Genomic DNA, 56411 nt, shown 5'->3' on the forward strand with positions numbered 1-56411 from the left:
GCCCCTGCGCCGACGGCAGCGGCCCACCCCGGCGCTGCTGTGGGCCCGGTGCGGCGGTGCGCTGGTGACCTCGGTCGTGGTCCTCCCGATACTTGCCGGCATGGCCCAGGGCACGGCCCGGCTGCCGGAGAGCGTGACGGAGCGCTTCGGCAAGGGCGCCTCGTCCGGGGCGTTCAGTCGGTTCGGAGGCGGCGGGGGCGGAGGCCTTACCAAGGGCCTGTCGTCAGTGATGTTCGACGCCGACACCCCGGCGACCGTCTTCTTCGGCCTGCTGTGGGTCGGTGCCGTCCTCGCCCTCGGCTGCCTCGTGGCCCGTCGTACGACCCTGCCGCGCCCGGTCGCCCTCAGCCACCTGCGCCTGAAGTGGAACGCCGTCACCTCCACCCTGACCGGGATCGGAGCCGTGCTGTGCTGTTCCACGCTGGTCCTCGCGCTCCTGGCCGGGGTCGCGGCCCTGACCGGCCGGGACCAGGCGGCCAAGGCGGCGGGGCTGCTGCTCCTCCTGGGGCCCAACCTGATCGCCGTCCTGCTCACCGCCGGCCTCGGCACCTCCTGGCAGGCGGGCATGGAACGAGTGCAGCCCGAAGGCGGCGGGATGCTCGGGATGCTCGGCGGCATGGGTGCTCAGGGCGACGCGGCGGGCTCGGACAAGTCCGTCGACCTCGGCGGTTGGTCGGGCGTCGGAGTGCCGCTGTGGCTGCTCGCCATGGTTCTCCTGCTCCTCCTGCTGGTGATCGCCGGGTACGTGGCCGCCGCCCGCACCCCGGCCCGTACCCCGCGCGAGGACTCCGAGGCACTGCTCGACCGCCACGCGGAGATCGCCCTGCGCACGGGCATCGTGGTGGGCCTCTCGGCCCTGCTGCTTCCCCTGCTCGCGCACGGGTCGGTACGGATCGGCATCAGTCTCATGGGCAAGGAGATGGGCGGCATGACCGCGGGACTGGACGGAGCGATGGGCCTGTCCGCACTGATCGGCTTCGTCCTGGCCGCCCTCGCCTCGTACGCCGGCAGCCGCCTGCACGGTCGACGCGCCCGGCGTTCGGGCATCGCCCCACAGCGGCCCGGCAACACGAACCGACGGACGGCCGCCGCCCGACCCGCCCGGCGGGTCCCGTCGGACACGGTGTCGTGAGCCCCGTGTGATCTCCTGAGAAGGTCCCCTGTCAGCCCAGTCCCCAGTCCGTGAAGGCGGCGATCCACACCATGGCGGCATCCGCACCTACCCCGCACTCCGTGGGTCGCCCCGGCCGGCACCACCTGCTCGTCGTCGACGACGAGCCGACCGTCCGGGAACTGCTGCGCACCGCACTGAGCTATGCCGGCTTCGACGTCGACGCCGCCGCCACAGGTCAGGAGGCCCTCGACCTCGCCGCGGCTCGCACGCCGGATCTCGTCCTGCTCGACGTGATGCTCCCGGACATGGACGGCTTCGAAGTGATCCGCCGCCTCAGGGCCAAGCCCCGCTCGCCCCTGCCCGGCCGGGGCGGCGACGTGCCCGTCCTCTTCGTCACCGCACGGGACGACCGCCAGGACAGACTCCACGGCCTGCGTCTCGGTGGCGACGACTACGTCACCAAACCCTTCGACCTGGAAGAACTCATCGCCCGCATCCACGCCGTCCTGCGCCGCACCCAGGGCGAGCGGCCCGCCCGGATCACAGTCGGCGACCTTGAACTGGAACCCGACAGCCACCACGTCACCCGGGCGGGACGGACCGTGCGACTGTCACCGACCGAGTTCCGCCTGCTGCACTTCCTCGTCGCCAACGCCGAACGGACCATGACGAAGAACCAGATCCTTGACGCTGTGTGGGAGTACGACTTCGGCGGCGACCCCAGCATCGTCGACACCTACATCAGCTATCTGCGCCGCAAGGTCGACCGGGTCGAGCCCAAACTGATCCACACCATCCGAGGCGTGGGGTACGTGATCCGCGAGCCCCGGCCGTGAAGCAACCGACGTGGTGGCCGACCAAGAGGCGCCCGAGCAGGCTGTCCCTCCGCACCCGCCTGCTGTGCCTGTCCATCGCACTGGTCGCGGTCGGTCTCCTCGGCACCGGCGTGATCGTCACCACGGCCCTGCGCGGCTACCTCGAGGACCGCGTCGACGACCGGCTCGTCCTCACCGGGCAGATCGCCGCCCGCCTCGCCCCGCCCGCAGGCACCGGCACCCCGCCGAGCGTGCAGGCCCTCAACGTCCTCGGCGACACCACCGTGACGTATCTGGACAACGAGGGCGCCACCACCAGGGAGTTCGAGACGAGCACCGTACCCCCGGGCGGTGGCCCCGAACTCCCGCCCCTGGACCGTGCGGCCGTCCTCGCCCACGAAGGCCGCCCGTTCACCGTGCCCGCGAAGCACGGCGACCACGAGTGGCGGGTCATCGCACTCACCCAGCCCGCCCAGGTCTTCCCACCGGAAAGGGCGGAGGACCGGGGCAGCGTCGTCGTGGCGACCTCCCTCGACGAGGTCGACCGCACCGTCACCAAGACCCGCAACCTCTCCCTGACCGTGGGTGCCGCCCTGCTCGCCATCCTTACTGCCGCCGGCTGGTTCGCCGTCCGCTCCGGGCTGCGCCCCCTGACCCGCATCGAGGAGACCGCGACGGCGATCACCGCCGGCGACTACTCCCACCGCGTCCCCGAACTGGCCGCCCCGCACACCGAGGTGGGCCACCTGACCGCCTGTCTCAACCAGATGCTCGACCGGATCGACACCGCCTTCCAGGCCCGCGCGGAAGCCGAGGCGCGCACCCGGCGCTTCTTCGCCGACGCCGGCCACGAACTCCGCACCCCGCTCGTCGGCATCAAGGGCTACACCGACCTCTACCGCATGGGCGCCCTGCCCACCCGCGAGGACGTCGACCAGACCATGACCCGGATCGCCGCCGAGTCCGAACGCCTCACCCGCCTGGTGGAGGAGATGTTCCTCCTGGCCCGCCTGGACGAGGACGCGGTCGCCGCCCGCGAACCCGCTCTCGATCTCGACGTCGCCCCCATGGACCTGCGCACCCTGGCCGCGGACGCCCTCCACGACGTACGAGCCCTGGACGCGACCCGCCCCGTGACCCTCACGGGTCCAGGCGGCGGAAGGCCCGCCACCGCCCCCGCCGTCGCCGACGAGGCCCGGCTGCGCCAGGTCGTCACCAACCTCATCGGCAACGCCGTCACCCACACCCCGCCCGGCACCCCGATCCGCATCGGCGTCGGCACCGTCGCCGACCGGGCCGTCCTCGAAGTCGCCGACGAGGGCCCGGGCCTCACCCCCGCCGAACGCGACCACGTCTTCGACCGCTTCTACCGCACCGACGACTCCCGCGCCCGCACCACCGGCGGCTCCGGCCTCGGCCTCGCCATCGCCCACGCCCTCGTCACCGCCCACGACGGCCGACTCACCCTCGACACCGCCCCCGGCCAGGGCTGCACGTTCCGCATCGAACTGCCGCTGCCCGACGCGTCACAGCCAGAAGCGGACGGCAGCGGGTGAAGCACCGTCCGTGTCACCCTCTGCGATGGGTCCCGAAGGCGGTGCGCCGTAGAGACAGTGGCGAACCGGGTGGAGGAAGGCCCTGATGCACAGGCATGACGCGCTGCCGGCGACCTCACCTCTCCCCAGATTCTCCTCAGCGGGAGTTGGATTGGGGGCCCCTATCTGTTTGGTCAAGGTCGAGGACCAGTAGGTTCGTGTGGTCGAGGGTGGGGCCGAACCGTAGGGGTGTGCATGGGTGATAGCCAGGTCACGATCAAGCTCACGAGTGACGAGGCGCTGGTGTTGTCGGAGTGGCTAGAGAGGCTGCAGATGACGGACCTGAGCCGGGTTGTCGACGATGCGGCGGTCTGGGCGCCGATCCATCGCATCGCCGGGACGCTGGACAAGTCACTTCCTGGGCTGTTCGCGCCTGACTATGCCCAGCGGCTTGAGGCCGCTCGCCGACGGCTTCGGCCGGAGGAGGACTGATCGATGCGCCTGGACCATCACCTGGCTCCTGCGGGTTGGGGTTTGTAGAAGGTTCCGTCGCGGAGCATCGCGAACAGGACGTCGGCCCGTCGTCGGGCGAGGCAGAGCAGGGCCTGGGTGTGGTGCTTTCCCTGGGCGATCTTCTTGTCGTAATAGGCCCGCGACGCCGGGTCGCCCAGGGCGGCGAACGCGGCCTCGATGAGACCGGCGGTGTCGTAGCTGCCGGGTGTGAGGTGGAAGCACAGGCGAGGGCCTCGCTCGGGATCCGTGGAATGGAATCCCAGGGCCCCGGCCATCGACGCGCGTTTTCGGTTCAGCCGGTGCCGCAGGAGAGGTGTGCGGCCGCGGGGCGCGTAGGTGCGACGGACCTGCGGCAGCAGCGAGACGCCTGACTCGTCGAGGAAGACGATCCAGGCACGTGTGTTCACGGCCCCTTTTTGATGGGCGGCCACTCGTGGGCGATCCAGCGGGCGATCTCCGAACCGTCGCGCTCCACCGCCCGTCGCTCGGGCCGTTGCAGGCTCCATCCCAGCCGGCCGGTCAGCAGTCGCCACACCGAGGCCTTCGACAGCGTCACCCCTGTCATTCGTTGGACCACCAGGCCTCCTCGTTCCAGGGTCCACAGATCGGCCTCGAAGCCGTGTGTCTGGGCGCCCTGCTCCAGCGCGGCCCGCACCTGCTCGACCTGGGCACCGTCCAGCTTGGGCGGGCGCCCGGTGGCCGGGCGCCGGCGCAAGGCATCGGCGCCGTCCTTCTCCCAGACCCGTCTCCACCGCCGCACGCTCTCCTCGCTGACTCCCAGCATCCGTGCGATCTCGGCGCCCGGGCGTCCCTGATCGAACAACTCGGCCGCCCGCACGCGCCGGCCCTCGGACAACTGCGGCCGCGTCAAAGGAGGAACGACAGGCGAAGACGTGAAAGACACCGCATCGGGATCCCATCAACGACTCCGCCGCAGCCACCGAACTAACGGGCTGACCCGCGATTGATGTTGGGCCGCGCTGGCTTGGGGATTAGGCTGGTGGGTGATTCAGCAGGCCATCGTGCGGACGAGCACGAGTTCGGTGCTCGGCTTGTGACGGGTGGTCCGTTGGGCAGCGCGGTCGGAGACCAGGCCCGCGATGGCCCGGTGGGTCTGGCCGTACTCCTCGCGACGGCCGGTGTAACGCTGCAATGGGCTCCACTGCCGGTGTTCGGCATTGGCATGTTCGACGCAGATCCGGCGAGAGGACTGACGTCGGCGCATCTCGCGCCATCCCTACCGTTCAGTCAGCGGCGCGGTGTCGATGTCCTTCGGCTTCCGTGGAGGGGCGCTGATCTGGTCGGGGGAACTCGCCGGCCAGGCCCCGGTAGCCCTCGTCCACCTCGGCTTTCACCGTGGGGTGGTGGCGGAACTGCTCGGCGATGCCTTCGGTGCGCACGGCAGTCTGGTCGTGCATCCGTCCAGGGCGCTCGGCGCCGGACCACAGGGTGCGGCCTTGGTGATCGCTGATCGTGGTGGTCTTGATGGTGTTCTGCTTGCGCTTGCCGGAGACAAAGGCCCGTCTGCCGGGGCGGTGCGCCTTGGGGCGGCGGACCTGGGTCTCGGTGCCGTCGATCCGCAGCGTGAGGTTCTCGGCCGCGGCATAGGCGAATACGTCCTCCAGGGTCCGCAGCCGGATTCCCGGCCGGTCGGGCATCGCGAACCCGCGCTCGGCGAGTAGAGGACGGATCTCCCTGATCGCGCGGCCGATGGTGGAGGAGCCCACCTCGTAGAGCACAGCCAGTGCCTGGTGGGACAGGCCGGTGCGCAGATGGACCAGGGCGGCCAGCAACCGGTCGGTGAAGACCAGTTCATACTTCGGTCCTGTTCCGGCCTGCCGACGGCGAACACCCTGGCGCCGCTCGTGCCGTCCGGACTCGCAGCGAGCTTCCCAGCGTGGCGCGAGTTCTTCGATCAACTCGCCGAGGTGTTGGTGTGTGACGCCGCAGAAGGCAGGATGCGACATGGCCGCGCGGGCCTGCTTGATCTTCACACCTCAAGAACCCGCGCGGCCGTCGTCATGTCACGGCCCGCGATCAATCGCGGATACGCAGGTTCAGGGACCGACGTACTCGAAGACCCCGCCGTACGGGTGCCGCAGCACGGCGCGGTGGCCATTCGGTGTTGGGGAGGTAGCAACCATCACCTCGGCGCCTGCCGCAACCGCTTCCTTCACCGCTGCATCCAGGTCTGCGACCGCCAGGGTGGCAGCCACGCCAGCAACTCGCTGCGCGGCCTCGTCCGGACCACTGAACAGTAGGAAGGATCCGACGCTTGCCAGGGTGACCCCGGCGAAGGCAAACCGGGATGCGGTGCTTCCGGTCAGCTTCTCGTAGAAGGGCACAGCCGCGTCCAGATCTTCGACGCGCTGCCGCACGACCACTGATTCGATAGTCATGACCGACATCATCACACCATCGCATCGTCCGGCCTGGCTTGGGTGCTGTCCATGCTCGCGTACATCGACTCTGCGCCGACCAGGATGCTGCTCGACGAGACGTGCATCTACTGTCGCGCCCCGCGTACAAACCAATCGCGGGTCAGCCCGTAACGAAAAGATCAGTAAGTGGTCTACGTCGTAAGTCCTTCGGGGGTTGACTTCGAGGTTGGGCGTCGGCGTGCTTGTGGCCAGGTGGCGCGGTGGATCCGGCATGCGGTGTCGAGGGCGTTCTCGGGGATGCCGCTGGGACTGCCGACGCGCAGGAGGGCGTCTGGTCGAGGGCGGGCTGGCTCGTCCCGGGGCCGCCTTGTCCCGGCCGCGCCCGGCAACGACGGGGGATGTGGCCTCAGCGGTCAGGTGTCGGGCCGTGCTTCGAGGAATGCGAGGGCCCTGGCCACGAACTCGTCGTGGAACTGGAAGATTCCGCCGTGTCCGGCGTCCGGGTAGAGGGGGACGAGTTCGCCCCGGGGCAGCCGTGCGGCGAGGTCGAGGGTGTTCTCGCTCGGCACCATCCGGTCGCTCTCGCCGTTGGCCACCAGGACTGGCTGGCGGATGCGGGACAGGTCGGCCGGTGGCTGGAGGCCCCACCGGTGGATGGCCTTCAGCTGGGCGCGGAACGACGTCAGCGAGATGGCTTTGTCGCGGTGGTCCGTGCGCTCCTTCAGCCGTTGCAGGAAGGCGCGTGCTTCGCGTCGGCCGTGTTCGGTGTCGGTGAAGAAGAGGAACTGCTTGGCGTCCTTGCGGGTCAGGAAACCCTTCAGGATGTCCCGGAGGGTGAGCGCGGTGACCTTGTCGATGCCGGGGCCTCCGGCGGGGCCGGTGCCCGCGAGGATGACCTTGCGCACCAGCTGCGGTTCTTCGGCTGCGATGACCTGGGCGATGAAGCCACCCATCGAAAGGCCGAGCAGGTCGACGTGCTCGAAGCCCAGGGTTCGGATGAACAGCACCGCGTCGCGGGCCATCGCTTCGATGGTGTCGGGGGTGGAACCGCCTGACGCGCCGACTCCGCGGTTGTCGAAGGTGATGACCCGGCGCCGGGCGGCGAGTCCGTCGATGACGCGGGGGTCCCAGTCGTCCAGGACTGCGGTCAGGTGGTGGAGCAGGATCAGCGGTACGCCGTCTCCGTCCGGGCCGAGCTGCCGGTAGGCGAAGTCGACGCCGCGCACGGACACCGAACGGGTCGGCACGTCCTTGTATGACGACGGGGCGGGCGTGGGGGAACTGCGCGGTGCGCTCATGATCGGTTCCTGGGTACGGAAGGGAGGGGTGGTGGGCGGCGGGATCCTCTCGCCACCCGGGGTCTGTCGGTGGTGGGGCGGGTGCCGGCCCTCACGCCATCGCGATGACGACCTTTCCGGCCTTGGTGCTGCCCTTCTCGGCGTACGACATGGCTTCGCGGGTCTGCTCGAAGCGGAAGACACGGTCGACGACGGGACGGATCTTCCCGGCTTCGACGAGCTGGGTGAGTTTGCGCAGCTGTTCGCCGTCGGCCTTCATGAACAGGAAGGAGTAGGTCACGCCCCGGCGCTTGGCGTGGCGTCGGGTCTTGAAACTCAGCGCGTTCATCGCCTGCCGCAGGACCGGGTTCGCGCCCAGCTCGCGGGCGAAGTCCGCGTCGGGCGGCCCTGCGATGCTGATGACCTTCCCGCCGGGCTTGAGGACCCGCAGCGACTTCTCCAGGGTCTTGCCGCCGAGGGTGTCCAGGACGACGTCGTAGCCGTCCAGGACCTCCTCGAAGTCCTCAGTGCGGTAGTCGATGACGACGTCCGCGCCGAGTTCCTTGACCAGGGCGGCGTTGGCCGCGCTCGCGGTGGTGGCCACGTGTGCGCCCAAGTGCCTGGCCAGTTGGAGGGCGACGGTGCCCACTCCGCCGGAGCCCGCGTGGATCAGGACTTTCTGGCCCGGCTTGACCTGTGCCCTCTCGACCAGCGCCTGCCATGAGGTGAGGGCCACCAGGGGAAGGGAGGCGGCCTCCGCCATGGTGAGGGTGGCCGGCTTGTGGGCCAGGTCGTTCTGGTGGACGGCGATGAATTCGGCGAAGGTGCCGATGCGGTCCTTGTCGGGCCGGGCGTAGACCTCGTCACCCACCGCGAACCGGGTGACGGCCGAGCCGACCTGGACCACCACTCCGGCGAGGTCGTTGCCCAGCACGAGAGGGAGGCGGTACGGGAGGATCAGCTTGAAGTCGCCGTCGCGGATCTTGAAGTCCAGCGGGTTGACGCTCGCCGCGTGGATCTTGATCAGCACGTCGTGGGCGCCCGGCTCCGGATCGGGCATCTCGGCGGCGCGCACCGCGGACTGGTCGCCGTACTTCTCGATCAGGTAGGCCTTCATCGCTGTCTCCCTGCCTCGTCCGCACAGGGACGGGATCTCCGTTCGCCCGGACTGCCCCGATGCGAGGTATTTTCAGGTGTTCACTGCTGGTTCATGACGCCCCACGCCGATGCGGCGGGCGCGCCTCACGCTGCGTTCGGTGATGCGGCCAGGCTCCGCTTCACGTGCCGGGTGGTCTCGTCGGCGAGGATCTCGGGCAGTCCCCGCTCGATGCCGGCCAGGGCTTGGGCGGCGACCTCGGCGGGGGCGGTCTTCTGTTGGGCGGGAACGCCGGCGGCCATGTCGGTGTCCATGTAGCCGACGTGCAGCGCCGAGACGGTGATGTCCCGGGGCGCCAGCTCCTCCCGGACCGCGCCGGTCAGCGCCCATGCCGCGGCCTTCGCCGCGGCGTAGGCGCCGAGCTCGGCCGGGTGCAGCCAGGACAGGACCGACAGCACGTTGAGCACGGCGCCGCCGCCGTTGGACTCGATGACCGGAGCAAAAGCCCGCGTCACGGCGAGCGGGCCGAAGAAGTTCACCTCCATCTCCAAACGCACCATGTCCGGGCTGCCCGTCATCAGGGGCGTTCCGGTGGAGATGCCCGCGTTGTTGACCAGCAGCGTCACGTCGGAGGCGGTGCGAGCCGCGGCCCGGATCGACTCCGCGTCCGTCACGTCGAGCCGCAGCGGGACGACACCCGGGAGGTCCACCGTTTCGGGGCGGCGGGCCGCCGCGTACACCTTGGCCCCGCGCTCCACGAGCTGGGCGGCCAGATGTCGCCCGAGCCCCCGATTGGCGCCGGTGACCACTGCTACCGCGTCCTTCAGTTCCATGCCCACTCCCAGCGCCACGGCCGCCGTCAAGCGACCCACACCAATTAGATTACGACTACAATCTAAGCACTGGTCTAAGATAGATGCCAGTCGACATCCAATCGGGAGGTGGCCGATGGGCCGCGTATCGCAGGCGCAGGCGGAGGAGAACCGCCGACGGGTCGTTGAAACCGCCTCCCGCCTGTTCAGGGAACAGGGGACCCACGTCAGCGTCGCCGACCTCATGAAGGCGGCCGGTATGACCCACGGCGGCTTCTACAAGCAGTTCGCCTCCAAGGAGGCACTCATCGACGAAGCCACCGCCCACGCGTTCGCCGAACTCGCCCAGCACCACAAGGACGGGCTCGATCAGTACGCCGGGCAGCGCGACGCCGCCCAGCGGGCGCTGATCGACGCCTACCTCTCCGCCGAGCACCGCGACAGCGCGGCAGACGGGTGCCCCGCCGCCGCACTCGCCACCGACATGGCCCGTGACGGCGGAGAGAGCGAGGCCCGCCGCGTCTACACCCAGGGAGTGGGCGACTTCGCCGACTTCCTCGCCACCAAGGACCAGGACGGCATCGCCCGGCTGTGCACCATGCTCGGCGCCCTCGTCCTGTCCCGGGCCACCAAAGGCTCCCCGCTCTCCGAGAAGATCCTCACCACCGCACGCGAGGCACTGACGGCCACCGACTGACCGGAACCACCGTGCAGGGCGCACGCCGCAGGAAGGGTGCGCTTCTCGCACCCTGTCGTCATCCACTTCTCGTAAACGGCTCTCCGCGTTGCCTCTGGCTTCCGCATGCCCGATCTCCCTAACCGCCTCCGAGTGTGAGCGGCGGAAGAAGATGGCCTACGGCCACAAGGTGGTTCGACGGTCAGACCGGCGCAGGGCGGCGAGGGAAACCGGTGGACCGGGCGTGCTGCTCGCAGGAGGAGAAGACCGGCGGGTCCTCGAACATCTCGCGCTGGGCTTCGTGACCTGCTCTCACGGGTCCAGGATGTACGGACGGCTGAGCAGACCAAGCGACCTGGTCTTGGGCAGTACCGCGGGTGGCGTACAGTTGGCCTTTCCGACGCGGGGTGGAGCAGCTCGGTAGCTCGCTGGGCTCATAACCCAGAGGTCGCAGGTTCAAATCCTGTCCCCGCTACTGAAGTGACATGAGGCCCGGATCCTGTGGATCCGGGCCTCATGCGTGCGCCTGCATCTCAAGCTGTCCGTCCGGTTCTCGTCGCCCGAATCGGCGAGGCCTCTCCCTGACGTGCAGGAGGCAGGCCCTCAGGACACGATGCGGGCCCGAGGTGATTTCGTCGGATCGACATCAGCGAGTCAGTGGCGTGAGCTCTCGGGCAATGCGGCACTCACCGCCATTCCTGCCGGCGCTGAAGAGCATCCGGGCCCGCGTGACGATGCTGGTGGCGGGGCTTCTCGTCAACTGTTCCTGGCCCGGGCCCGGTCGACCTGGCGCAGCGGCAGGTCGGCGAACTGGATGATCTGGACCGCCTCGATCGGGTCGTCGAAGTCGACGGTGCGGTGGCTGGAGGGGTTCTTGTAGCGGCCCACGGCTTTGGCGAACAGCGCGGACTCGGCCTCCTGCTCGCCGCCCACGGCGCCGGCGTCGGCCAGCGGGCCACCGGGCTTGTTGTTCTGGTGCGGCTGGAACGCCTGCGCGACCCAACGCTGGGTTGTCGAGCGCGCCTTCGCCCACCTGCACTGGTTCCGCCGCCTGCGGATCCGCTGGGAGATCCGCGTGTGGGGACGCGTGAGCCGAGTCCCGACTCCCGCACCTGCAAGCCATCGAGCCCTGTCTGAGGGGTGCCCGGACCTCGCAGTCATCTGCAGGTCGACCGAAGGCGCTGCGGGTTATGGAGGGCACCGATGCCGCGTTGGTGGCACCCGCGTCTGGGACCGTCCCGTACCGCAAGGCCCGCACCGAGGACCGCTCGGTGCGCATAAAAGCGTGCGACGCGAGGGTGGCCGGTGCCGGGTGCACAGGTCCGTGGTGCTGGCTTGGCGAAGGTGTGGTGGCGGGGCTTATCGGGGGAGGAGGGCACGTACGGTTTTGCCGCCGCCGCCGGCGGGGGCGGCGGTGACGTGGGTTGCGCGGGCGAGGCGGTTGACCATGGGCCAGCCGAAGCCTCCTGTGCCGCCGATCAGGTCAGGGGTGCGCATGCACGGTACCTGGGGGCTGGGGTCGCGGGCGGTTACCTCGGTGCTGTCCGGGTGGGCGGTCAGTTCCAGGGTGCAGGTGCCGCGGGTGTGGCGCAGGGCGTTGGTGAAGAGTTCCGAGGCGACCAGGGCGGCCGTGTGGGCGGCCTCGGCTCCGGCCGGGGGAGTAGGCCGTCGAGGAAGGCCGGGTCCGGTCGCGGGCGTCGGCGATGGAGCCGGTGGAACGGGCGGCTGCGACGTTGACGCTCATCGTGTCCATCGGGGCCACCTCGATCTCTTGATCTTCGTCTCTTACCGCCCCGTGCCTGTACCTGCCCTGGTGGCGGACAACCTGGCGATAGCCGTCCTGCTCCTTCGGGCGACGCTGTCCGAGATCGATTACCTCACCCTCACGCAATCAGAAATCTATATCGGCTGGAGTAGACATTGCTCTGCGGTCTGGCTATGGTTTCTCTCGTAGCCGAAGAGATCGAAAGCTCGGCAGAGGTGAACTGCCGGGCAGTAGGACTGCAGTACCCGCAGTTGCAGGACGGTCCGGTGGCGGAGTTTCGAAGCCAGGTTGGTTGCAGGACGGCGACGGGACTGGCCACCGGACCGGGCGGCCCGCAGTGATCAGGGGCCGCCGGCACGGGACCGCTGTCATGGCAGATGCGGTACCCGTAGGTGCAGTTCGCAGTACCCAGCAGTGAAGTCGAATGAGCAGTACCCGGTGAAGGCGTCGGCTGCGGGCGCGCGCGCCGGGAGGTTCGGCAGGGGTTCCGTTGTCAGAGCAGGATCGGCGACGGGGCCGGTTACCGGCCGGGGTGGCGCTGCCAGAGGCCACCAGCAGTACGCAACACCAGCAGTACGCAACACCAGCAGTGATGGATCCAGAGGAAAGAACGGAGGAACCCGCGCCATCAGGATCGCCCGGGCGCAAGCCTTGAGCCCGGGTACCGCAGGACATCGTTAGTGAGGTGGTCTCCGGTCACGCAACCGCGATCCCCGCACCCCCGGCAGCAGCCAGGTCGGGTCTGCGGACACAGAAGGCCGGCGCAGTATCAGGGCCGGCAGGTGGTGTAGTAGTTCCTTCGGGGCCCGGGTGCCAGTACGGCACCCGGGCCCCTCGACGCGTTCCCCAAGAGAGGTGCAATGACAGCAGACGACTCGTTCGGCCGTCTCGATGACGACGACTACCCCGCCTACACCATGGGCCGGGCCGCCGAGATGCTCGGCACCACACCCGCGTTCCTCCGCGCCCTCGGCGAGGCGCGGCTGATCGCCCCGCTGCGCTCCGAGGGTGGCCATCGCCGCTACTCCCGCTACCAGCTGCGTATCGCCGCCCGCGCCCGCGAGCTCGTCGACCAGGGCACCCCGATCGAGGCCGCCTGCCGCATCATCATCCTCGAGGACCAGCTCGAAGAGGCCCAGCGCCTCAACGAGCAGTACCGCCGGGCTGCCGAAGGGGCCGGGCCGCCGCCTGCGGCCTGAGACGGTGCCGTGCCCGCCGGGCGCCGGCGGGCATCATCTGTCCCATCCGGTTCCGAACGTGTCGCTGTCTCCTCTGGTGACACAGGGTGCGGGCGTGTAGCGTTCCTGTTAGCTGTCGTGGTTCGGATCCTCCCTTTGCCCATGCCTTCGGCGTGGGCTTTTCTGCTGTGCTGTGCCGCAGGGACCAGGACGATCACCTCCGCCTCCCGCACGGTGCGGAAGGCGTTCATCGACTGGAAGGCATGAGACATGGCTACAGGAACTGTGAAGTGGTTCAACGCGGAGAAGGGCTTCGGCTTCATCGCCCAGGACGGGGGCGGCCCGGACGTCTTCGCCCACTACTCGGCCATCAACTCCTCGGGCTTCCGTGAGCTCCAGGAGGGCCAGGCTGTGACGTTCGACGTCACCCAGGGCCAGAAGGGCCCCCAGGCGGAGAACATCACCCCGGCCTGACCCTTCCCGCCCCCCGGGGGCTGAGCCTGCCCCGAGGCCCTGCTCTTTTCAGGTCTGCTTCCCAGGAGGAGCAGGGCCTTCCTGGTTTCCCTCCCTCTCCACCGGCAAGGCACCCTCTGCGTTGGCCTGTTGTCCCGGCAACGCCGGGGCGGGGCGCTCTGGGCGACGCCAAGTGCGACGGGGCACATGTTCCCGGGCGGCGACGGCCGGCCTTCGGTCAACTGTCTGGCAGTGTTCTCGATCCACAGCAGCGCCCACTCGATACCGGCCCGCCGGCCCGCCTCCGCGTTGTCGTAGCGGCCCTCGGCGTCGGCTGGGATGTCGGCGGTCAGGGCGCGGCAGCGGGCACTCCGGGGAGCGGCTCGGCCATGCGGAGAGGGGCTGACCTGCAGACGGCAGGCTCACCTCCACATGCTTCGCGGCAGGGCGATCATGCGTGCTCCGACGACGGGGCGAGGGCGGGGATGGGGCTGGGGGTAGGCCCCGCCTTCCGTCTCCCAGGTGTCCTCACCGACTTGGGCCTCCCGAAGGCGGCGACCGGTCGCGTTCTCGTCGGACATGAGGGCGCTCGTGGTGTGGAGGTTGCCGGGGGTGGACGCGGCGGCCATCAGGCGTGTGGCGGAGTCGGGTGCGGTCTCGGGGGGAATCACCAGCAGGTCGCAGCGGTCGCGGTTGTACGACAGCAGGATCATCGCGTCGGGGTCCAGGTCGGTGAACCAGCCGACGTGCACGGCATGTCCGCCGACGGGGATCTGGTACGTGGAGGCGGGCCAGGGTCCGGGGTTCGCGGTGATGCGCGTGATGCGGCCGCAGCGGCCCCGCAGCGCGTCCACCAGGGGCGGCAGCTCGGCGGCGAGATCGCGTGAGTACGGCCACCAGGCGCCGTCCAGCAGGCCGGCGAGGGAGGTGTGTGGTGTCAGTGCCAGGCGTGCCTGGCGGGTGGGAGCGGTCGTGCTGGTCATGAGGCCGAGACCTGTCCCCGGGACGCCTGCGGGCGGCCCGGCGTAACGATCGCCGGGAACGACATCCGCGTGAAGGCGGGGTACGAGGTGCCCCCGGTGCCTCCAACGTACTCCGCGCCGGGGCCGGACGAGGGGGCCGGGCCGGGCCGGTTCTCGCGGTCGGCCACGCTGCCGGACGTGCGGAGGATCCGTTACCCGTGCCACTCGACGAGGACGAGGGTGGCGTCGTCGGTGGTGGTCTCACCACGGGCTCGTCTGAGGGTGTGGGACAGGTCGCGCGCCACGGCCCGTACGCCCCGGTCGGCCCGGTCCAGGCGATGGATCCAGTCGATCAGCTGGTCCTCGCCGAACTCCTCCTGCCCGCTCTGGTGTTCCTCGATCAGGCCGTCGGTGAAGCAGAGGATGCGGTCCCGGGTTCGAGCACCGTCTCGCTGACCTGCGGTTGTGCTCCGCCGAAACCGACGGGCAGGGTGGTGGGGCTGTTCAGGCGGCGTACGACGCGGTGGCCGCGGATCAGCATGGGGGCGGGGTGTCCGGCGTTGACCTAGTGAAGGCGGCCGGTGTCGCGACGCTCATCGCTTCGCCGCGGGTGCGGAAGAAGAGGTCGGTGTAGCCGTTCTTGGTCTGCAGCACGTCGGCGAGCACGCCGGCGATCCTGCGCAGGAGGCGGCGGTCGTCGTCGTCGATCGTGTCCAGGGTGACGGCCAGGACGCCTGCCCGGTCTCCGCCGTCCAGCAGCGGCACGTGCACCCGCGTCCCGTCGGCCGACGGAACCTCGACCGGCCGTGAGGAGAGGAAGCACCGGCCGGCCTCCGAACCGTCGATGGGCAGGGGCTCGCCGTCCTTCAGTCCCTGCCCGGCGAGGGGGACCAGCTTCCGCTGCCCGTAGTGCTGGCAGGATCTGCACCTCGCGGCGCCCGATCCGGGCCACCGTGCCGGTGACGAAGGGGCCGACATGGTCGGGCGGCAGCGCGTGGGCGTGGTCCATGAGCCCGCCCAGCAGCATCTCTCCGAAGCTCTCCGAGCGTTCGTGGCCCCGGTCCTCATGGCGTCCGAGGGTCATCCGGAGCCTCCAAGGGGGCCGGTGGCCTGGTCCGGGGCCGTCGTGCGCCCGGGTTCGGCGGCACTGCGGTGTGGCTTCCCGGATGCCTCCCGTCGGCAGGAGCCGCCACGCGTGCCCGTCCGGGGCGAAGGGCCGTCAGGGTTCCTCGGCGTGGGGCCCGGCGCCGCTCGGGGGCCTGCTGGTGGTCAGCCAGGACCGGGCCGGTTCGGCGGGGTGGGCGGTGTCGACGGTGAGGTGGAGACGGGTGCCTCCGCCCGGGGTGGGATAGCTGCGCTGCTCCCTGCCGGCGAAGCAGCGGCGGAGGACCTCGGCCACCCTGCGGGCGGTGTCCGGTGTGGCGGCCACGACGCGGATCTCCGCGTGGCCCGGTGGAGGCAGGGCTTCTGGTTCGTTGCGGTCCAAGGCGGCACCGTCCTCTCCGCGCCTGGGGACGCGTCCGCGGGCGGCCCGAGCGGGGGCGCCCCGGTAGTACGTCCACCGTACGTCCGACGAGGCCGGTGCCGGACGGCTCCGCACCGGGAGCGGCGCGTACGCGGGCCCTGCCGGAGTACGGTGAAGGAACGGGGCCGCCGCCCCGCCCGGCCCGGCGCCCGCCGCCACCGAGGGACGGCGGCGGAAGTACCGTGGACGGGCGGACCGATCATGACCGACGCAGGCGTTTCCCCTCATGGCCCCACCCCTCCGCGCCTCCTGCCGGACGAGGTCCACCGGTCCGTCGGCCCCGGCACGGCGCTGCTCCGGCTGGAGACCACGGGGTCCCGGCAGAGCCTCCTCGACGGCGCGTGGTGGCCGCGCTCCCGTGACGTCGAGCGGGAGATCCCGCCGCTGGTCACCGCCCTGACCGAGCACCTCGGCCCCATCACCCGGGTCGGCCTGGACGCCTCCGCGTGGAACAGCATCCCCAGCCGTCTCGTCGTCGACGACCGGGTCGTGCACCTCGACTCCTTCCCCGTCGGCGACGACACCGTCCTGATCACCCGCGGCGACAACGACCACTTCTCCCTCATGCTCGTCCCGCCGAACACGACGCCCGAAGCCGCCCGCACGGCGATGGCCCGAGCCGTCCGCGCCGACAACGTCACCCAGGCCACCGAGATCCTCCTCGCCGAACTCCCCCACCCCGCAGGCCCGTAGGCCGGCACCGCCCCGAACGGCGGCGAAGCCCCAAGTCACAGACCTGGGGCTTCGGATGAAGAGCGGATGACGGGAAACGCCCGCCGCCATGAGCTGGCAGGCGCTCCAGGGAGGCGGTGACCCTGCCCTCACCAGGAGCGCAGGCCCGACCCGGGGCCGCGCCACCATGATGATCGAACCGCTCGCCGCGTACCCCCTGAACCGCGGCAGCCTTGACGGCAAGATCCTGCCGGAGCACGCCAAGCACCGGGGCCGGTTTCCACCCGGGGGCCGTAACCTAGTGCCGCATCAGGCAACGTTCGCCCTGTCGACGACGGCGCGTAGGCGTCGGTCGTCGGCATGGCGGGCCCGTCGATGTCGTGCGCACGGGTGGTGCCCGGATGCCAGGAGTGCTCGGGCCGTCGTCGCTCACCTGAGCCGACCACCACGAGTTTTGCGGTTGCCGACAGCCCGGCACGGGGCTCGACTGGTTTATGGACCCTGCGGCGACTCCGCCCAAGGAGAGCACCCATGGCAACCATGGATACGTTCAATCTTTTGCAGCCGTACAAGATCGCTGAGGAGACGTTCGTCATCCCGTGGGCCCTTGAGGCCCCGCCGGTCGGCCACTTTCCGATGAACTCGATGGTGATCCGAGGAGCCGAACCGATCCTCGTGGACACCGGGGCGCCCGCAGTGCGCGCCCAATGGCTGGAGGCAGCCTGGTCCGTCGTGGATCCTCTGGACGTACGGTGGATCTTCCTCACCCACGACGACCGCGACCACGCCGGCAACCTCCTGGCGGTCCTCGCCGAGTGCCCGAACGCGACCCTGCTGACAACGTGGTTCTCCATCGGCCGCATGGCCGAGGAGTGGGAGACTCCCATCAACCGGTGCCGCTTCATGACAGACGGCGACACGATCGACGCGGGCGATCGCACCTTGGTCGCCAAACGACCGCCCCTGTACGACAACCCCACAACCCGCGCTCTCTTCGACCGGAAGACCAACACCCTGTGGGCCGTCGACACCTTCGCCACGAACGTGCCGACCCCCGTGCCCGAAACGGCAGCGCTGTCGCCGGACGAATTCCGTGACGGCCAGTTCTTCGGCGGTCGGCTGGTCTCCCCCTGGGTCGCCCTGCTGGACGCCCAGAAGTTCGGGACGGTCGTCAGCTACTTCCAACACCTGAACGCCGAGGTCATCGCCGGCTGCCACTGCCCTGTCCTCCGCGGCCCCCGGATCTCCGAGGCCTACGACCTTCTCCGACAGCTCCCCGAGATCCCACCGTGGACAGAGTTCACCCAGGCCGACCTGGATCAGTGGATGGCGGTCGCCGAGAGCTCGGTTCCAGCGGAGCAGCCGCGGCCGTCGGGGACGTGACATCCTCCCATCGACGTCCTCGGGACCCATGAGGTCTGAGCGTCGGACGAGCGCAGTGGCTGACGGGCCTGGTTCCCCGCCGCAGGCCTTGGAGGCCGTCAGGCGCTGATTGACGTGGCCGACTGGCTTCCGTCCCGTGGGTCGCCGCAGTGGTCGGCAGAGGGAACGATGCCGGCCTCGGCCGCGCCGATGCGGCTCTCTCGCCTGGGTCGATGTAGGGATGCTGGATTCCTGGTACTCCCTGCGGCTGTCGACGCGACTGCGTGAGGGGGGCGTATCGCGGCCCCTCCCGGTCGCGCGGTCGGCTGGGTGTGCCTCCAAGGTGTGCTCGTGTGGGTGCCGGTCTGGCCAGCTGAATGCTGACCTATTGCTGACTTTACTGACAGGTCATCAGGTTCCTCGACGGCGTGGTGGAGGGTGCGGCGGCCGTGGAGTGGGGAACGGGTGGGATGTGGGACCGTGAACGGTCCGGACCCCGGACGCTACGCAGTGGAGGCGCTTCCAAGGCGGGTGAGCGGGCGGGCGGAGCTGGGGCCGGGGTGCGGATACGAGGCCCGGCAGGGTGATCGCCAGGGGCAGCTGGGTGGGTGGAGCTACGGATGCCTGGAGTGCGCGAGCGCGGTGGTGAACGCGCGGGCGCGCCGGGTGAGTTCGGTCCAGTCGCCGGCGGCGATCGCGTCCGGCGGGACCACTTCGGTTCCGGCGCAGACCGCGAGGGCGCCGTGGTTGAGGTAGGCGGCGGCATTCGCGGCGTTGATGCCGCCGGAGGCGACCAGGGGGATGCCGGGGTAGGGGCCGTGGAGGTCCCTGAGGTAGCCGGGGCCGAAGGCGGCGGCCGGGAAGATCTTCACGGCGGCGGCGCCCAGATCGACGGCGTCGGCGACTTCGGTGGGGGTCAGGGCGCCGAGGACGACGGGCAGGCCGAGGCGGTGTGCTGCTTCGGCGACCTGCGGGCGGCAGCCGGGAGTCACGAGGAACCGGGCGCCGGCGGCGGCGGCCTGTTCGGCCTGCGAGGCGCGGAGGACGGTGCCGACGCCCACCTCGAAGCCCTGTGAGGCGGCCCGGCCGATGTGGCTGGTGACGTCGGGGGTGGTGAAGGTGAACTCGACGTGCCGGACGCCGCCTTCGGCGAGTGCCGCGCACAGGGCGGCGGCGTCGGGGATGTGCGGGGCGCGGACGACGGCGATCACCTGATCGGTGGCGAGGGTCGGCGGGAGCGGGGTGGGGGTGCGGGTCATCGGGAGTCCTTGGGGAGAGTCGTCAGGGGTGGGTCAGGATGGGGGAGTGGATACCGAGGGCGGTGACCCGGGTGGCGGCCCACTCTTCTGCGGAGGAGCCGAGGAGTGCGGTGATGACGTACTCGGGGAAGGTCTCACCGTGGTCTCCGTGCGTGGTGAGGGCGCAGGCGGCGGTGAGGTGGCCGAGTCGCAGGCGGGTGCGCGGGTCCAGGCCGCGCAGGGTGGCGGCGAGATAACCGGCTGCGAAGCCGTCCCCGGCGCCGGTGGGCTCGACGACCTCGACGGTCAGGGCGCGTTCGGTGACGGCGGTGCCGTCCCGGTCGAGGGCCGTGACCAGGTGGCCGGAGTCCTTGACCACGAGCGTCGTCGGCGAGGGGAACATCGCCCGCAGTTCGCGCGGGTCGCCGACGCCGAAGGCGGCCTCGGCCTCGTCGGCGCCGAGCAGCAGGACGTCGGCGGCGTCCATCAGCTCGCGCAGGACGGCTGGGTCGCGGTCGCGCCACAGCGCGGGCCGCCAGTTGAGGTCGAAGCTGATGGTCCGTCCGGGTCGCTTGGTGGCGAGCAGGGCCCGGACGAGGCCGAGGCAGCCGTCGGAGAGTGCTGGGGTGATGCCGGTGAGGTGGAGGAGCCGGGTGCCGGTGAGCAGCCGTGCCGTCGCCGGGTCGGCGAGGGCGCTCGGATCGAGGGCGGAGGCGGCGGAGCCGGAGCGGTAGTAGTGCATCCGGCTTTGTTCGCCGAGTTCTTTGACGTAGAGGCCGGTCGGGCGTGCGGGGTCGACGGCGACGCCTGAAACGTCAACGCCGCACGCGGCGAGTTCGGCGGTGAGCCGCTTGCCGAAGCCGTCGGAGCCGACTCGGCTGACCCAGGCGCTGGCGATGCCGAGCCGCGCGAGTCCGCAGGCGACGTTCGACTCCGCGCCGCCGACCGCGACCCGGAACGACTCGACGGTGTCGAGGGCGCCAGGTCGGTCGGGGACGAGTACGGCCATCGACTCGCCGAGGCAGACCGCTTCCGGGGGGTCACCATGGAATGCGGCCGTCTGTCCTGTCATCGAGATCTGCTCCTTGTTGACTGACGGTCACTCAACAGGCAGGCGGCAGAGCGCCGGAGCCCGGAATGACGGAGAGGGTGATGTCGCTGGTCCAGGTCGCTCCGCCGGGCAGCAGCGGGCTTTCCCCACGGTCGGGGCAGGTGGGCGAGGGATCGCCGGGCAGGACGTTGGCCGGTTCGACGGCGACGACGTACGCGCGCCGGTGCCACGGGAAGCCGCTGCTCGCGTGGCACTCCTGCCACAGCCAGGCGTGGGGGAAGACCGTGGGGTCCCATTCGACGCGGATGCCGAAGCCGGCGGTGGGGCTGTGGATCTCGTACCAGCCGCCGTCGAAGTCGGTGAGGCAGGCGAAGACGGACCTGCCGCTGCCCGGTCCGGGAACCTTCCGGAGGTCGACAGGGGTGCCGTCCACGCTGGGGGCGAACGGGAAGGCGGCGCGGGTGTCCGCCACGAGCGTGTTGCCGGGCTGCCCGGCGTCGGTGAGGACGGTCCTCGCGGGGGTGGTGAGGGTGCAGTGTTCGTCGATGAACGGCGCCCCGAAGCCCGGGTGTTGGACCCACATCACCGGCACGGGCAGGTCGCCCGTGTTGCGGACGGTGTCGCGGACGTGCAGGGCGGCGCCGTCCAGCCGGAGCGTCCGGGTGAGCCGCAGCGGGGCGGTGATCAGGTCGGTGGTGAGGAGGATCAGCTCTTCGTCGGCGGAGACGACCGACCAGGCGACGACGGCGGCTTCGCCGTGATAGCCGCGACGCACGCCGTCGACGGTGCGCTCGGCGCCGGCGTTGGGGACGAGCTGCTGCCAGCCGCCGCCGTAGCGGGCGAGCCAGTCGACCTGGCTGTCGCCGGTGACGGGCGCGCCGGCGAGGTCGCGGCGGCCCCAGGGGGTGCGCCACAGGAGGTCGATGGTGCTGTCGCGTTCGACGATCGAGGTGATGTCGGCGCCCTTGTCCGGGCGGATCTCGACGGAGAGCCGGTCGTTGTGCAGCCACAGGGAGGAGGTCATGGCCGGTCAGCCTCCGAATCGGTGGGTGGGCAGGCCGCGGACGCCCAGACCCCGGACGGCCAGGACGGAACCGGCGGGCCCCGACGGGTCCGGGCCGAGTCCTTCGCGTGCGGTGGTGACGTAGAGGACGTCGAGGTCCGCACCGCCGAAGGCGCAGGAGGTCGGCTGGTCGACGGGTACCGGCACCTCGGTGAGGAAGCGGCCCTCGGGAGACAGCCGGACCAGCCGCGCGCCGCCCCACATGGCGATCCACAGACAGCCCTCGGCGTCGACCGCCAGTCCGTCGGGTTCCCCGACACCGGCGGGGAAGCGGGCCAGCACACGGCGCCTGACGGGGAGAAGGAGGTCGGGCAGGACGTCGAAGGCGTTGACCTCGCGGGCCACGGTGTCGATCAGGTAGAAGGTGCGCCCGTCGGGGCTCCAGCCGAGCCCGTTGGGCTGGGTCAGGCCGGCCAGAACGGGGATGACCTTCCCATCGGTGTCGAGTACGTGGAGTGCGCCGCGAGCAGGGGCGAACGACATGTCGCAACTCCCCGCCCACAGCCGCCCGGCGGGGTCGCACTTGGCGTCGTTCATGCGCTGGCCACGTGGCAGTACGGTACGGAGCGCGGCCCAGCTCCCGTCGGGGCGTATGTCGCTGAAGCCCTCGGTGGTCGCCGCGACCCACCCGCCCGAAGCCTTCGGCACGGCCGCACCGACCAGGGTGGGAAGGACGATGGTGCGCGGGGCCGGATCGGCGGGGGCGGCCGTATGGATGGTGCCGGAGAGGATGTCCACCCAGGTCAGCTCGCCGGTCGTCCGGTCCCAGAAGGGTCCTTCGCCGACGATGGCGGTGCCCGGGAAGGCGACCGTGATCTCGATGCCCAACTTCAGTGCTCCGGAGGTCGGTTCGGGTGGGAGTGGGGTGGTCTGCCGGTCAGTCGGGCAGCGCCACCGCCACCTGCGCGAGCAGGCCGCCGTCGACGGGGAGCGCGATGCCGGTGATGAAGCTGGCCCGCTCGCTCGCCAGGAAGGCGATGGCCTCGGCCACCTCGTCGGGGCGGGCGACGCGTCCGAGAGGGTGGCTGCGTCCCCAGGTGGCGACGAGCTCCGCGGCGCCCTCGTCGGTTCCGTCGGAGAATCCGGCCGCGGCGTCGCGCAGCATGGGGGTGTCGACGGAGCCGGGGCAGACGGTGTTGGCGCGCACGTTGAACGCCGCCTCGTCGACGGCGATCGAGCGGGTGAGGGCGTTGAGCGCGCCCTTGCTGGCGGTGTAGGCGGCGACGTTCTTCTGCGTGACGAACGCCTGGACGGAGGAGACCAGGACGATCGACCCGGCGCCGGAGTTCCGCAGTGCGGGCAGGGCGTGCTTGACGGCGAGGAAGGCGCCCTCGACGTTCACCGCCATCACCTGCTGCCAGGTGGCGGTGGTGGTGTCGGCGGCGGTGCCGTACCGCTGGATGCCCGCGCAGGCCACCAGGATGTCGAGTCCGCCGTGGCGGCGCACGGTGTCGCCGACCGCTGCGGCGATGGACGCCTCGTCTGTGACATCCGCCCGGATGTGGGTGATGGCGTCGCCGGTCTCCTCGACGGGCGGGGTGTGGGAGACGCAGACGACCCGGGCGCCGCGGGCTGCGAGCAGCCGGGCCGCAGCGAGGCCGATGCCGCTGGATCCGCCGGTGACCAGTGCGGACTTGCCGGCCAGCTCCGGGGACGTGCCGTCCAGTTCCATAGTGTCGGGTCCTTGGTGGTCTGGAGTGTCGGGCAGAAGGGGTTCAAGGTCCCCGGGCCGGGCTGGGACGAGCCCGGCCCGGGGATGTGCCCCGGGGCCGTGTGTGTGGGGGGTCGGTCCCGGGGCCCCGGCCTGCCGTGGGCGAAGGGGTCAGCCGCACGGCGGCCGGGGGCGGGGTGTCCCGGGAGCCGGTCAGGGCATGAGGCCCCGGGACGTGTTCTGGGGTGTTACTTGTAGAGCGCCATCTGGGACGCCTGCTCGTTGAGGTTGTCCTTGGTGATCACGAGCGGGGTGAGCGGCTGGTCCTTGGGGATGGACTTCTCGCCGTCGAGGTGCATGACGGCGTTCTGCACAGCCATCCGGCCGATCTGGTACGGGTTCTGGGAGACCAGGGCGGTGAGGCTGCCGGCCTTGAGGTCGGTGACCTCGTTGGGGCCGGCGTCGTAGCCGACGACGGCTATCTTGCCTTCCTTCCCGGCGGCCTTGACGGCGTTGGCGGCGCCCTCGGCGGTGATGACGTTGGAGGCGAAGATCGCGACCAGGTTCGGGTGGGCGGCGATCTCGGCCTGGACGAGGCCGGCGGCCTGGGTGGCGGAGTCCTGGCCGGCGTAGAGCTCGGGCAGCACCTTGTACTTGCTCTGGCCCTCGAACGCCTGCTTGAAGCCCTTGTCGCGGTCGTCGATGGAGCTGATGCCCGGCTTGATGTGGACGAAGACGACCTCGCCGCCCTGCGGGGCCTGCTTCATGAGCTCCTGGCCGCCGAGCTTGCCGCCCTGGACGGAGCTGGCCGCGATGGCGGTGAAGATCTTGTCGCTGTTGACGTTGTTGCCGGTGGTCATGACCGGGATGCCCTGCGCGACGGCGGTGGCGATCGGCGCGGCAAGCGCGGTGGCGTCGGTCGGGTCGATGACGATCGCGTCGGGCTTCTTCTGGATGACGGCCTGGAGGACCGGGATCTGCTCGGATGCCTGGAAGTTGGCGGCGCCCTGGACGATCGGCGTGACACCGGCCGCCTTGGCGGCGTCCTCGAAGCCCTTGATCTCGGTGGAGTAGTACGGGTCGCAGGTGCAGCCGGGGATGAAGGCGATGGTGCGCTGCTTGTCGGACGAACCGCCCGCGGCGCCGCCGCCGGAGGTCGGGGACGAGCAGGCCGAGAGGGTCAGACCGGCAAGGGCGGTCGTCGCGATCAGGGTGGCCGTGAGAGTTCTGCGGGACATGGCGGACTCCGTGCTTCGGGGGGTGGGGGAGGTGCGCAGAGCGGTGGAGCGGGGAGGCCGGTCCGGGGCAGGCGGACCGAGCGGTGGACCGGGTGCCGTCGGACCTGGGACCGGCGGACCGGGGAACTGCGGACCGGGTGGGAGCCCGGTCCGGGCTCAGGAGGCGCGCAGTTGTTGGCGGCGCTTGATGTCGTCGACGGCGACGGCGACGATGAGGATCGCGCCGATGGCGACGGTCTGCCAGAACGGCTGGACGTTGACGATGACCAGGCCGTTGTTCAGGACGGCGGGGATCATGACGCCGACGGCGGTGCCGAAGACGGTGCCGCGGCCGCCGAAGAGGCTGGCTCCGCCGATGATGACGGCGGCGATGGCGACCAGGTTGTCGGCGCTGTGACCGCTGACGGCCGTGGTGGTGAAGCGGGCGACGTCCAGGACACCGGCCAGGCCCGCGAGCGCGCCCATGAAGGTGAACAGGATGATCTGGTGCCGCGTCACCTTGACGCCGCTGCGCCGGGCGCCCTCGGCGTTGGAGCCGATGGCGTAGGTGTAGCGGCCGAAGCGGGTCCGGGCGAGGACGAGGCCGGCGACGACGGCCACGATGACGGCGATCCACACGGGCAGCGGCAGGCCGAGGATCTGGTTCATACCGATCGCGGTGACCAGCTGCGGCGGCAGGCCGGTGACGTCGGTGCCCTTGGTGATGACCTGGGCGAGGCCGAGGGCCATGCCGAGGGTGCCGAGGGTGATGATGAACGAGGGGATCTTCAGCCGGGTCACCAGGATGCCGTTGAGCAGGCCCCAGCCGGCACCGACGGCGATGCTGACGGCGATGCCGAGCACGATCGCGGCCGTGGCGTCGGGGTAGTTGTGCTCGGCGGATCCGCTGAGCGCGACCATCACCTTGGCGCTGACCACCTGGCTGAACACCAGGACCGAGCCGACCGACAGGTCGAGCTGGCCACCGATGATCAGAAAGGCGGTGCCGACGGCGAGGAGCATGGTGCCGGAGGCGTTGAAGAGGATGTTGCGGAAGTTGTCCGCGTTGAAGAAGGTCCCGCCGGCCATGACGGCGAACGCGGCGACCAGGACGACCAGCGCGAGGAAGACCCAGTTGCCGGTCACCGCGGCGGCGGCGCGCTGGATCCGGGTGGTGTCCGGCGAGGGCGCGGGGGCGGTCGTGAGGTTGGAGGTCATGGCCTGTTTCCCTGCGGGTGGGTCGGGTTGCGGGTCGCGGCGCCGGTGATCGCGGCGACGATCTCGTCGTGTGAGGTGGTGGCCGGGTCCAGCGTCGCGGCGGTGGTGCCGAGGCGGAGGACGACGATCCGGTCGGCCACGTCGGTGACGAACGGCACGCTGTGGCTGATGACGATCACGGCGATGCCGCGGTCGCGGGTGCGCTTGATGAGCTGGGCGACCTGCTCGGTCTGGACCAGGCCGAGGGCCGCGGTGGGCTCGTCCATGATGATCAGCTCGCGGGCCCAGATCCCGGCCCGGGCGATCGCCACCGTCTGGCGCTGGCCGCCGGAGAACATCCGGACGGGTGCCTGGTAGTCGGGGACGCGGGCGCCGAGGGTACGCAGGTACTCCTCCGCCTCGACGCGCATCCGCTTGTTGTCGAGGACGCCGAGGCGGCCCAGCGGACCGGCCCTCAGGTGCTCGCGGCCCAGGAACAGATTGGCCGGGGCCGACAAGTCGTCGGCGAGGGCGAGGTCCTGGTAGACGGTCTCGATGCCGGTGGCCCGGGCGTCGGAGGGGTTGGTGAAGTGGACCCGCTCACCGCGTACCCGCAGGTCGCCGGTGTCCGGGGCGAGGGCGCCCGAAAGGATCTTGATGAGGGTGGACTTGCCCGCGCCGTTGTCGCCCATCAGGGCGACGACCTCGCCGGGGGCGACGTCCAGGGAGACGTCGCTCAGCGCGGTGACGTGGCCGAAGCGCTTGGAGATCCCGGTGGCCGACAGGACGGGGGTGTCCGTGTGGGGGGACCGGGGGGAGGTTGTCGTGTTCGACAGATGCATCACCGTGAGTCTTCCTCTCTCGGTATGGCGACTCAGATGCTCTCTGTGGGAGATGCCGGGGCCGGTGGCTTGGCAGGTGCCTCGGTGCCGCCTGGCGATGGCTCGGATGCTTGCATACAAGTTCACCAGTGTGCAAGGATGAGTTTCGTGAAACCAGATCGAGACCTTTCGAGCGGCTCTCGGGTGCTCGCGTCGGTGGGTCGGGTCCGTACCCGGCAGCGCGCCTCCGACCGCGTCTACGAGGAGCTCGCCTCTGCCGTAAGCGACCTGCGCATCCTGCCGGGCGCGTCCCTGTCCGAGACCGACCTCGCCGACCAGCTCCACGTCAGCCGCACGCCGCTACGGGAGGCGATCGCCCGCCTGGTCGAGACCGGCCTGGTGTCGGTCGTCCCCCAGGTCGGCACCCGCGTGGAGCTGATCCGGCTCTACGACGTCGAGCAGGCCCGCTTCGTACGGGAGAGCCTGGAGACGGCAGCGTTCGCGGTCGCCTGCGCCAACCCGGCCCGGGACGTCGCCCCGCTGCGCTATCTGCTCGCCGAGCAGGAGCGCTGCCACGAGCGCGGTGACGTCGACGGCTTCTTCGCCGCCGACGAGGCCCTGCACGAGCAGGTCTTCGCCATCAGCGGCTACCTGGGTGCCTGGCAGGTGATGCAGCCGATGAAGATGCACCTCGACCGGCTGCGCCGGCTCAGCCTGCCCCAGCCGGACACGATCCGGGCGCTGATCGACGAGCACACGGCGATCGTGGACGCGCTGGAAGCGGGTGACGCCGTCGGCGGCCGCGAACGCCTCGTACGCCACGCCCGCCGGGCACTGGAGGACGCCCCCGCTCTCCAGGCCCAGTACCCCGAGTACTTCGCCGACTGATCACCGCCTGACTCGCAGACTCGCTCGCCAACCGACTCTCCGTCGCACCGGACCCGCCGCCGCACGAGCCGCGCGCGGCCGGGACGGTCCCGGCGCAGGACGGCGTCCGCACCGCCGTCCTGCGCCCCGGGCCCCGCGCCTGCGAGCGGACGCACCCGACCGATCGCGCACGGGGTCGTCGCGCCCGCCGGCGGAGGCACCCCGGCCGATGGCGCCGGCCGCCGCACCCGCGAGCGGACGCACCCGGCCGACCCCCTTGCCTTTGCTTCAGTTGACGGGACGACGGCACTCCTTCCGGATCCGGGATCCCGCACCCGCGCCCCTCGGCCCGACCCCAGAGCCGAGCGGCCTCCCTGACGCCCGGGACGCCGCCCCGACGCCGCCGTCGAGGCGCGCACCGGATCCGGCCCCGTTCCCTTCGGCGCCCCACTCCCCACCGGCGGGAGTCGCTTCGCGACACGGAGACGACCGACGCCTTGGCTCCACGTAAAGGATCTCCATGAGACTCATGCGTACAGGCCCGCCCGGGCAGGAGATACCCGTCCTGCTCGACGAGGGCGGCCGGCATCACGACCTGCGCGGGATCACCGACGACATCGACGGAGCCTTCCTTGCCGAGGGAGGACCCGGCCGCGTCCGCGCGGCGTACGCCGAGGGTCGCCTCCCGGTCCTCGACGTCACCGGACAACGCATCGGGCCACCGGTCGCCCGCCCCGGTGTCGTCCTGTGCGTCGGGCTCAACTACGCGGCTCACGCGGCCGAATCGGGTACGGCCCCGCCGGCCGAGCCGATCGTCTTCTACAAGGCGCCCAACACCGTCGTCGGCCCCCACGACGACCTCCTCCTGCCGCGCGGTTGCGCCAAGACCGACTGGGAGGTCGAACTCGCCGTCGTCATCGGCCGCCGCGCCCGCTACCTGGACTCCCCGCAGCAGGCGCTCGACCACATCGCCGGATACGTGCTCTCCAACGACGTGTCCGAGCGGGCGCTGCAGCTGGAGACCAGCGGCGGCCAGTGGTCCAAGGGCAAGAGCTGCGAGACGTTCAACCCGCTCGGCCCCTGGCTGGTGACATCCGACGAGATCCCCGACCCCCAGGCGCTCGGCATCCGGTCCTGGGTCAACGGCGAGCCGCGGCAGAACTCCACCACCGGCGACATGATCTTCGACGTCGCCACCCTCGTCCACCGGCTCAGCCAGGTCACCGTCCTGGAGCCCGGCGACATCCTCAACACCGGCACGCCCGAGGGCGTCGCGCTCTCCGGCCGGTTCCCCTACCTCACCGAAGGCGACCTCCTGGAGGTCGAGATCGACGGCCTCGGCCGACAGTCCCAGAAAGTGGTACGCGCATGACCATCCGGCTCTCCCTCGGTCATATCGACGTCTATGACGACCGGACCGCAACCTTCGCCCACCAACTCGGCCTGAAGAGCGTCCAGTTCCACACCCCGAACCTGCTCCCGGGCGAGAACGGGTACTGGAGCCTGGAGGAGCTGCGGGCCCTGCGCGAGCGTTGCGACGCGGACGGGCTCGCCATCGACGGCCTCGAGAACGTCCCGCTCGCGCACTTCTGGAAGATCCAGCGGGGCCTTCCCGGACGGGACGAGCAGATCGACAACTACCGCAAGACCATCCGGAACATGGCGGCCGTCGGCATCGACCTGCTCGGCTACAACTGGCTGCCCACGTTCGTCTGGCGCACCGACATGAACGTCCCCGGTCGCGGCGGCGCCCAGGTCACCGCCTTCGACCTCGCCGACATCGGCGCCGGCAACGCCCTCGCCTCCTACCGGCTCTCGCCCACGGCGCCGCTTGAGGAGCCCATCTCCGCCGAGCAGATGTGGGCCAACCACCAGTACTTCCTGGATGCCGTGCTGCCGGTCGCCGAAGAAGCCGGCGTACGCCTCGCCCTGCACCCCGACGACCCGCCGGTCGACGCGCCGCTCGGCGGCGCGGCCCGCATCTTCAACAGCCCCGCCTCCCTGGTCAAGGCGCGCGAACAGGCGAAGGCCAGCTCGTCGTGGGGCCTGGACTTCTGTCTCGGCACGGTCTCCGAGATGGGCGGCGAGGACGCCGTCAACGAGGTCATCGACACCCTCGGCCCGGTCGGCGCCATCTTCTACGTCCACTTCCGCGACGTGCAGGGCACCGTTCCGTCCTTCCGGGAGTGCTTCCTCGGAGAGGGCAACTACAGCCCCGCGCGGGTCATCCGGCGGCTCAACGACGTCGGCTTCGACGGCTTCCTCATCGACGACCACGTTCCCGCGATGATCGGCGACCCCGACACCTGGATGGACATCTCGTCCGACGCCTACTGCAGCCGGGGCCGGGCCCACGCCATCGGCTATCTGCAGGGCGTACTCAACGGCCTCGGTCTCGACTGAGAGTAAATCCACGATTCGGCGGCCGGTGGAACGGAGATTTCGATCGGCCGCCATTCGAAAGCTATCGGGAGTCGGTTGACTGAACACTGATGGAATTCGTGTGTTCCCTCCGCGCATGGAAGGGCGGATCGGAGCTGTCTCACACATCCCGCCGGTGGTAATCCGGGCGGGATAAGTGCAGTTCGGCAGGGTGGGTCTCCTCGGCGTGCCGAATTCCAGAACTCCATCGAATTCTGTCTGCCATCCCCTGTGAATTTCGGAAAGAGGCTAGTAGGAGGGGTTGACCCTACGAGATCGGCGGTCCTAGTCTGCGCTCGCCGCCGCAGGTCGCTCGAATTCTTCGAGGTCATCTCGTATCCGGTCGGCGGTATTCGGATATTCGCGTATCTCTGCTCGCCACCCTCCCTTCTAGGAGACAGCTGTGCGCATCCCACGCCCGCTCGTCGGCCTCGCCAGTGCCCTGGCGCTGCTGTGCGCCATCCCCGCGACCCTCGCCGCCTCGCCGGCGGCGGCCGCCACGTCGCTCCCCAAACCGGACCACATCGTCGTCGTGATGATGGAGAACGAGAACTACGACACCATCATCGGCAACACCGCTCAGGCGCCGTACATCAACCACCTCGCCCAGTCCGGCGCGTCGTTCAGCGACGCACACGGCGAGTGGCACCCGAGCCTGCCGAACTACTACGCCCTGCTGTCGGGTTCGACACAGGGCCTGACCAACAGCACACCCCCGGCGCCGGGTTCGATCAACGCGGACAACCTGCCCAACGAGCTGATCCAGCACGGCTACTCCTTCGCCTCGTACGGCGACGAGTACACGCCCGCCGCGTTCCTGCGCTACGCCGACCTGCCGGGTACCGCCACCGCCCCCAACCCGGTGGACAAGTGGCTGACCTGCCCGCCGTCGGTCGCCGGCCAGGCCTGCGGGTTCCCGACCGACGCCGCCGGCTACGCCGCCCTGCCGACCGTCACCTTCGCCCACGGGAACGGTGCCGAGTCGATGCACGACGGGGACATCCCCGGGGGCGACAGCTGGGTCAAGAACACCTTCGGCGGATACGCGGAGTGGGCCAAGACCCACAACAGCCTGCTGGTCGTCACCTGGGACGAGGACAACTTCACCCCCGCCAACCACATGCCGACCGTCTTCTACGGCGCAGGCGTCCGGACCGGCAGCTACAGCGAGACGATCAACCACTACAGCATGCTCCGCACCATCGAGGACATGTACGGCCTGCCCTACCTCGCCAACGACGCCTCCGCCACGCCCATCACCGACATCTGGTCCTCGGTGACGATCGCCGATCCGGGCCGTCAGGTCACCGGCCTCAACTACTCGGCATCGCTGCAGCTCCAGGGCATCGACCAAGCCGGAGGCACGCTGAGCTGGTCCGCGACGGGCCTGCCCGCGGGGCTGACCGTCAACAGCTCGACCGGCCTGATCTCCGGAATCGTGACCAGTGCCGGCAGCTCCACCGTGAAGGTCACCGCGACGGACTCCGCCACGGGCGCGAGCAACACGGCGTCCTTCACCTGGGAGGTCCCCGGCGCCGACCTGGCACGCAACCGGCCGACCACGGCGTCGTCCGTCTACTCGGCGAGCTATCCGGCGAACCAGGCCACCGACGGCAACCCGGCGACGCGTTGGTCCAGCTTCTTCGCAGACCCGCAGTGGATCCAGGTGGACCTCGGCTCGACACAGTCCATCGACACCGTGAAGCTCTCCTGGGAGGCCGGCTACGCCAAGGCGTACCAGATCCAGGTGTCCAACGACGGTACGACCTGGCAGACGATCCACTCCACGACGAACGGCCGCGGCGGCGTCGAGACCCTGACCGGCCTGGTGGGCGACGGCCGCTATATCCGGATGTACGGCACCCAGCGAGGGGCCCCCTATGGCTACTCCCTGTGGAGCTTCGAGGTCTACGGGCAGCCGGACCTGGCGTACAACAGGCCGACGACGGCGTCCTCCGAATACTCGGCGAGCTACCCGGCGAAGTCCGCCACCGACGGCAACGGGACGACGCGGTGGTCCAGCCTCTACGCCGACCCGCAGTGGCTGCAGGTGGACCTGGGCTCGACGCGCTCCGTCTCCGCCGTGAAGCTCGCCTGGCAGGCCGCCTACGGCAAGGCGTACCAGATCCAGGTGTCCGACGACGGTACGAACTGGACGACGATCCACACCGCGACGAACAGCGGCGGCGGGATCGAGACCCTCACCGGCCTGTCCGGCTCCGGCCGCTACATCCGGATGTACGGCACGCAGCGGGGCACCGGCTGGGGCTACTCCCTGTGGAACTTCACGGTCTACGGGACCTGAGCCCCGACGGGCTGAGAGCCCCGTAGCCGGACCGCGCTTCGCGGACCCGGCAGACCAGCTCAAGCCCGTGAACTCCCGGTCCCGGAAGTCCCAGAGTCCCCGTCCGGGACCGGGTCCCCACCGCGGTGGCGCCGACCGCCCTCCGAGGCGGCGCCACCGCGGTTCTCCTCCACCGCGCCACCGCGGTTCTCCTCCACCGCGCCCCGAACCGAAGGCGGATCCATGTACCTCGCGGACAGCCGCGGCGCCAAGGCCGGCGACCCCGAAGACCCCTCCGTTCCAGGACCTCGGCGGCGTCCCACCGCCGTCCCCGGGACCGTCCTGGCCCTGGGCACGGTCAGCCTGATCACGGACGTCTCCTCGGAGATGGTCAGCGCGGTCTTGCCGCTCTACGTGGTCGCCGGACTCGGCCTCTCCCCGCTCGGCTTCGGCCTCCTCGACGGCATCAACAACGGCATCGGCGCGCTGGTCCGCCTGCTCGGCGGCCACCTCGCCGACCGCGGCGGGCGCGCGCACAAGACGGTCGCCGCCCTCGGATACGGCCTGTCCGCCCTGGCCAAGCCCCTGCTCCTGTTCGCCCACACCATCCCCCTGATCAGCGCGGTGCTCGCCGTCGACCGGACCGGCAAGGGCCTGCGCACCGCCCCACGGGACGCGATGATCTCCCTCGCCACCGAACCCGCGCACCGCGGCCGGGCCTTCGGTGTCCACCGCGCGATGGACACCACCGGCGCCCTGCTCGGCCCTCTGGCGGCATTCGGCATCCTGGGTGTCGCTGCCGACGGCTACGACGCCGTGTTCACGCTGAGCGCCTGCGCGGCTGCCCTCGGGGTGCTCGTCCTGCTGCTCTTCGTGCCGAGCTACCGCAAGCAGGAAGGCGAGCCCCCGGCGCGACTCACCTTCCGCGAGTCGGCAGCCCTGCTGCGCATCCCGGCGCTGCGCCGGCTCACGCTGTGCGCGGTGCTGCTCGGCCTGACCACGGTCAGCGACGCCTTCGTCTACCTGCTCATCCAACGCGAACTCGTCCTGCCCGCCCACCTGTTCCCCCTTCTTCCGCTTGGAACAGCGGCCGCCTTCCTGCTGCTTGCCGTACCGATGGGGATGCTCGCCGACCGGATCGGACGCCGCCGGCTCTTCCTGGTCGGCCACGCAGCCCTTCTCCTCGGCTACGCGCTGGTGCTCCGGCCACCGGTACACAGCGCCGTCGTGGTCGTTCCCGTGCTGCTGCTCCTGCACGGCGCGTTCTACGCCGCCACCGACGGTGTCCTCGCCGCCGCCACCGCCGACACCGTCCCCGCGTCCGCCCAAGGTGCGGGCCAGGCCCTGGTCGGCACCGGGCAGGCGCTCGGCCGGTTCGGCTGTTCCCTCGCCTTCGGCGCCGCCTGGTCCGCCTGGGGAGGCCCCACCGCCCTCGCCACCGCCGCCACGGCCCTGGCCGTCAGCGCTTTGGTGGCCGCCCAGATCCTCCGCACCGGCCACCGGGAGTCCGCATGACCACGAGAGCCCGCCTGCTGATCCTGCTCATCGCCGTGCTGGTACTGGGAGGCGCGGCCACGGCGGTCGTGCTCCGGGCCGCCGGCGACTCCGCGCAACGCGCACAGACAAGCGCGGGCGACCCGCCCGTCCGGCCCGGCCCGGTCACCCTCACCCCGGCAGGGCGACAGCTCGCCTTCCGCAACCTCGCCATGGGGCCGCACCAGGACGAGATCGCCGCAGTCGACGCAGACGCCGACCACGCCGACGCCGAGCGCACGGTGGGCGGGGTGAAGTGCATGCGCTTCTACGCCGCCGCCGGCACCGGCATCTGCCTCCAGGCGCAGCACAGCGCGCTCGGCGACATCTACCATGCGGTGATCCTCGACCGGAACCTGCACGAGCTGCACCGCTTCCCGCTGGCCGGAGTTCCCAGCCGTGCCCGGGTCTCTCCCTCCGGCCACCTGGCGGCCTGGACGGTCTTCGTCAGCGGCGAGTCCTACTCGGGCGGGGGATTCTCGACCCGCACGTCCCTCGTCGACACCCGGACCTGGAAGCTCACCGACACCCTGGAGACCTTCTCCGTCGTCAAGGACGGCCACCCCCACCGGTCCCCGGACACCAACTTCTGGGGTGTGACCTTCGCCGACGACAACCGCTTCTACGCCACCCTCGCCACCGGCGGCCAGACCTACCTCGCTCAGGGCGATCTCGGTGCCCGCACCCTCACCACCCTCCACCAGAACGTCGAATGTCCCTCGCTGTCCCCGGACGGCACCCGCATCGCCTACAAGAAGCGCGTCCCCGGCGCCGCAGCGGACACGCCCTGGCGGCTGTACGTCCTCGACCTGGCCACCATGACCGAGACCGCCACCGCCGAAACGCGCCCCTTCGACGACCAGGTCATGTGGGCGGACGACACCACCCTCGTCTACGCCCTCCCCGGCAGCCACGGCTGGGACGTATGGACCGCCCCGGCCGACGGCACCGGCACTCCTCGCAAGCTGGCGGAGCAAGCCGCCTCGCCGTCCTATCTGGGGTGACCACGGGTTCCATGCCCACCTCCGCCGAGGCCGACCAACCGTACGAGTGGGGCACCCCCCACCTCTTGGCGCCCCTCACCGCGCTTTGTTTGGGTATACGCACATCCCCCCACTCCCCATAGTCACGGGGGACGGGTGCACGGCACGGTCGAAGTGAGCCCGCACGCACCACAAGCGGGACGACCCAGGAGCTGAGCATGGTCACCGTCAATCACCCGCACGTCGCCGTCGCCGCCTCCCGCCGGAGCGAGGAGCCCGACTCCACACCGGCTGCCGCACTGAGCGCCACCGCTGCGACCGACGCGGCCGTCCCCTCCCTGCGGCACTTCGTCCAGGACACCGCTGCGCGGTGGGCGGTGCCCACGGAGACCATCGACGGGCTGTCACTGGTCGTCACCGAACTCGTCACCAACGTCGTCCTCCACAGCGGCAGCCCCGATGTCACGGTGCTGATCACCCACCACGGCGCCGAGGTCCACCTCGAGGTCAAGGACGCCGGGACCTGGCAGACCCGCACCACCCCGCGCCTCGTGCCCGAGGACGACGACGCGGCCTGCGGCCGGGGTCTTGACCTGGTCAAGCACTGCTGCAGCTGGTGGCTGGCCTTCCTCAGCCCGCTCGGCACCCGGGTCGTGGCCTGTCTCCCCGTCGCGGCGAACGCCGGCTGACCGGCGCCCGGCCCCAGCAGCCGTACACACTGCTCACCGCGGAGGCCTCCCTCCCACCCGCAGGACGCACGCTGATTGCCGCCCCCAGGACGCGGGTCTAGCGTGAGGGTGAAGGACGGTGATCGGTGTGACCGGGACCCTGGAGAGCAGGGCGGCCGCCGTGCCGGCGGAGGGTTCGCTTTCGTGGGCCGGCGCCGGGAGCTCGATCTGCTCCTCGCGGCCGTCAAGCACCCGCCGGCGGTGGTCCTGGTCGAGGGCGAGGCCGGCATCGGGAAATCCCGCCTGATCCACGAGGCCGCCGCCGTGCTGAGCGGCCAGGGGCGGCTCGTACTCGCCGGCTCCTGTCACCCGCTGCGCGAGCCGTTCCCGTACGGCCCTGTGGTGGACGCCCTCCGCAAAGCCGGGCCCTGGCTGCCGGCCGTCGACCGCATCCCGCCGACCGCCGGTGCGCTCGCCCCGCTGCTGCCCGACCTCGCGGACCGGCTTCCGGCGCCGCCACCGCCCCCCGAGGACCCGCCCGCCCGCCGATACCAGGTGGTGCAGGCGGTGCACTCCTTCCTGACCGTCATCGGGCCTGCGGTGCTGGTCATGGAAGACATGCACTGGGCCGACGAGGCGACCCGCGATCTGCTCCTGCTGCTCGCGCGGGACCTACCGAAGCACCTCGGCCTGGTACTCACCTACCGGTCGGAGGACCTGCCGCCCGCCACGGCCGTGTTGGGCGCCGCCTACCGCCGCCCACCGGGAACCAGCGGGACCACGATCCGACTCGGCCCGCTCACGCGCGGCGACATCGACGAGCTGGCGGTGGCCGCACTCGGCGCCTACGCCCCACCGGACCTCGGCGGCACCCTGTATGCCCGCAGCGAGGGCCTGCCGCTGGTCGCCGAGGAGGACCTCCTCACCCTCAGCGAGTCCGGCCGGCATCTCGACCACCGTGACATCGCCGCCGAACTGCGCCGTGCCGACGTGCCGCGCGGGCTGAGCGAGGCCGTCACCGAGCGGCTGGACGTGCTGACCTCCGCCGGCGCCGCGATCGTCGACGCCGCGGCCGTGCTGGCCGTCCCCGCCGACGAGACCCTCCTTGCGAACGTCGCCGGCCTCGACCAGGACCAGAGCGCGGACGGGCTCACCGAGGCCATCACGGCCTCGGTGCTGAGCGAGACCGAGACCGGCACGTATGTGTTCCGGCACGTGCTCGCCCAGCAGGTCGTCTACGCACGCATCCCCGGACCGCGCCGTGCCCGCCTGCACCGCCGCGCCGTGGAGGTCCTGGCGGCGAGGAATCCGGCGCCGCTCGTGCAGATCGCCCATCACACCCTGGCCGTCGGCGACAGGGAAGGCTGGCTACGACGGGCCGAGGAGGCCGCAGACCACGCCTTCACCGTCGGCGACACCGGCACTGCCGCCTCGCTGCTCCACCAGATCCTCGAACAACCCGGGCTGCCCGAGGAGTCGAGGTCGCGCGCGGCACTGGCGCTGGCACGAACCGCCTATCTCGGGGTGGACTACGAGACCAACGCGGCGCTGCTGCGCCGGATCCTGGCCGATCCCCGGCTTGCCGAAGCCACCCGGGGAGAGATCCGACTCGGCCTCGGGCTGCTCATGCTCAGCCAAGCCGGCGACGCGGCGGGCTTCGACGAACTGGAGCGCGCGATCGGAGAGTTGTCTTCCCACCCGGAACGGGCCGCGCGGGCGATGATCGGCCTCGCCATCAGGGAACAGGGCGACGGCGCCAAGCGGGCCCCGGAGTGGATGGACCGCGCCGAGCGCACCATCCGCGACAGCCCCGACGAGGTGATCCGGGCGGCCGTCCGGGCCACGAGGCTGAGCCTGATGTCCCGTCAGGGGGACCCGGCGGTCTGGGATCTGCTGGATGCCCTGCCACGCGACTCCGACGACCTGGAGATTCTCCGCCACACGGTCCGGGCCCTGCACAACGTAGGTGAATCTGCCATTGACCTCGGGCACGACGCCCGCGCGGCCGCACTTCTGACGGAGAATCGGGAACTCTCCAGGCGGGTCGGTAATTCGGCCATCGAGTGCTACAGCCGGATAGACCTGCTCAGGCTGGACGCCTACGCGGGGCGCTGGAACGATCTGGAGGAGCGGTTCGCCGACCTCGCCGCCGAGTACCCGGAGATCGTCCCGCCGAGCGCGGAGAGGGCCCTGTGCCTCGCCCGGATCGCACATGCCCGAGGTCAGACCAGCCGTGCACTGGACCTGGCGAACGCGGCCGCCGAGCACGGCCGCAAGCACTTCGAGGTGAACGTCGCACTTCGGGCCGCCGCCGCGCAGGCCTCGGCCCTACTCGCCCAGGGCGACGCGGAGGCCGCGCGAGCGGTGTCCGAACCGGCACTGGACCTACTGCGCGATGCCGAGGCATGGGCGCGGCCCAACTCGCTGATCGCCCTCGCCCTCGTGGCCTACCTGGCCTGTGGTGACCGGGAAGCCGCCGAGCGGCTGACCGACGAGTTCGAGGCGCACCTGCCGGGGTGCGACTCACCATCGGCCGAGTCCGAACTCCACTATGCGCGCGGCCTCCTGCTCGAGGAAACCGACCCCGCCCGGGCCGCCGAGCACTTCGACCGCTCCCTGCGACTGGTGCGGGCCATGGGCCGCCCGTACGAGACGGCCTGGGCCACCGTGGCATACGCCCGCGCCGTCGCCAGGACGGACCCCGAGGCCGCGGCCGGCCCACTCCGCGAGGCCCACGACGTCTTCCTCCGCCTAGGAGCCACCTCCGCCGCGGCGAGCTGCGAGCAGGCCATGCGCGAACTCGGGCTGGATCAGCCCGCGGCGCGGCCCCATCGCGGGTACGGCAACGAACTCTCGCCCCGCGAGCATCAGGTCGCCGAACTCCTCGCCCGTGGCGCCACCAACCACGACATCGCCCAGACGCTCTTCCTGTCTCCGCGGACGGTCGAGAAACACGTCGCCAGCGTCCTGAAGAAGCTGGGCACCTCCAGAAAGGACATCGGCACTGCCTTCAAACCCGGAGGTCAGGCGCGGTGAACGGTGGGGGAATCGGAGAGCACAGAACCAAGCCGGTCGCCCGCGACTTCGGTCTGCTCAGTTCCGCGAACACATACGGCACCGCGTAGCCGGGGGCTTGCGGAAGAGCGGAGAGTCGCAGATCGGCATCGACGCACAGCGGCGCCACCTTCTTCTGCTGCGGCGCTACGGCTGGCCGCCACCTACGACGCGGTGCGTCCGCGGCACTCTCCCCGGCATCGCCGCGAACCGGCTCGCCCGGCACGAGAAGAGCGCGATGTGGTTCAGCCGGCTCCGCCGGAACCAGGGCCGCACACTCCTCTTCCACGGACACCTCAAGCCCGTCCTCCTCCGTGACGGCGAACCCCGGTACGTGAAGTGGGAGGGCATTCTTTGGCACAGCACACGCACCGACAGCCAGATGAAGGAACAGCTCACGAAAAAACGCCGAACGCTCGAACGAACAGGCCGTCCTTGATCGGTCGCCACAGCCGACCACCGTCTCTGTCGAAAGGCAGAGTCCCGGATCGGTCCTGAGGTCCATGGCCGCCCGTCCGACGCGATCGATACTGGACGATGTGTGTGTCCTCAGCCGTTTCCGTCGTTGTGTCCAGCCCGATCGGGATAATCCGGCGCGTCCGGAAGGATGTGGTCGGGTGGTCAAGGAGACGGCCGTTGTGGCAGTGGCCGCCCTGTGTCTGTGGGCGGTCGCCCTGCTGTGGGACCTGCCGCGCGCCGGATTCCATCTCTTCGTCATCCTGGTCGCCGTCGCGATCTTCCCGCTGCGGCGGCGTTGGCCCGACGCCGCGCTCCTGGCCCTTGCGGTCCTGGCCGGGGCGGCGCCCGGGGCCGGCCCGGTGACGGCAGCCGCCGCGTACACGGTGGCGATCGGCATGGTCCGTCCGCGTCATCGTGTCCGTCTGCTGGGCGGCGCAAGTGCGCTGATCATGGCGTCCGCAACTGCGGCCGGCCCCGAGATCGGCCCCGGCTCGGCCGTCTACGGCCTGGAGCTCGGGCTGGCCATGGCGGTGGCCGCCGTGGTCGTACCCGGCCTGGTCGGGACGGTCTCCGGGCAGCAGGCCCGGCTGCTGTGTGCGCTGCGCGAACGCGGCGACGCGGCCGAGCGTGCCCGACGGTCCGCGGACAGCGAAGCCCGCCTCCACGAGCGGTCCGCGATCGCCGCCGAGATGCACGACCTGGTGGGCCACCGGCTCAGTCTGATCTCCCTGCATGCCGGCGGTCTGGAACTCGCCCTGGCCAAGGCCGCCCCCGAGCTGCGCGAGGAGGCCGTCCTGGTCCGGCACACCACCCGGGACGCGATGCGCGAACTGCGGCAGGCGCTCGGGGTGCTCGGCCCGCTCGGCCGGGACACGGGGCCGGACGCGCTCACCGACGCCACCGGTACCCGGGCCGACATCGAGACGCTGGTCGCGGAGTCCCGCGAAGGCGGGATCGCCGTACGGCTGGAATGGAGCGGCCCCGACCTCGACGCACTCCCGGCGCGGGTGCGGCGCGCGGTACACCGGGTGGTACGGGAGTCCCTGACGAACGTGCACCGTTACGCGGCGGCCTCCCACGTCACCGTGCGAGTCGAGCATGACAACCAGCTGGTGCGCGTCACGGTCCGCAACGGTGCGTCACCGACTTCGGTCGACACGCCGTCCGAGGCCGGGACGAGGCGTGGCCTGGCGGGCCTGCGCGAGCGGGTGGAGCTGCTCGGCGGGACGCTCGACGCCGGCGCGCTGCCGTCCGGCGGATTCCAGGTGACCGCTGTCGTCCCGGCCGAGCCGGGCGACACCGTCGCAAGCAAGCCGCTGACGACCGGCGAGGCGGCTTCCCCATCGGACGGACGGGACAACGGGTTCGACAACGCGGCGGCGCTGTCGCGCACGCCGCGCACTGCCAGGGCGTTGACCTTCGCCCTCGGAGCGGCGGCAGTGTGGATGCTGATGGCACTCTCCATCGCCCTGGTGTGCAGCCAGCCGAGGGGCATGAGCCCGCCCGTAGAGCCGCGCCTTGGCATGACGTACCAGGAGTTGAAGGGGGTCTTCGACAGTCCGGCCGTGCGTGCCGCAGCCACCGGGCACGAGCCGCCGCGGCCCGCCGACGCGGTGGGCTGCGTCTATCCGCCCGCCGGTCCCGGCTCCCAGCCCGGTGCCTTTCCCGTCACCCGCTACTGCTTCGACGCCGCACAGCGGCTCATCTCCATCGACCGATTCACCGTCCCGTCCGTACGGGACACCCCGCCCTGGGAGACCTCGTGAACGAGCCCGCCGCCCCGATCCGTGTCCTGCTCGCCGACGACGAGGCGATGATCCGGCACGGCGTCCGCCTGATCCTGCGCCACGCGGACGGCATCGAGGTGGTTGCCGAAGCCGCCGATGGCCGCCAGGCCGTCGAGAAGGCAGCGGCGCACCACCCGGATGTGGCACTGGTGGACATCCGGATGCCGGTGTGCGACGGGCTGGCCGCGATCGCTCCGCTGCTCGCACTCGATCCGGCGCCGCGCGTGGTGATGCTGACGACCTTCGGTGACGACGACAACGTGGTGCGGGCGCTGCGGGAGGGGGCCGCCGGCTTCCTGCTGAAGGACGAGGGTCCGCAGGAGCTGATCAGCGCGGTACGGGCAGCCGCCGCCGGAGACGCCGTGCTCTCACCGGGTGTGACCGGCACGGTGATCTCCCGGATGCTGCGTTCCGGTACGCCGCAAGAGGCCGGGGAGGCGCTCGCAGACAAGCGACTCGCCCCGCTCACCGGCCGGGAGCGGGAGGTCCTGGCGATGCTCGGCCAGGGACTGTCGAACCAGGACATCGCCACCCGGCTCGGCATCGGCGTCGGTACGGTCAAAACCCATGTGGGCGCCATCCTGGACAAGACCGGTTCCGCGAGCCGCGTACAGGCCGCGCTGCTGGCCCACCGCACCGGCCTGGCCTCCTGACGGCCCCGCACCGGGCCTTCTGACGCAGCCGCCCGCCGGGGTGCTGGACACCGGTGACGTTGCCACCCGTCTTCTCTCCCACGGCAGAGGGGCCTCGACCGGACCTCTGCCCTCCGGCAGAGAACCGCCGCCGGAAGCCTGCCCTTCGGCAGAGGCGAACTCCCGCCTCCAGTACGACGTTTTAGCAGTTCAGGGCCTTGAGGATGGATGTGTCCCCCGGCTCGCGGCACTCCTCGCGGGCCGTCTTAGTCCAGGCGGAGTTTCCATGTCACACACCTTCCCTTCCCTCAGCGCACCCTTCACCGAGCCGGCCGCCCACGCGTCCGGCCTGACCAAGACGTACGGGAAGGGAGAGGCCCGGGTCACCGCGCTGGACGCGGTGTCCGTGGAGTTCGCGCGGGGTCGGTTCACCGCCGTCATGGGCCCCTCCGGCTCCGGCAAGTCCACGCTGATGCACTGCATGGCCGGCCTGGACCCGGTGACCTCGGGCTCGGCCCGGATCGGGGGAGTCGAACTGTCCTCCCTGAACGACCGGCAGCTGACCGAGCTGCGGCGGGAGAAGGTCGGCTTCGTCTTCCAGAGCTTCAACCTGCTTCCCACCCTGACCGCGCTGGAGAACATCGTTCTGCCGCTGCGGCTGGCCGGCCGGCGGCCCGAGGCGGAGTGGCTGGAGACCATCGTGGCCACCGTCGGCCTCGCGGGCCGGCTCGCGCACCGCCCTGCCCAGCTCTCCGGCGGCCAGCAGCAGCGCGTCGCCGTGGCCCGCGCCCTGGCCTCCCGCCCGGAGATCATCTTCGCCGACGAGCCGACCGGCAACCTCGACTCCCGTTCCGGTGCGGAGGTACTCGGCTTCCTGCGCGACTCGGTACGGGAACTGGGTCAGACCGTGGTGATGGTCACCCACGACCCCCTGGCCGCCGCCTACGCGGACCGGGTGGTCTTCCTGTCCGACGGCCGGCTCGTGGACGAGCTGGACGCTCCCACCGCCGACGCCGTGCTTGAGCGGATGCTCGCGTTCGAGGCCCAGGGCCGCACTGCCTGAACGTATCCGTCAGCCCGCCACCGTCCTCCCGGCCACCCGCCCCTCCATCTGCTTCCCCTCCGCCTTCGAAAGCTCACCATGCTGCGAACAGCCCTGCGCAATGTCCTCGCGCACAAAACCCGTCTCATCATGACCGTGCTCGCGGTCTGCCTCGGCGTCGCGTTCATCACCGGCTCACTGGTCTTCGCCGACTCCACCACCGCCGCCTACCGCGCCTCCATGGCCCGCAACTACGCGGACATCTCCGTCAGCGTGACTCCGACGTTCCGTCCGGGCGCCTCCGACCAGGAACAGTACGGCGCCCTGGACGACACCCTGGTACGCAAGCTGTCGACCCTCGCCGGCGTCGCCTCCGTCCGCCCGGAAGCCAACGGTTCGGTCACCCTGTCCGCCAAGGACGGCACGCCGATACGGGCCGACAGCATGATGGGCAAGTTCGCTGCCGCCTACGTGCCCGGTGCCGACGGCAAGGACAGCCGCTACCCGCTGACCGCCGGTCGCGCTCCTCGCAACAGCGACGAGATCGCACTGGACCGCGGCACCGCGGCCACCGCCGACTATGTACTCGGCGACACCGTCACCCTCGCCAAGGACGGACCGGTCCTCAAGAAACACTTGGTGGGCCTGGTGTCCACCCATGACAGCCGAGTGAACGCCGGCGGCACCCTGGCCGTGTTCGACAAGGCCACCGCCCAGAAAATGTTCGCCGCCCCGGGGCGCTACACCCAGATCGACCTGACCGCCACCCCGGGCACCAGCCAAGCCGAGCTCGCCGACCGCGTCACCGCCGTCCTGCCCACCGACCGCGCCGAGGCCATCACCGGCAGCGCCCAGGCGGACCAGCAGTCCGTCCTCGTCAACACCAAGACCCACAGCTACGAACGGCTGCCGCTGCTCTTCGCCGCCGTCTCGCTGTTCATCGGCACGTTCCTCATCATCAACACCTTCACCATGCTCGTGGCACGCCGCAGCCGCGAGATCGCCCTGCTCCGGGCGATCGGCGCCACCCGCCGCCAGGTGGTCCGCTCAGTCCTCGGCGAAGCGGCCCTGGTCGGCCTTGCCGCGTCCGCTCTCGGATTCCTCCTGGGCCTGGGGGTTGCCACGGTGCTGCCAAGCGTCCTGGACACCTCCGGCGACCTGCTGCCCAGCGGGCCGCTGGTCATCGGCCCGACCACGGTCCTCGCCGCGCTCGCCGTGGGGGTCGGCGTCACCGTGCTCGCCGCCTGGCTGCCCTCACGCCGCGCGGCGCGGATCGCACCCATCGAGGCGATGCGCACGGCCGAACAGCCCCCGTCCGCCACGGGTTCCCGCATCCGCGGAATCATCGGGCTGGTCATGGCACTCCTCGGTACCGGCCTGTTGTTCTCGCTGAGCGACGCGACCAGCGCCACCGACGACAACCTCCAGACCGCAATGTTCGGGGCCGGCATCCTCGTGGCCGGACTGATCGCGCTGGCTCCACTGCTCGCCGGTCCGGTGATCCGCCTCCTCGGCCGGCTCACCGCCCGCCTCGGCGTCGTAGGCGACCTCGCCCGCGAGAACACCCTGCGCGACCCGCGCCGTACCGCCGCCACCGCCGCCGCGCTGATGATCAGCACCACGCTGGTCTCCGGCCTCGCCGTCATCAACCAGTCCACAAACCAGGCCCTGGACGCCCAGGCCGCCGCCGGCCTGAGCGCCGACTACATCATCAGCACCCGCAACACCACCACCGCCATCGACTCCGACGCCGTCCGACGCGTCGCCGACGTGCCCGGCGTACGGACCGCCTCCCCGGTGGCGGACTCCACCATCAGCGCCGGCTCCTACGTCAAGGCGGTCTCCGGGGTCGACCCGAAGACCGTGGACGACGTGATGAAGCTCCAGTTCCTCAGCGGTTCCATCAAGAACCTCGCCCCCGGGAAGATCGCCGTCTCCCACAGCTTCGCCCGCGACTACCACGTCACCACCGGCGAGCAGCTCAAGGCAAGCATCGGCCCCGGAACCAGCGACCGCGAACGGCCCTACACCGTCATCGGCGTCTACCAGGACAACCCCACCGCTCAGGACGTCCTCGGCTACCGCGCCGATGTACAAGAGGACAGCTACCTGCGTGACTCAGTGCAGCGCATCCTGGTCCGCACCACCGACGGCGCAGTCTCCAGGGACCTGGAGAAGCACCTGCGCGCCGCCGTGGGCGACAGCCCGCTGCTGAAGGTCCAGGACCGCGACCAGCTCGTCCAGGAGCAGGCCGGCGTCGCCGGCGAATTGATGACGATGATGTTCGGGCTGCTCACGATCGGCGTACTGGTCTCCGCGCTCGGCATGATCAACACCCTCGTCATGTCGGTTGCGGAACGCACCCGTGAGGTCGGGGTCCTGCGCGCCATCGGCATGCACCGCTCCGGCATCCGCCGCATGATCCAACTGGAGGCCCTCTGCGTCGCCGCCTTCGGCACCCTCCTCGGGCTGGCCGGCGGAGTATTCGGAGCGTGGAAGGTCAGCGGACTGGCCAACGGCGCGATCCCGCAGTACTCCTTCTCCCCGCCCTGGGCCACCCTCACCCTCATCGTCGCGCTCTCCCTCGCCGTCGGCGCGGCTGCGGCCGCCGTGCCCGCCCGACGGGCCGCCGCACTCAGCCCCCTGCGAGCCGTCACCGACGCCTAGTGCTGTGACCGGGAAGGTTCACCGGGTGAGTCCTGCGAGATGATCACGTCATGAGTGAGATCGTCTTGATGTCGGATCCGAAGGTTGCCGCCATACCTGTTGCGGAGTGCGGTGAACGTCTCGTAGACGTCCGCCGGGACGGCTCGTTGCTGATCGATTCGCGCAAGCAGGACCCGGCAGATGCCTTCGCGTACCTGCGGGAAGGTGTGCTGGAGCGGCTGAAGAAGGCCCAGGAGCTGCTCCCGCAGGGCCTGCGACTGCTGTTTGTTGAGGGATACCGGCCACCCTCGCTCCAGCTGGCGTACTTCGAGGAGTACGCCAGCCGGCTGCAGGCCATCCATGCCGACTGGTCCGCCGAGCAGATCCACTCGGCGGCGAGTCGGTACGTATCACCGCCCGGCATCGCTCCGCACAGCGCCGGCGCGGCCGTGGACCTCACCCTGGCTGACGCCGAGGGGCGCGAGCTGGACCTGGGCACCCGGATGAACGCGGACCCCGAGGAGAGCGAGGGCGCCTGCTACACCCACGCCGCCAACATCAGCACGGAGGCCCGCGCCAATCGGAAGCTGCTGGGTTCCGTGCTCACCGCCGCGGGGCTGGTGAACTACCCCACCGAGTGGTGGCACTGGTCCTTTGGCGACCGCTACTGGGCTCTGATCACTGGTGAGACCGCAGCCCTCTACGGCCCGGAGGAGATGGCCTCGTCAACCTGACCGGCCCGGACTTGCTGGACGACTGGTCACGCGGCAACGGGGCGTCCGCCCCAGCGGATGCCCTTCTCGCTGCGGATGCGGCGCGCTCGCGGCGTTGCACACTCGGACGGGCTCGGCCACCGCGCCTCCACCTGACGGATCGAATGTCTCCCGACATCCAACCGGCTCAGTGGTCCCCGCCGCGAGCAGAAACCCGGTGAACCTTCCCGGTCACAGCACTGAGGGCTGTCCCGCAAACGCTGGACGGGTTGCACCCAGGTGAGACCCGGGATACCCGCGAGCCTCCAACAGGGCATCTGTGGCAGCCTGCCGACATGCCATGGGAACTCAAAGAGCACGCAGGTCGCCACTACGCCGTCCTGTTCCACTACGCCTTGCCCGACGACGCCTGGGCCGTGGAACTGAGCGAAGCCAAGCCGGCGTCGGCCGAGGGGGCCGAGAACCCCGACGCCGCGGTGACCCACTTGCCTGGCGCTGCCTTCCTGGTGACACATGTCCCGGACGAGGACCCGAATCTGCGACCGACCGTCCGAGTCTGGAGTCCTGACGAGCGTGTCGTCCCCTACGAGGTCATGCGCTGGTACATGGAGCAGGTGGCCGACCAGGTAGAACGCTGTCGCATTGCGTTCGAGCAGGGGGAACCCGAAGCAGTGGAATGATCACGCAGTGACTGGTGTGATCACGGCGTCGGAGCCTTCCTGGACTGTTTGAACCAGCGCCGCACCGTGGAAGCGGAGATCGACCCGGCGATGGACCGAGCGACCACCTCCCGAGCCAGCTCCGGACACGACCAGCGCGACAGCGGCACGCCGGTCTCGGCCGGTAACTGACAGGCCGGCGCCTTGACCTCGGCAAGCTGCAGCGCGGTGAACGAGACCGGCCGGCCGGACCGCTTGCGGTCAGCCAGGGCAGCCATGCCTCCAGCGGCGAAGCGGCTCCGCCAGGCAATGTCAGTGCTGTGTGCAAGGCTGCTGCGCGATACAGACGATCAAGATTCGAGGGGTGCGGAATGAGCACGAAGGCCAGCGGAACGTTCGACCTCACCTCATTCGAACCGGAGGTGCTCGACGAAGGCCCGGGCGCCGCGCTTGGCCGCGTGCGGATCACCAAGGCCTTCCAGGGTGGCCTGGCCGGCACCAGCACCGTGCACATGCTGTCGGTGGCCGACATCGAGGGCAGTCCCGCCGCCTATGTCGCCGTGGAGCGATTCACGGGCGAACTCAACGGCCGCAAGGGCTCCTTCGTCCTCCAGCACAGCGCACCCGGTAGCCATGGTGAGCAGATCGCGATCCGCGTGGTCCCGGGAACAGGGTCCAGTGACCTCGCGGGGATCTCGGGTGCCTTCGAGATCATCCAGTCCGAAGGCGGCAGCCACTCCTACGTTTTGGAGTACACGCTGGGCTGACACATGCCCGCCTCGCCGTCGGGACCATCAGGGTGTCGTTGGCGTACTCGTCAGCGACACCCCCTGACTGGGTGGCTACGTAGGTGAGAAGCGAGAGCGACTATCGCCCAGCTCGGAGCAGTTGACGATCACTGGCTGGGGAAATGTCGGCGTCTCACGAGAGCACCGCGCAACGCCGGGGCGCCCTCCAGGCCCCGGAGTCCCAGCTCAGGCACCAGGGGACAAGCAACCGCCGAGCAGCTGGATCGAAACTGGCATTTCGGCCCCATGGCCCGCTTGCGACCTGCGGAAATGTGCCCCACGGACGCTACGGCCGCCGGGACTCATCGCACCTCAGGAACCGAACAGCGTGCGGATCCGTTCCGCGGTTCCGCGTGGGTGGAAGACGTATCCGTTGTGGCCGCCGGGAAACGTCTCCAGGGGCGTCCCCAGTTCGTCGGCGAGCATCGCGGCGCACGTGTGCGGCCAGACGTGGCCCGAGTTCTCACCGGCGGCGGGCACGACACGGGCGGGTGAGTCCTTGAGAGCGGCCACGTCGAGGACGTGCGACCTGATGGCCGGCATGTCGTGCGTGAGGAGGACCTCCGCGTTCCGCAGGTGGTCGGGCCCCGGAGCGCGCGGCGGGACGTCTGGCTCGCAGTCGTTCGGGTCGATGTCGATGTCGGCCGCGAACCTGCGCATCGCGGGGGCCGCGCCCTGCGCCCTGAAGGTCTCCTCGACGGTGAGAAGCTGTCCGAGGGCGAGGGCGCGCCCGGGTTCCGGCAGCAGCTGTGTGACGGGCGGTTCGTGCGCGACGACCGCCGCGACCTGCCCGGGGTGCCTGACGGTCAGCTCCAGCGAGATCAGGGCGCCGAGGCTGGTGCCGTAGACGAGTGCGGGTTCCGGGGTGAGGTGGGAGAGCAGGCGGGAGACGTCGTCGGCGTGCGTGGTGAGCGTCGTCGCGGGGGCGTCGGTGGTGCTCCCCGACAGGCCGCGCCGGTCGTAGGTGAGGACGGTGTACCGGTCGGCGAGGTGACGCGCGAGGGGTTCGTTCGCGTCGACACCGTGGTGGCCACCGGCGACGAGCAGGAGCAGGGGGCCCTCGCCGCGGACGGCGTAGCGCAGTCGCGTGCCCGGCACTTCCAGCACGGATTCCCTCATGGTGCGACCACCGATCTTCTCGTAGGACAGGCCTTGGGCGGCCATGTGGCGATCGTGCCGCCGCCGCGGGCACCGCGGGAGCGGAGGGCTTGCCCTAGGAGCGGCAGTCCCAGGATGCGCTTTCACGACACCGATATCCTGAGCGGACCATGACACTGAACCGTTCCGACCTCGCCGATTTCCTGCGCCGGTCCCGGGACCGGCTGGCGCCGCGCGACGTCGGGTTCGTCGAAGGGCCGCGGCGGCGGATTCCGGGCCTGCGTCGCGAGGAGGTCGCGATGCTCGCCGGGATGTCGGCCGACTACTACATGCGGCTCGAACAGGCCCGTGGCTCCCAGCCCTCGGTCCAGGTGCTCGCCGCGCTGGCGGGCGCGCTGCGGCTGACCGAGGACGAGCGGGACCACCTGTACCTGCTCGCCGGGCACCGCCCGCCGGAGGGCGCGCGGGCCGGGGATTACCTGCGGCCGGGCCTGCGATACCTCCTCGACCGCCTGGATGGCGTGCCCGTGCAGGTGGTGAGCGATCTGGGTGACCTGCTGGCGCAGAACGACCTGGCGCTCGCGCTGTTCGGGTGCGTGTGCACGGTCGCCGAGGAGGACCGCAACATCGTGCTGAGCTGGTTCACCGACCCCTGCGTCCGCGGTCACTTCGCGGTCGAGGAACACGAGGAGCAGGCCCGGCAGTTGGTCGCCGACCTGCGGGCCGCGACGACCCGTCGCGGCGACGACGCGGCGTCCCGCTCGCTCGTGACGCGGCTCCGGACCGCGAGCCCGGAGTTCACGGCGCTGTGGGACCGGCACGAGGTCGCCGTGCGCAGGTCGCACCCGTACCGGCTCGTCCATCCCGACCTGGGCAGGATCGACCTGGACTGCGAGGTGCTGGCGACGCCCGCGGCGGACCAGCGCCTGCGGATCTTCACCCCTCCGCCCGGTGGCACCGCGGTGCTGGACGAGTTGCGCGTGCTCGGCCCGCAGCACCGGCACGACAGCAACGCGGCGGGCGTGACCGCACCGTAGGTCCCGGGACCGCGTATGCCGGTCGCGGGTCACTCGTGGCGGCTCTGCGCTCCTGGGTGGGCCCCGGGGGCCACCCCGTTGCGATCTGGCTAATCGGCGGTTACTCGTCCCCTGGTGGCTGAGCCAGGACTCCGGGACCTCCAGAGCGAGGTCGAAGAAGCCGGCTACGGGCGAGCAGGTCACGCGGCACGAGCTCCCCAGCGTCGCGCATTCTCCCCAGATTCTCCCCAGGGCTCCGGGGGCGTCTTTCGGACCCGTCGTGAACGGCACATGAAACCAGGGGCGGTTCCATGTACTTCTCATCTGCTCCCGCCTACCGTCAGCCGCCGGCGCGACGCACACACCCCCACCGCGAGGAGCCGCTTTGACCACCCCACCGCCCCGCAGACGAGGACGCGCGCTCACGCTGGTCGCCGCGCTCGCGGCGACCCTCCTGGCGGGCGCCGCGCCCGTCGCCCAGGCCGAGGAGATACCCCTCGCCCCGGGCCACCGCCTCGTCGACCATTACGAGGGCGCGCCCGCCACCGCGCGGCCCGTGCCCGGCGAGGCGCCGCCCCAGCACCCGTACCTCGCCCCCAACGGCCGCAGCGGCATGCACGCCGACGCCGCCGGCAGCGCCACCTACCCCTGGTCCGGGCCGCTCGGCCGCGAGCCGCACGTCACCAGCGAGAAGATCGCCGCCCTCGGCGGCGAGTGCGCCACGGTCACCTTCGACGCCGACGGCCGCCTGATCACCGTCTGCGGCACCTTCAGCGGCTTCCTGCTGAAGCTGCTCGACCCGCGCACCCTGGCCACCCTCGCCGAGTACCAGCTGCCGCAGCGCTCCTCCACCGTCGAGGCCATCACCCGCCTCGACTTCGAGAAGATCTTCAAGGACACCTCCGGCGGCGCCTACTTCTACCTCGACAACCGCGACCGGGTCGTCCTCGCCGACTCCCGGCAGCACGTGCTGCGCATCGCGCACCGCCAGAAGGCGGACGGCGGCTGGGAGTTCGCCGTCGAGGACGACTGGGACCTGACCTCCCTCGTCCCGCACGACTGCGTCACCTGGACCAACCTCTTCCCCAGCGGCGTCTGCGACCCCGTCACCTCCGTGATGCCCGACTGGCAGGGCCGCATCTGGTGGGTCACCCGCCTCGGCCGGGTCGGCACCATCGACCCCGCCACCGGCGCCCTGCGCGCGATCCGGCTCGACGGCGAGGAGATCCAGAACTCCTTCCCCGTCGCCGAGGACGGCGTCTCCATCGTCTCCGACCACGCCCTCTACAGCTTCCGCGCCGACCCCGACGGCACCCCGCGGATCCAGTGGCGGCAGACCTACGACCGGGGCACCGGCACCAAGCCCGGCTCCGTGAACCAGGGCTCGGGCACCACCCCGGACCTCTTCGGCCAGGACGGCGCGAAGTACGTCGCCATCACCGACAACGCCGACGACCGCATGAACATCCTGGTCTACCGGCGCGGCACCGACGTCGCCGACGCCGACCGGCTCGTCTGCCGCGTGCCGGTCTTCGGCACCGGCGCCTCCACCACCGACAACTCCCTGATCAGCTGGGGCAACAGTCTCGTCGTCGAGAACAACTACGGCTACGAGAACGTCACCTCGCTCACCTTCGGCCGCAGCGTCGTCGGCGGCGTCACCCGCGTCGACGTCCGCCCCGACGGCAGCGGCTGCGACACCGTGTGGGAGAGCGACGTCCGCTCGCCCTCCACCGTGCCCAAGCTGTCCACCGCCAACGGCCTGCTCTACTTCTACGAGAAGCGGCCCAACGTCCTCGGCATCGACGCCTGGTACCTGACGGCCGTCGACTTCCGCACGGGCGCCCGCGCCTGGTCCCGGCTCACCGGCACCGGCCTCGCCTACGACAACAACTGGGCGCCCGTCACGATCGGCCCCGACGGCACCGCGTACGTCGGTGTGTTCAACGGCATCGTCGCCGTCCACGACGGCGCCTGACCGGCCCCGCCACGCTCCGTGGCCGGACGTACGGATGCCCGGGACCCCCGCGGTCCCGGGCATCCGCACCCGCAGAAGGGACCGGGGCGTCACTCCATCTCGGGCATGTCGCCGACCCTCGTCCGCACGTCGATCACGGCGAACGCCGCACCCTGCGGGTCGACCAGCGCCGCGAAGCGCCCGAACGGGCTGTCCATCGGCCCGAAGACCTTCTTCCCGCCGGCCCGCACGGCCACCTCGCACGCCGTGTCGCAGTTGTCGACGGCGAAGTAGATCTGGATGTACGCGGGGATCTCGGGCGGGAAGTCCTCCGCGGTCATCACCATCCGGCCCAGCAGCGGGTCGGCGCCGAGGTCGAAGACCCGGTAGTCCATGCCCTTGATCTTCTTCGAGTCGTAGCCGAAGACGGTCGTGTAGAACGCGTCGGCCTTCGCGGGCTCCCGCGTGAACACCTCCGCCCACGCGAAGCTGCCCGTCTCGCCCTGGAGCTCGAAGCCCTCGTGGTCGCCCGCCTGCCAGACGCCGAACACACAGCCCGTCGGATCCTGCGCCAGGCACATGGAGCCGAACGAGCCCACCTGCATCGGCTCCATCAGCAGCGTGCCGCCCGCGCTCTTGATCTTCTCGGCGGTGGCGGCGACGTCCGGCGACGCGAAGTACAGGCACCAGGCCGACTTCGCCTCGCCCTCCTGGCCCGGCATCGGCGGGACCACCGCCGCGACCGCCTTCCCGTTCTTGTACGCCTGGGTGTAGTTGCCGAACTCCGAGGCCGCTTCACCGAAGGTCCAGCCGAGGACGTCGCCGTAGAACTCCTTCGCGCCCTCGACATCGGTGAACATGGCGTCGGTCCAGCACGGCGTGCCTTCAGGTCGTGAGGCCATGACGATGACTCGCTTCCGATCGATAGGTTTCCCGTCGCTATCGGCCACGCTAATCAGGTCCGGCCCGCCCCGCTCGGTGACACCACGTGACGCCCGTCCGCCGGGCGGGTGAAAGGCGGCGCGGAAGCTCAGCGGCGGTACTCCCGGGCCTCCGGGAACAGCTCCTTCACCAGCGCCCAGAAGACCGGGAAGTCGGGGATGTGTTTCGACTCGCGCGCCCAGCGGCCCGCGCCCGCCGTCCGCACCACCACCAGACCGTCCCCGCGCCACTCGCAGTGCCGCACCCGCTCCCACGGCGCCGTGCCCGACGGCAGCCCGATGCCCCGCCCGTCGAGCGCCACCTCGCCGAACGCGACCCGCCCGCCGGCCTCGAGCGCCGCCACCGCCGGCGCCAGCGCCCGGCGCACCGTCTCGTCCAGGACGATCTGGGCCAGCTCCCTGATCTGCGAGTCGGCCGGTCGCGGCACCGCCTCCTCGTTCAGGAACCCGCCGACGGTCACCTCGCGCGGCCCTCCGGCGAGCCCGCCGACGAGCAGCCGGTACGCGTAGTGGGTTCCGGTGTATCCGCCGTTGACGTATGTACGGGTCACGTCCTGGTGCATCGCCGTGACCGACCCCCAGGGCACGGCCCGGGCGCCGCCGTCCGCGTGCGGGCAGACGAGGCCGCGCTCGTACAGGTACACGTACTCGCCGGGCCGTAACGCCGTCGCGGGCGCGCGCAGCGAGTGCCAGAGCAGCCTGCCGAACACCCCGAACGGCAGCAGGAGCAGCGGGATCCCGAGCCCCGTCCCCACCAGGCGCGTGGCGATCGCCGGGAGTACGAGGGAGGCGGCGGCGAGCAGCAGCACCGCGAGCGGGGCCAGCGCGGGGCGCCGGTCCCCGGCCCCGGCGGAATCCTCGCCGTGCCGGGCCCGGAAGGCCCGCAGATAGACGCCGAGACCGGCCTCGCGCGCCGCGTCGGTCGCGGCCTCGCCCGGCGGCGGTACGGTCACCCGGTCGAACTCTCGCATGGCGCATCCCCCCGTCCGCATGATGTCAGCGGCCCCCGGCGCGGGCCATCCCCTCCGCGACCACCCGGCGGAGGTCCGGACGGCTCGCGATGCCCAACGCGGTTGTCTCGACCGGCAGTTGGTCTGACCTCATGTCGACATGAAACGGCAGCGTGGCGCCCGTGTCCACGCCACCGCGCACTGTCAGCTCACGCCACTCTGTAGCGGTGGAAAGCCCCCTCCGGCAGGTCGAGTTCCGGGCGCCAGAAGCGGAGCGTCTGGGCCGAGGGGACGAAGAGGGGGGCCGGGAGGTGGTCGGGGGCGAACCACTCCCAGTGGTCGATCTTGTCGGGCTCGGCGACGGACGGGGTGCCGGTGTGGGCGCGGACGACCGTCGCGGCCGTCATCCGGGTGAGCGCGGCGGAGCTCTCGGTGTCGAGGATCAGGCCGATCACCGCGACGTCGGACGGGTCGGCGACGAGCGTCGTCTCCTCGGCGAGCTCGCGGGCCGCCGCCTGTTCGATGGACTCGCCCGGGTCGACCTTGCCGCCGGGCAGCTCCCAGACGCCCGAGTGGTGCAGCCCGAGCAGCACCCGCCCGGTCGCGTCGGTCACGATCACGCCCGCCCCGAGGGACGCCTGGGCGGCGGGCGGCTGGGCGTTGCGGTCGGCGGGTTCGGGGGCGGATGCGGCGGCGGGGGCCATGGCGTCTCCTCGTGCGGGGGCGGTACGGTCCCAGCCAACACCACCCCACTGACAACGCCTCACAGCACCGCGACGCCCAGCGGCCGCGACCCCGCGGCCAGCCGCCGCGCCGAGCCGTCGGTCAGGTTCACCACGGTCAGGCCGTCCCAGTAGCCGTCACGGGTGAAGCCGCCCGTGACATAGGCCGTACGGCCGTCCCCGGAGACCGCGACGTCCTCGTGCGGGCCGTCCAGCGGGTAGACGCGCTCGCTGCCGTCGGGCCTGCGGACGGTGAGCGAGGGCCCGCGGTCGACGGCCGGGTCGATCGGGCCGGTGCCGACGACGAAGAGGGTGCCGTCGGGGGTGACGGTGACGCCGTGCTGGTGCGTGTCGGCCGTCATCGGCTGGATCCGGGTGCGGCCGGTGCGCGGGTCGACCACGGCGAGCCGCTCGCCCTCGAAGGGCAGCAGGAGCCGCCCGTCCGACGGCCGCACGGCCGTGTAGTGCGGCTTCAGCCAGGAGCCGAGCCCACCCTCCGTGCCGTACGGGGCCACCTCGATCCGCCGGGTCTTCAGGGTGCCCGGGTCGACGACGGTCACGTCGAAGGAGTCGTGGTTCGTCGTGTACACCTCGGAGCCGTCGCGCGAGACGTCCACGTCGAAGGGGCGCCGCCCGACCGGCACCCGGTCCACGACCTGGAGCGCGGTGGTGTCGACGACCTCAAGGGCGCCGTTGCCGCCGGGGACGTTGACGCCGACGTAGACCCGGCGGCCGTCGGGGGCGAGCGCGATGCCCATGCCGCCGCCCCGGTACTCGCCGGTGGTCACCGGACCCGTCGCGGTGCGGTACGGCACGAGCGCGAAGCGCGTGCGGGTCCTGGTGTCCACGACGGCCACGCCCTCGGCCGTGGCGACCCAGGCCCGGCCGTCGGCGCCGACGACGAGCCCGTACGGAGCGGTGCCGACCTGCAGGGAGGCGAACGGGCCGTGCGCCGGGTCGACGAAGGTCACCGTGTCCGCCCCGAAGTCGGCCACGAGAAGGGTGCCCGCGGGCGTGGTGCCGGCCGGGGCGGGGGCGGGGGCCGTCGCCGGGCGGTTCGCCGAAGGGGTGCTCCCGGAAGGGGCGGGCCCGGAGCTCCCGGCGCCCCGCGCGATTCCTCCGCCGCCCTGCGCGCAGCCCGCGAGCAGCGCGACCGAGGCGGCCAGTACGGCGAGAGCGCGGACACGGGATCGGTACATCGGCGGGGCTCCAGACGGGCGCGGACGGACATGGACGGCACAGACGGGCACGGGCGGCACAGACGGGCACGGGCGGCACAGACGGGCGCGGGCGGCACAGGCGCACGGGCGGCACACGCGGCCGCCGCCGCTCCCCATGCTCCGGCCGCCCCCGGCCCTCCCGGGTCGTCCGGACGGCTGACACCGGTGTCAGTGCCCCGGCCGACCCACCAGGTCATCCGCCCCGCCGTGCGTCACCGCCCGCACCGGGATGCCCGCCCGGTCCAGCAGGCTCGCCGCGACCGTGGCCCGCCGCCCGCTCCCGCAGAACGTCCAGATCTCCCGGTCCCGCGGCAGGTCCCCGACCCTGGCGGGCAGTTCGGCCAGCGGGATCGCGAGCGTGCCGGGCACCCCGCCCTCCGGATGCTCCGGGCGCACGTCGAGCGCCCGCGCCCCGTCGCGCCGCAGCCGCCGGGCCAGCTCCGGTGCGTCGGCCGTCGGGAAGGACCGCACCGCCCGGCCCGCCGCCGCCCACGCGTCCGTGCCGCCCGCGAGGACGCCGGCGACGTTCTCGTAGCCGATCCGCAGCAGCTGCACCAGCGCCTCCTCGGCGGCCTCGGCCGCCGGCTCGGGCAGTACGAGCACCAGGCGGGTGCCGAACGGGACGACCTCCGCGACCAGGCTCGCGAAGCGGTCGTCCAGCTCCTCGCAGAGCGCCCCCGGCACATGTCCGGCCGCGAACTCCGAGCGCGAGCGCCCGTCCACGATCTGCGCGCCCTCACCGGCGAGTCCGGCCACCATCGCGGGCGACAGCCACCGGGGCTCGGGCGGGCCGCCGAGGACGGCGGGGCCGGAGCGGTTGATCGGCGCCATGTGCCGGTAGTACGCGGGATAGGGCGGCAGTCCCGTGGCGCGCGCCGCGACGAACGCGGCCTCGTCGCGCGGCGTGAGCGCCGGGTTGCCGTGCCGCTCGTCCCCGACCGTCGTCGTGCGGCCCCGCTCCCCGGTCACCGGCGCGGACGCGCAGGAGCTGCCCGCGCCGTGGGTCGGCAGCACGCGGGTGCCGTCCGGCAGCGCGGCGAGCCGGTGCAGCGAGCGGTACTGGGCGCGGGCCAGCTCGTCGGTGTGCGCGGGGCCCGACAGGTCGGTGCGGCCGGCGCTGCCGACGAGCAGGCTGCCGCCCGTGAACACGGCGTCCGGCGGTGCGGCCGGATCGTCCAGGACGAGGTAGGCGGTGTGCTCGGCGGTGTGGCCGGGCGTCTCCATCGCCCGCACGGTGACGTCCCCGACGGTGATCTCGTCGTCCTCGGCCAGCGGAAGGTGGTCGAAGGCGTACGGGGCCCGGGCCGGGCCGGCGACGACGGCCCCGGTCGCCGCCCGTACCTCCAGGGCCCCGGAGACGTAGTCGTTGTGGACGTGGGTCTCCAGGGCGTACCGGATGTGCACCCCGCGCCGCTGGCAGCGCTCCATCAGTGCCCAGCTGTCCCGCTGCGGGTCCACGAGGGCGGCCTCGTCGCCGCTGACGAGGAGATAGCTGGTGTCGCCGAGCGACGCCGTGGTCATGACCTCGATCTCGTGCATGTCCTCATCTCCCGCACCCGCACCCGCAGCGCGCGGGGCACGCCGCCGGGGGCCTCAC

50 protein-coding genes, 1 tRNA gene and 4 pseudogenes (1 of these 55 cut by a window edge) are annotated in these 56411 nt (G+C 71.1%); 28 read left to right on the plus strand and 27 right to left on the minus strand.

The window, feature by feature from the left end:
- The 4 genes from ACIRSU_RS09980 to ACIRSU_RS09995 form a co-directional block, all read left to right on the plus strand.
- Window positions 1–1132: the 3' portion of a streptophobe family protein gene (locus tag ACIRSU_RS09980; RefSeq protein ID WP_403790435.1), read on the plus strand. The gene continues 401 nt to the left of window position 1, outside the view; the window shows 1132 of its 1533 coding nt (coding positions 402–1533); its start codon lies off the left edge, out of view; its stop codon occupies window positions 1130–1132.
- A gap of 71 nt (window positions 1133–1203) precedes the next feature.
- Window positions 1204–1950 carry a response regulator transcription factor gene (locus tag ACIRSU_RS09985; protein WP_403790437.1) on the plus strand — a complete coding sequence of 249 codons (747 nt, stop codon included), beginning with the start codon at window positions 1204–1206 and terminating at the stop codon, window positions 1948–1950.
- Window positions 1947–3485, plus strand: a complete 1539-nt coding sequence (locus ACIRSU_RS09990; RefSeq protein WP_403790439.1) for an ATP-binding protein — start codon at window positions 1947–1949, stop codon at window positions 3483–3485. The genes ACIRSU_RS09985 and ACIRSU_RS09990 overlap by 4 nt, the downstream gene beginning before the upstream one ends.
- A 234-nt stretch (window positions 3486–3719) precedes the next feature.
- Window positions 3720–3956: a hypothetical protein gene (locus ACIRSU_RS09995; RefSeq protein ID WP_403790441.1), complete on the plus strand. Its 237-nt coding sequence runs from the start codon at window positions 3720–3722 to the stop codon at window positions 3954–3956.
- 17 nt (window positions 3957–3973) lie between these two features.
- Here ACIRSU_RS09995 and ACIRSU_RS10000 read toward each other — a convergent pair.
- From ACIRSU_RS10000 to ACIRSU_RS10030, 7 genes and pseudogenes are all read right to left on the minus strand, one after another.
- A pseudogene (locus tag ACIRSU_RS10000) lies at window positions 3974–4159 on the minus strand (IS110 family transposase); the annotation flags it as partial.
- Window positions 4160–4380: 221 nt separating this feature from the next.
- Window positions 4381–4848: a helix-turn-helix domain-containing protein gene (locus ACIRSU_RS10005; protein WP_403790443.1), complete on the minus strand. Its 468-nt coding sequence runs from the start codon at window positions 4846–4848 to the stop codon at window positions 4381–4383.
- A 138-nt stretch (window positions 4849–4986) separates the two neighbouring features.
- Window positions 4987–5944, minus strand: a pseudogene (locus ACIRSU_RS10010) (transposase family protein).
- 90 nt (window positions 5945–6034) lie between these two features.
- Window positions 6035–6376 carry a VOC family protein gene (locus ACIRSU_RS10015; protein ID WP_403790444.1) on the minus strand — a complete coding sequence of 114 codons (342 nt, stop codon included), beginning with the start codon at window positions 6374–6376 and terminating at the stop codon, window positions 6035–6037.
- 395 nt (window positions 6377–6771) lie between these two features.
- Window positions 6772–7656: an alpha/beta fold hydrolase gene (locus tag ACIRSU_RS10020; RefSeq protein WP_403790446.1), complete on the minus strand. Its 885-nt coding sequence runs from the start codon at window positions 7654–7656 to the stop codon at window positions 6772–6774.
- A gap of 91 nt (window positions 7657–7747) precedes the next feature.
- A complete protein-coding gene (locus ACIRSU_RS10025) occupies window positions 7748–8752 on the minus strand; it encodes an NADP-dependent oxidoreductase (protein ID WP_403790448.1) in 1005 nt (334 codons plus the stop codon).
- Between the two features lie 125 nt (window positions 8753–8877).
- Window positions 8878–9564, minus strand: a complete 687-nt coding sequence (locus ACIRSU_RS10030) for an SDR family oxidoreductase (protein ID WP_403790450.1) — start codon at window positions 9562–9564, stop codon at window positions 8878–8880.
- A gap of 115 nt (window positions 9565–9679) precedes the next feature.
- Between ACIRSU_RS10030 and ACIRSU_RS10035 the strand changes: the two genes are divergently transcribed.
- Together ACIRSU_RS10035 and ACIRSU_RS10040 are read left to right on the plus strand one after the other, a co-directional pair.
- On the plus strand, window positions 9680–10240 hold the full coding sequence (locus ACIRSU_RS10035) for a TetR/AcrR family transcriptional regulator (RefSeq protein ID WP_403790452.1): 561 nt from the start codon (window positions 9680–9682) through the stop codon (window positions 10238–10240).
- 380 nt (window positions 10241–10620) lie between these two features.
- A tRNA-Met gene (locus tag ACIRSU_RS10040) sits at window positions 10621–10694 on the plus strand.
- Window positions 10695–10975: 281 nt separating this feature from the next.
- On the opposite strand, the gene ACIRSU_RS10045 is transcribed toward ACIRSU_RS10040, so the two are convergent.
- Complete coding sequence (locus ACIRSU_RS10045) at window positions 10976–11170, minus strand: TIGR02391 family protein (RefSeq protein ID WP_403791463.1); 195 nt, start codon at window positions 11168–11170, stop codon at window positions 10976–10978.
- Between the two features lie 37 nt (window positions 11171–11207).
- On the opposite strand from ACIRSU_RS10045, the pseudogene ACIRSU_RS10050 reads away from it, so the two are divergent.
- Window positions 11208–11294 (plus strand): annotated as a pseudogene (locus ACIRSU_RS10050) (IS5/IS1182 family transposase); the annotation flags it as partial.
- Window positions 11295–11578: 284 nt separating this feature from the next.
- Here the strand turns inward: ACIRSU_RS10050 and ACIRSU_RS10055 are convergent.
- Entirely contained in the window at window positions 11579–11842 is a 264-nt protein-coding gene (locus ACIRSU_RS10055; protein ID WP_403791465.1) for an ATP-binding protein, read from the minus strand.
- A gap of 1002 nt (window positions 11843–12844) precedes the next feature.
- Here ACIRSU_RS10055 and ACIRSU_RS10060 point away from each other — a divergent pair.
- Together ACIRSU_RS10060 and ACIRSU_RS10065 are read left to right on the plus strand one after the other, a co-directional pair.
- Window positions 12845–13183 carry a helix-turn-helix domain-containing protein gene (locus tag ACIRSU_RS10060; RefSeq protein ID WP_116157406.1) on the plus strand — a complete coding sequence of 113 codons (339 nt, stop codon included), beginning with the start codon at window positions 12845–12847 and terminating at the stop codon, window positions 13181–13183.
- A gap of 249 nt (window positions 13184–13432) precedes the next feature.
- Window positions 13433–13636, plus strand: coding sequence for a cold-shock protein (locus tag ACIRSU_RS10065; protein WP_030242128.1), 204 nt, complete (start codon window positions 13433–13435; stop codon window positions 13634–13636).
- Window positions 13637–14037: 401 nt separating this feature from the next.
- Here the strand turns inward: ACIRSU_RS10065 and ACIRSU_RS10070 are convergent, their stop codons facing one another.
- The 3 genes and pseudogenes from ACIRSU_RS10070 to ACIRSU_RS10080 all read right to left on the minus strand — a co-directional run bounded on the left by ACIRSU_RS10070 (window position 14038) and on the right by ACIRSU_RS10080 (window position 16063).
- A complete protein-coding gene (locus tag ACIRSU_RS10070; protein ID WP_403790455.1) occupies window positions 14038–14598 on the minus strand; it encodes a DUF5994 family protein in 561 nt (186 codons plus the stop codon).
- A 191-nt stretch (window positions 14599–14789) separates the two neighbouring features.
- A pseudogene (locus ACIRSU_RS10075) lies at window positions 14790–15661 on the minus strand (PP2C family protein-serine/threonine phosphatase).
- 135 nt (window positions 15662–15796) lie between these two features.
- Window positions 15797–16063: a hypothetical protein gene (locus ACIRSU_RS10080; RefSeq protein ID WP_403790457.1), complete on the minus strand. Its 267-nt coding sequence runs from the start codon at window positions 16061–16063 to the stop codon at window positions 15797–15799.
- 240 nt (window positions 16064–16303) lie between these two features.
- Between ACIRSU_RS10080 and ACIRSU_RS10085 the strand changes: the two genes are divergently transcribed.
- Together ACIRSU_RS10085 and ACIRSU_RS10090 are read left to right on the plus strand one after the other, a co-directional pair.
- Window positions 16304–16795: a DUF5994 family protein gene (locus ACIRSU_RS10085; protein ID WP_403790459.1), complete on the plus strand. Its 492-nt coding sequence runs from the start codon at window positions 16304–16306 to the stop codon at window positions 16793–16795.
- A 510-nt stretch (window positions 16796–17305) separates the two neighbouring features.
- Window positions 17306–18157, plus strand: coding sequence for an MBL fold metallo-hydrolase (locus ACIRSU_RS10090; RefSeq protein ID WP_403790461.1), 852 nt, complete (start codon window positions 17306–17308; stop codon window positions 18155–18157).
- Window positions 18158–18750: 593 nt separating this feature from the next.
- On the opposite strand, the gene ACIRSU_RS10095 is transcribed toward ACIRSU_RS10090, so the two are convergent.
- From ACIRSU_RS10095 to ACIRSU_RS10130, 8 genes are all read right to left on the minus strand, one after another.
- Window positions 18751–19395: a bifunctional 4-hydroxy-2-oxoglutarate aldolase/2-dehydro-3-deoxy-phosphogluconate aldolase gene (locus tag ACIRSU_RS10095; RefSeq protein WP_403790463.1), complete on the minus strand. Its 645-nt coding sequence runs from the start codon at window positions 19393–19395 to the stop codon at window positions 18751–18753.
- A 22-nt stretch (window positions 19396–19417) separates the two neighbouring features.
- Entirely contained in the window at window positions 19418–20446 is a 1029-nt protein-coding gene (locus ACIRSU_RS10100; RefSeq protein WP_403790465.1) for a sugar kinase, read from the minus strand.
- A gap of 31 nt (window positions 20447–20477) precedes the next feature.
- Window positions 20478–21449, minus strand: a complete 972-nt coding sequence (locus ACIRSU_RS10105; protein ID WP_403790466.1) for an aldose 1-epimerase — start codon at window positions 21447–21449, stop codon at window positions 20478–20480.
- Between the two features lie 6 nt (window positions 21450–21455).
- The gene (locus tag ACIRSU_RS10110; RefSeq protein ID WP_403790468.1) at window positions 21456–22316 is read right to left on the minus strand and encodes an SMP-30/gluconolactonase/LRE family protein; all 861 of its coding nucleotides are present in this window, start codon (window positions 22314–22316) and stop codon (window positions 21456–21458) included.
- A 49-nt stretch (window positions 22317–22365) separates the two neighbouring features.
- Window positions 22366–23160: an SDR family oxidoreductase gene (locus ACIRSU_RS10115; RefSeq protein ID WP_403790470.1), complete on the minus strand. Its 795-nt coding sequence runs from the start codon at window positions 23158–23160 to the stop codon at window positions 22366–22368.
- Window positions 23161–23387: 227 nt separating this feature from the next.
- The gene (locus ACIRSU_RS10120) at window positions 23388–24377 is read right to left on the minus strand and encodes a substrate-binding domain-containing protein (RefSeq protein WP_403790472.1); all 990 of its coding nucleotides are present in this window, start codon (window positions 24375–24377) and stop codon (window positions 23388–23390) included.
- Between the two features lie 156 nt (window positions 24378–24533).
- Window positions 24534–25574, minus strand: coding sequence for an ABC transporter permease (locus ACIRSU_RS10125; protein WP_403790474.1), 1041 nt, complete (start codon window positions 25572–25574; stop codon window positions 24534–24536).
- Entirely contained in the window at window positions 25571–26395 is an 825-nt protein-coding gene (locus ACIRSU_RS10130) for an ATP-binding cassette domain-containing protein (RefSeq protein ID WP_403790475.1), read from the minus strand. The genes ACIRSU_RS10125 and ACIRSU_RS10130 overlap by 4 nt, the downstream gene beginning before the upstream one ends.
- 147 nt (window positions 26396–26542) lie before the next feature.
- Between ACIRSU_RS10130 and ACIRSU_RS10135 the strand changes: the two genes are divergently transcribed.
- From ACIRSU_RS10135 to ACIRSU_RS10200, 14 genes are all read left to right on the plus strand, one after another.
- The gene (locus tag ACIRSU_RS10135; RefSeq protein ID WP_403790477.1) at window positions 26543–27262 is read left to right on the plus strand and encodes a GntR family transcriptional regulator; all 720 of its coding nucleotides are present in this window, start codon (window positions 26543–26545) and stop codon (window positions 27260–27262) included.
- A 499-nt stretch (window positions 27263–27761) separates the two neighbouring features.
- Window positions 27762–28613 carry a fumarylacetoacetate hydrolase family protein gene (locus ACIRSU_RS10140; protein WP_403790479.1) on the plus strand — a complete coding sequence of 284 codons (852 nt, stop codon included), beginning with the start codon at window positions 27762–27764 and terminating at the stop codon, window positions 28611–28613.
- On the plus strand, window positions 28610–29644 hold the full coding sequence (locus ACIRSU_RS10145; RefSeq protein ID WP_403790481.1) for a mannonate dehydratase: 1035 nt from the start codon (window positions 28610–28612) through the stop codon (window positions 29642–29644). The genes ACIRSU_RS10140 and ACIRSU_RS10145 overlap by 4 nt, the downstream gene beginning before the upstream one ends.
- Window positions 29645–30065: 421 nt before the next feature.
- On the plus strand, window positions 30066–31967 hold the full coding sequence (locus ACIRSU_RS10150; protein WP_403790483.1) for a discoidin domain-containing protein: 1902 nt from the start codon (window positions 30066–30068) through the stop codon (window positions 31965–31967).
- Window positions 31968–32189: 222 nt separating this feature from the next.
- A complete protein-coding gene (locus ACIRSU_RS10155) occupies window positions 32190–33461 on the plus strand; it encodes an MFS transporter (RefSeq protein WP_403790485.1) in 1272 nt (423 codons plus the stop codon).
- Complete coding sequence (locus ACIRSU_RS10160; RefSeq protein ID WP_403790487.1) at window positions 33458–34483, plus strand: TolB family protein; 1026 nt, start codon at window positions 33458–33460, stop codon at window positions 34481–34483. Before ACIRSU_RS10155 ends, ACIRSU_RS10160 begins: the two co-directional genes overlap by 4 nt.
- 197 nt (window positions 34484–34680) lie before the next feature.
- Window positions 34681–35151 carry an ATP-binding protein gene (locus ACIRSU_RS10165; protein WP_403790489.1) on the plus strand — a complete coding sequence of 157 codons (471 nt, stop codon included), beginning with the start codon at window positions 34681–34683 and terminating at the stop codon, window positions 35149–35151.
- A 183-nt stretch (window positions 35152–35334) separates the two neighbouring features.
- Window positions 35335–38166, plus strand: a complete 2832-nt coding sequence (locus tag ACIRSU_RS10170; RefSeq protein WP_403790491.1) for an ATP-binding protein — start codon at window positions 35335–35337, stop codon at window positions 38164–38166.
- A gap of 656 nt (window positions 38167–38822) precedes the next feature.
- Window positions 38823–40409, plus strand: coding sequence for a sensor histidine kinase (locus tag ACIRSU_RS10175; RefSeq protein WP_403790492.1), 1587 nt, complete (start codon window positions 38823–38825; stop codon window positions 40407–40409).
- A complete protein-coding gene (locus tag ACIRSU_RS10180) occupies window positions 40406–41083 on the plus strand; it encodes a response regulator (protein WP_403790494.1) in 678 nt (225 codons plus the stop codon). Before ACIRSU_RS10175 ends, ACIRSU_RS10180 begins: the two co-directional genes overlap by 4 nt.
- Before the next feature lie 265 nt (window positions 41084–41348).
- Window positions 41349–42125, plus strand: a complete 777-nt coding sequence (locus tag ACIRSU_RS10185) for an ABC transporter ATP-binding protein (RefSeq protein ID WP_403790496.1) — start codon at window positions 41349–41351, stop codon at window positions 42123–42125.
- A gap of 78 nt (window positions 42126–42203) precedes the next feature.
- Window positions 42204–44771: an ABC transporter permease gene (locus tag ACIRSU_RS10190; protein WP_403790497.1), complete on the plus strand. Its 2568-nt coding sequence runs from the start codon at window positions 42204–42206 to the stop codon at window positions 44769–44771.
- A gap of 50 nt (window positions 44772–44821) precedes the next feature.
- Window positions 44822–45484 carry a M15 family metallopeptidase gene (locus tag ACIRSU_RS10195; protein ID WP_403790499.1) on the plus strand — a complete coding sequence of 221 codons (663 nt, stop codon included), beginning with the start codon at window positions 44822–44824 and terminating at the stop codon, window positions 45482–45484.
- Window positions 45485–45798: 314 nt separating this feature from the next.
- Complete coding sequence (locus ACIRSU_RS10200; RefSeq protein WP_403790501.1) at window positions 45799–46143, plus strand: hypothetical protein; 345 nt, start codon at window positions 45799–45801, stop codon at window positions 46141–46143.
- Window positions 46144–46163: 20 nt separating this feature from the next.
- Here the strand turns inward: ACIRSU_RS10200 and ACIRSU_RS10205 are convergent, their stop codons facing one another.
- Window positions 46164–46400 carry a helix-turn-helix domain-containing protein gene (locus tag ACIRSU_RS10205; RefSeq protein WP_403790503.1) on the minus strand — a complete coding sequence of 79 codons (237 nt, stop codon included), beginning with the start codon at window positions 46398–46400 and terminating at the stop codon, window positions 46164–46166.
- A 93-nt stretch (window positions 46401–46493) separates the two neighbouring features.
- Here ACIRSU_RS10205 and ACIRSU_RS10210 point away from each other — a divergent pair, with 93 nt between their 5' ends.
- The gene (locus ACIRSU_RS10210; RefSeq protein ID WP_403790505.1) at window positions 46494–46889 is read left to right on the plus strand and encodes a DUF3224 domain-containing protein; all 396 of its coding nucleotides are present in this window, start codon (window positions 46494–46496) and stop codon (window positions 46887–46889) included.
- Between the two features lie 333 nt (window positions 46890–47222).
- Here ACIRSU_RS10210 and ACIRSU_RS10215 read toward each other — a convergent pair whose 3' ends face one another.
- Window positions 47223–48074, minus strand: a complete 852-nt coding sequence (locus ACIRSU_RS10215) for an alpha/beta hydrolase (protein WP_403790506.1) — start codon at window positions 48072–48074, stop codon at window positions 47223–47225.
- A 104-nt stretch (window positions 48075–48178) separates the two neighbouring features.
- Between ACIRSU_RS10215 and ACIRSU_RS10220 the strand changes: the two genes are divergently transcribed.
- A complete protein-coding gene (locus ACIRSU_RS10220; RefSeq protein WP_403790508.1) occupies window positions 48179–49045 on the plus strand; it encodes a helix-turn-helix transcriptional regulator in 867 nt (288 codons plus the stop codon).
- Window positions 49046–49409: 364 nt separating this feature from the next.
- Window positions 49410–51002: a hypothetical protein gene (locus ACIRSU_RS10225; protein WP_403790510.1), complete on the plus strand. Its 1593-nt coding sequence runs from the start codon at window positions 49410–49412 to the stop codon at window positions 51000–51002.
- A gap of 89 nt (window positions 51003–51091) precedes the next feature.
- Here ACIRSU_RS10225 and ACIRSU_RS10230 read toward each other — a convergent pair whose 3' ends face one another.
- From ACIRSU_RS10230 to ACIRSU_RS10250, 5 genes are all read right to left on the minus strand, one after another.
- Window positions 51092–51883, minus strand: a complete 792-nt coding sequence (locus ACIRSU_RS10230; protein WP_403790512.1) for a VOC family protein — start codon at window positions 51881–51883, stop codon at window positions 51092–51094.
- A gap of 128 nt (window positions 51884–52011) precedes the next feature.
- A complete protein-coding gene (locus ACIRSU_RS10235; protein ID WP_403790513.1) occupies window positions 52012–52893 on the minus strand; it encodes a hypothetical protein in 882 nt (293 codons plus the stop codon).
- Between the two features lie 188 nt (window positions 52894–53081).
- A complete protein-coding gene (locus ACIRSU_RS10240; protein ID WP_403790515.1) occupies window positions 53082–53576 on the minus strand; it encodes an NUDIX hydrolase in 495 nt (164 codons plus the stop codon).
- A gap of 59 nt (window positions 53577–53635) precedes the next feature.
- Complete coding sequence (locus tag ACIRSU_RS10245) at window positions 53636–54793, minus strand: hypothetical protein (protein WP_403790516.1); 1158 nt, start codon at window positions 54791–54793, stop codon at window positions 53636–53638.
- A gap of 189 nt (window positions 54794–54982) precedes the next feature.
- Complete coding sequence (locus tag ACIRSU_RS10250; protein ID WP_403790518.1) at window positions 54983–56353, minus strand: rhodanese-like domain-containing protein; 1371 nt, start codon at window positions 56351–56353, stop codon at window positions 54983–54985.
- Window positions 56354–56411 lie beyond the last annotated feature (58 nt).

The organism is Streptomyces sp. NPDC101160 (assembly GCF_044768205.1).
Lineage (GTDB): Bacteria > Actinomycetota > Actinomycetes > Streptomycetales > Streptomycetaceae > Streptomyces.

Bases quoted from the DNA above. Each gene is read 5' to 3' on its own strand.
- ACIRSU_RS10185 (WP_403790496.1), top strand. From the start codon at position 41,349: ATGTCACACACCTTCCCTTCCCTCAGCGCACCCTTCACCGAGCCGGCC.
- ACIRSU_RS10160 (WP_403790487.1), top strand. From the start codon at position 33,458: ATGACCACGAGAGCCCGCCTGCTGATCCTGCTCATCGCCGTGCTGGTA.
- ACIRSU_RS10210 (WP_403790505.1), top strand. From the start codon at position 46,494: ATGAGCACGAAGGCCAGCGGAACGTTCGACCTCACCTCATTCGAACCG.
- ACIRSU_RS09985 (WP_403790437.1), top strand. From the start codon at position 1,204: ATGGCGGCATCCGCACCTACCCCGCACTCCGTGGGTCGCCCCGGCCGG.
- ACIRSU_RS10125 (WP_403790474.1), bottom strand. From the start codon at position 25,574: ATGACCTCCAACCTCACGACCGCCCCCGCGCCCTCGCCGGACACCACC.
- ACIRSU_RS10085 (WP_403790459.1), top strand. From the start codon at position 16,304: ATGACCGACGCAGGCGTTTCCCCTCATGGCCCCACCCCTCCGCGCCTC.
- ACIRSU_RS10235 (WP_403790513.1), bottom strand. From the start codon at position 52,893: ATGCGAGAGTTCGACCGGGTGACCGTACCGCCGCCGGGCGAGGCCGCG.
- ACIRSU_RS10155 (WP_403790485.1), top strand. From the start codon at position 32,190: ATGTACCTCGCGGACAGCCGCGGCGCCAAGGCCGGCGACCCCGAAGAC.
- ACIRSU_RS10230 (WP_403790512.1), bottom strand. From the start codon at position 51,883: ATGGCCTCACGACCTGAAGGCACGCCGTGCTGGACCGACGCCATGTTC.
- ACIRSU_RS10240 (WP_403790515.1), bottom strand. From the start codon at position 53,576: ATGGCCCCCGCCGCCGCATCCGCCCCCGAACCCGCCGACCGCAACGCC.
- ACIRSU_RS10115 (WP_403790470.1), bottom strand. From the start codon at position 23,160: ATGGAACTGGACGGCACGTCCCCGGAGCTGGCCGGCAAGTCCGCACTG.
- ACIRSU_RS10120 (WP_403790472.1), bottom strand. From the start codon at position 24,377: ATGTCCCGCAGAACTCTCACGGCCACCCTGATCGCGACGACCGCCCTT.
- ACIRSU_RS10030 (WP_403790450.1), bottom strand. From the start codon at position 9,564: ATGGAACTGAAGGACGCGGTAGCAGTGGTCACCGGCGCCAATCGGGGG.
- ACIRSU_RS10250 (WP_403790518.1), bottom strand. From the start codon at position 56,353: ATGCACGAGATCGAGGTCATGACCACGGCGTCGCTCGGCGACACCAGC.
- ACIRSU_RS10130 (WP_403790475.1), bottom strand. From the start codon at position 26,395: ATGCATCTGTCGAACACGACAACCTCCCCCCGGTCCCCCCACACGGAC.
- ACIRSU_RS10090 (WP_403790461.1), top strand. From the start codon at position 17,306: ATGGCAACCATGGATACGTTCAATCTTTTGCAGCCGTACAAGATCGCT.
- ACIRSU_RS10025 (WP_403790448.1), bottom strand. From the start codon at position 8,752: ATGAAGGCCTACCTGATCGAGAAGTACGGCGACCAGTCCGCGGTGCGC.
- ACIRSU_RS10060 (WP_116157406.1), top strand. From the start codon at position 12,845: ATGACAGCAGACGACTCGTTCGGCCGTCTCGATGACGACGACTACCCC.
- ACIRSU_RS10145 (WP_403790481.1), top strand. From the start codon at position 28,610: ATGACCATCCGGCTCTCCCTCGGTCATATCGACGTCTATGACGACCGG.
- ACIRSU_RS10035 (WP_403790452.1), top strand. From the start codon at position 9,680: ATGGGCCGCGTATCGCAGGCGCAGGCGGAGGAGAACCGCCGACGGGTC.
- ACIRSU_RS10220 (WP_403790508.1), top strand. From the start codon at position 48,179: ATGACACTGAACCGTTCCGACCTCGCCGATTTCCTGCGCCGGTCCCGG.
- ACIRSU_RS10070 (WP_403790455.1), bottom strand. From the start codon at position 14,598: ATGACCAGCACGACCGCTCCCACCCGCCAGGCACGCCTGGCACTGACA.
- ACIRSU_RS10245 (WP_403790516.1), bottom strand. From the start codon at position 54,793: ATGTACCGATCCCGTGTCCGCGCTCTCGCCGTACTGGCCGCCTCGGTC.
- ACIRSU_RS10140 (WP_403790479.1), top strand. From the start codon at position 27,762: ATGAGACTCATGCGTACAGGCCCGCCCGGGCAGGAGATACCCGTCCTG.
- ACIRSU_RS10100 (WP_403790465.1), bottom strand. From the start codon at position 20,446: ATGACAGGACAGACGGCCGCATTCCATGGTGACCCCCCGGAAGCGGTC.
- ACIRSU_RS10020 (WP_403790446.1), bottom strand. From the start codon at position 7,656: ATGAGCGCACCGCGCAGTTCCCCCACGCCCGCCCCGTCGTCATACAAG.
- ACIRSU_RS10200 (WP_403790501.1), top strand. From the start codon at position 45,799: ATGCCATGGGAACTCAAAGAGCACGCAGGTCGCCACTACGCCGTCCTG.
- ACIRSU_RS10190 (WP_403790497.1), top strand. From the start codon at position 42,204: ATGCTGCGAACAGCCCTGCGCAATGTCCTCGCGCACAAAACCCGTCTC.
- ACIRSU_RS09995 (WP_403790441.1), top strand. From the start codon at position 3,720: ATGGGTGATAGCCAGGTCACGATCAAGCTCACGAGTGACGAGGCGCTG.
- ACIRSU_RS10015 (WP_403790444.1), bottom strand. From the start codon at position 6,376: ATGACTATCGAATCAGTGGTCGTGCGGCAGCGCGTCGAAGATCTGGAC.
- ACIRSU_RS10095 (WP_403790463.1), bottom strand. From the start codon at position 19,395: ATGACCCGCACCCCCACCCCGCTCCCGCCGACCCTCGCCACCGATCAG.
- ACIRSU_RS10195 (WP_403790499.1), top strand. From the start codon at position 44,822: ATGAGTGAGATCGTCTTGATGTCGGATCCGAAGGTTGCCGCCATACCT.
- ACIRSU_RS10205 (WP_403790503.1), bottom strand. From the start codon at position 46,400: ATGGCTGCCCTGGCTGACCGCAAGCGGTCCGGCCGGCCGGTCTCGTTC.
- ACIRSU_RS10065 (WP_030242128.1), top strand. From the start codon at position 13,433: ATGGCTACAGGAACTGTGAAGTGGTTCAACGCGGAGAAGGGCTTCGGC.
- ACIRSU_RS10165 (WP_403790489.1), top strand. From the start codon at position 34,681: ATGGTCACCGTCAATCACCCGCACGTCGCCGTCGCCGCCTCCCGCCGG.
- ACIRSU_RS10105 (WP_403790466.1), bottom strand. From the start codon at position 21,449: ATGACCTCCTCCCTGTGGCTGCACAACGACCGGCTCTCCGTCGAGATC.
- ACIRSU_RS10215 (WP_403790506.1), bottom strand. From the start codon at position 48,074: ATGGCCGCCCAAGGCCTGTCCTACGAGAAGATCGGTGGTCGCACCATG.